Below are 48,765 nucleotides of genomic sequence, written 5' to 3'. Positions count from 1 at the left end.
GGGGGGGGGTATCTTAAAAGCAAACGTTAGCTAACCCTAGTTTATGGCTGACGATACTGCGATTGACGTGATGTTGATCGTGGCGCAAATTTTTCTTCGCATACCCTAGTGCGGAGGAGAAGAAGAAAGGAAATATTATGTTAAATAAGAAGGCTATTGCCGCTTTTGCTGCTGGCGCTACTTTGCTCGCCGGCTTCGCTATGTCTGCCCCAGCTTTTGCTGAGCCAAGCACTACTGGTTCTTATGCTGATGCTGCTTCTATTCATTCTGCTGAAAAAGAAGTAGATGAAGCTCATGCTACAGTTATTAAAGATCGTGAAGCAGTTCACACTGCGCAGAATGACTTAGCTAAGGAGCAGCGTGCTCTTGCTCCTTTGAAGCGTGCTGCTGAGAAAGCTAAGAAAGATAATGAGAAAGCTAAGAAAGCTTTTGAAGCTGCTAAGAAAGCTTTAGAAGATGCTGAAGCAAAGTTCTGCACTGACTATCAAACAAAGAATCCTGATAAAACTTTGAATGATGCTAAAACAGAATTCAAGAAGCAGCCTGAATATACAAAGCTTAACAAAGCTGTAACTGATGCTGAAACTGTTTATGGCAAGGACGAAACCTCTGGTACTCAGAAGGCTTTGAAGGAAGCTAACGAAAAGGTTGATGCACAGCAGAAGGTTATTGACAAGAAACAAGACGCTGTTGATGACGCTAATGATACTTTGAAGGGTGCTGAAGCTGATTTAGCTGCTGCTGAAGCTTATCTTCGTCGTTTAAAGGGCGAGCCAGATCCAGTCAAGCCAGGCAAGCCAGGTCAGCCAAACAAGCCAGGCAAGCCAGGCAAGCCAGGTCAGCCAAACAAGGGTGGCGTTCACATTAACACCAAGGGTCATAAGGGCAAGAAGCAGCTCAGCAAGACTGGTGTTGGTGTAGCTGTTGCTGCTTTGGCTGCTGCTATGCTCGCTGGCATGGGTGCTGCTGTTCGCAAGATCCGTCACTAAATATTAGATAGTTTTAACATTCAACGTGTTTCGTGATATTTTCGTTGCGCAACGGCTTTAATTATTCATGTTTTAAATGTTTGCTGGTTTGCCATTTACCTTTTCTTACTGGTAAGCGTTTGGAATGTGTTGATTTTAGTGTTGAATGTTTATATTAGTGTTGTCTTCCGCTAGGGACGGGTGATGATACTAATTATTTTGAAAGGTCTACTTCGGTAGACCTTTCTTGTTATAAGAGCATGTAAAAGAATTGCGAATAATAGTGTTAAAAATTTAGACTTGTGAGTTTGGTTTGTGGACTAGACTTGTTGGGGTTGTTGTGAGTTAGGCTCTTTTACTTCAGTGCTTACTTCAGTGCTTACTTCAGTGTTTACTCCAGTGCTTAATACATAGTTTTTGACTTTTGTTGCTATCTGCTAATCCCTACATATTTTCGCTCTTGGTTGCAGTATGTGGTTCCTTGTGGTTTTACTTTATTGTTTACCTTGTGGTTGCGCTAGGTAGTTTGGTAACTTGTTTACTTCTGTGGTTTTACTCTCTAGTTTTGCTCATGGTTTGCTTTACGGTTGCTGTCAGTTTTTTACTTCCGTTGTTTTGCTCCGTGGTCACATTCGTTGATCGTGGTCTTAATCTATTGTCTGAATCGTTGTTGACATGGCTAGAATCTTTAAGTTTTGGTTCTTTAAATAATTTATTTTAAAATGCTGATTTTGCTAATTATATCTTTATTATTCGTGTAATTTAGTAAAAATTTTATGTAATCATGTTATGTATATGGTTTATGTGTAAAATTTACATAAGTTTTTTCATATTCCAATAGTGTTTTGTTAATTTTTGTAAAGGTAAAATTATGCAAATTTGGAGAAAGAAGTCAGTTGAGCAGACGCTTGCTGAAACAATGGAGGGTGGAAGACGCCTTCGCCGTACTCTAAACGCATGGGATTTAGCAGTTATGGGTGTTGCTGTGGCTGTTGGAGCAGGCATTTTCTCTGTAGGTGCGCAAGCTGCAGCATTCCACGCAGGTCCTTCAGTTATTATCAGTTTTATTATTGCTGCAGCTGTATGTGGAACTGCTGTAATGTGTTATGCGGAATTTGCTTCAATGATTCCTGTAGCTGGTTCTGCTTACACATTCACTTACACTACCGTTGGTGAGCTGATTGCTTGGATTATTGGTTGGGATATGATTTTAGAGATGCTTATGGCATCATCTGTTATTGCAAAATATTGGGGTGTTTATCTAAACGAATTCATGAATCTTTTTGGGATTCCTTTTGGCACAACAGTGAACTTTGGTTCTATTAAATTTGATTTTGCGCCAACTGTTATAGTAATTTTCTTTACAGTCATGCTTGTTATTGGTACTAAACTTTCAGCTCGTTTTGATGGTGCTCTTACAATATTGAAAATCGGTATTGTGTTGTTTGTGGTTGTTGTAGGTTTCTTTTATATTAAAGCGTCTAATTTTACTCCTTTCATTCCTCCTGCAACTGATTTGTCTAAAGTAAAGGGAATACATGAGCAGGGTGAGTTTATGCAACCTCTGTGGCAGTGGGTTACTGGAATGAAGCCACAAACTTATGGTATTGTTGGTATTCTTTCCGGAGCCGCGTTAGTCTTCTTTGCGTTTATTGGTTTTGACATTGTTGCTACTACTGCTGAAGAAACTAAAGAACCTCATAAGAACATACCTCTTGGAATATGCCTTGGTCTTCTTTTAGTTACAGTTCTTTATATTTTGGTTGCTATAGTTACCACTGGTATGGTCCCTTATAGTGAGCTTGCTTCAATTGATTCTCCTTCGTTATCTTCGAGTTTTAAATTTGTTGGAGCTGTTTGGGCTGCAAAAATCATATCTTTTGGAATTGTAATAGGTTTAACTACCGTTGTTATGGTGCTATTGCTTGGTCTTACGCGTATTATATTTGCAGTAAGTCGCGATGGTTTGCTCCCTAGAGGACTTTCTAAAGTTGGTAAGAATGGAACTCCTGCAACCATACAAATTATTTCTGGTGTAGTAGTTGCATTAGTTTCTTCTGTATTAGATATTTCAATACTTTCAGACATGGTTAATATTGGTACGCTATCCGCATTCTTGCTAGTTTCTATAGGAGTGCCAATTATGCGTATGCGCAGACCGGATTTGCATCGTACTTTCAAAGTTCCGGGCAATCCTTGGCTTCCAATTATTGCTGCTATTTCTACTTTGTGGCTTATGTTGAACCTTTCTGTGTTAACTTGGGTGAGATTTATTGTTTGGCTTGTTATAGGTTTTGTTGTTTACTTCGCATACTCATATAAGCATTCCATCTTAGGTAAGCAAATTAGACTAGCTAAAAAGATGGGTGTTCCTGTTGAAAGCCTTATTGAAAAGAATGCTATTTCTGCACAAAATGAGTTGCAGGATGAGCATACTTCGCAAAGTGAGTAGACTTTGCAAACTTCGCAAACTTCGCAGACTTCGCAAAGTGAGCAGACTTTGCAGTCTGAGCCAACTTCGCAGATTGAAGAAGACTAAGCAGTGTCAGCAAAGCGATTTGCATACTGAGCTGACTTTTTACGGAGAGTCTTTGTAGTCCTTCATTTGTTTTCTGGGGTATAATAGCAAGGTTGGCATTTTAACTTTATTAAGATGCCAACCGCTTATATTAGTTGTTTTGCGTGCTAGTTGTTGTGCGTGCTGTTGTCAGTTTGCAATTAAAGGAGTACTCATGGCTTATGTTATAGCAGAACCTTGTGTTGATGTTAAAGATAAGGCTTGTGTTGATGAGTGCCCTGTTGATTGCATCTATGAGGGAGATCGAACACTTTACATAAACCCTAATGAGTGTGTTGATTGCGGTGCGTGCGAGCCTGTTTGCCCTGTAGAAGCAATTTTTTACGAAGATGACGTTCCTGAAGAATGGCAATGGTATCGTGATGCTGCTGTTGATTATTTCAATAAGCTTGGTGATTTAGGCGGAGCTACTGATGCTGGTGCTTCAGGTTGGGATGAACAACGTGTGTCTGAACTCCCTTCTAGAAAATAAGAGCATTCGTATTTTCATATTCCTAAGTTTGCTATATTTTCTCCATACTTTTCTTTAACTTCGTCAAGTACTTGTTCTGCACGTCTTATTCGCGTTAATTTATTTGAGTTGTTTATTTTACGTGCGCAACTTGTACCAGTTTTGCCGTATGTTTTGGTGGCATTATTTGTATTGTAATTGCTTTTCGTATCAGAATTACATCTTGTATCTGTAGCATTATTTGTGCTTGCTGTATTGCTTGTATTTGTGGCGTTTGTTGAGCTGTGTAATGTGATTGATACCTTTCTAGTGGATTTATTTTTATTTAAATTGGAACTGTGGGCATAGTTATCCCTTGTTTGAGCGTTGTTATTAAAAGTCGGCTCGCGGTTTTCTTTTTCATATATGTCGTCTATTGACGGCTGAATGGGGGTGTGTTTGCCCTTCCTCAAATTGCTAACACTTACTCCCGCGAGCCGAATTGGACTTAATAATCGCGTTTTTGATTTATTTCTTTTGCTTTTCAGCTCATCTTCACTTTTATAGTCATTTAGTTGTTCTCCTTCTTTTTCTTTTGACGTAATTTCTTTATATTGAGTTTCTCTACTATTCTTTTCGCGTGACAAGTAAGAAGGTACATGTTGAGAAACGTCAGTAGCGTCAAATGCTGTGTTTTTTATTTGTGGGTTTATTGCATTAAGTAGCTCTGTTACTTGCTTATATAACTCATATGCAACATCTGTTGCGTTTCGCATAGTTCGCGAACGAGTCACGTAATGCAAATTACCGAATCGTAGTTTAAGTGTTACTGTATATGCCACTAATTCGTGTTTTCTAAGTGATCTTGCTACTTCATTGCAACAGTATCTAAGAAGTTTATTTACTTCTTCAATGTCAGTAGTGTCATAATCAAAAGTTCTTTCTGTACCAATTGATTTTTCTTTAGCATTATTGACTATCTGCCGTTCGTCAATTCCGTGTGCTGATTGATATAGCATGTGCGCTGAACTATAAGAACCAGTTATACGCTGAAGAGTTTCTTCGCTAACCGTGCGCAGAGAATAGATGTCGTTAATACCCCATGCTTTTAATGAACGAGATATTGATGAACCAATTCCTGGTATGGCTCTCAAAGGCATAATTGATACAAAATTTGCATTTTGATTTTCAGGAATCAATAGCATTCCGTCAGGTTTTGCATTCGTTGAAGCCATTTTTGCAATAAGCTTATTTGACGCAATACCTATTGAACAAGTTAAATGAAATCTGCTCTCAGTTTCATTTCGTATCCACCTTCCTATTTCTATAGGCGTACTCCAGCGAAGCATTGCTGAATGTACGTCCATATAACATTCGTCGATTGAAACTTTCTCTATCTGATCAGTAATCTTGCAGAAAATTTCGTCAAAAATTCTGCTTGAAATAAACTGATAATATTCCATGTCAACTGGAAGAAAAATGCCATCTGGACATAGCCTACGTGCTTTAGCTGTTGGCATTGCTGAATTAACGCCGTACGCTCGTGCTTCATAGCTTGCCGCTGAAACTACAGAACGTGGACCATCCCCAACTATTACAGGTTTTCCTTTCAGTTCTGGGTGCCGCGCAATCTCAATAGATGCATAAAAAGCATCCATATCAATATGAAGTATGTTGCAGTTAGAGGTGTCGTGCCCCCAATCACGCTTTGCTGCAGATACTCTTGGTGCGGTACTCATAATGCAATGATAGAACAAGTGTTCGATTATTGCATCTTTTTATTTTATCAGCGTGTTGAAGTCATTTCGTTGGGAATTTAACGATTTTCAATTTTTTAATATTATAAAAAGAATTTTTTGTTACGAAGTTCTTACAATTTGTTCGAAAGTTTCAATCTATATTCATTGCTATATTCATTGCTATATGAATGTAATAAAATCATTTAACAAAGTTTTGTGTAATAAATAAGTATTAACTTCGTGTACTGTTATCAGTATGAAACAATTCTTGGTGAACCTTCTTAACCGCATGCCAGTTATATTGATTATAATTTTTGAAGCAACAATGGTTTATGTTGCAACATCGGTTGCAAAAGTGGCTTTTAGTCAATTGGATCCGTTGTATGCAGTGTGGTATCGCGTTGGTTTTATGACGCTGTTTCTTCTTGCTTGGAGACGTCCTTTTTCTCGCAAAAAGCGGCAATTTCTGCCAAAAACTTTAAAACAGTGGGGAATTGTTGTTGCGTTAGGTGTCTCACTAGTTTTAATGAACACTATGTTTTATGTTGCAATAAGCTGTATGGCTGTTGGAGTTGCTGTCACCATTGAATTCGTTGGTCCTCTGCTTGTTGCTGTTATAACAGGAAGAACTTGGCGTGAAAGAATTGGAATTGTTATTGCTGCTTGTGGTATAACTTTGCTCGCTGTAACGTCTATGAAAGATGGTTCTAGCCCTCATTTTCTTACTGGTTTGATTGCAATTCTCATAGGTGGTTCAATGTGGGGATTATATATTGTTTCAGGTCGCGCTATGGCTAAAGGCAAGAATGCAATTGATAGAGTTAGTGTTGCTACTTTAATAGGTTGGTTATTGCAATCAACAGTTTTAGCTATTCCTGCAGTTTGTCATGTTATATGGCCTAAACCTGGTGCAACTTGGGCAGTTGGATCGTTTGGAGCATTGAAACTTATAGCATTGATGATTGTAATCGCTACTTGCGCATCGTTTTTCCCTACTTTATTGGATCAAGTTTTATTAAAGCGCGTAACATCAGCAAAATATTCAGTTATGCAAGCATTGTATCCTGCGATTGCAGCTATTGTTGGTATTGGTTTTGGTGAAATACCAACGTGGATTGACGTAATTGGTATGGGATTGGTTATGTTTGCAGTCTTCATAACTTTTTCTGGAGATCACCAACCTGCATAACTGTAAAAATTATGTTGGTGTGTCGTTGTTGACTTTTCACAGTCCGCAAGGGGTGATATAGTAGCAACTCGTTGCGTTATCAAATGGTAAAGCAACTGGAGTCATGCCTGAGTGGCCGATAGGGGCACCCTGCTAAGGTGTTAGTTGCGCAAGCGGCTCGAGAGTTCGAATCTCTCTGACTCCGCGTTTAGGGTTTCTAGCCAATCGCTAGAAACCCTTTTTTCATGCCGAAAACCCTTGCATGTCAGGTTATAGGTTAAAAGACCTATAGTCCAATTTTTCACAAATTTTATTTAATTATTTTGGGAAATAGCCCTTATTTTCTAATTATTTTCTAATTTCATGCGAATGTGTATAACTTATGTGAATGATTTTATAGTTTTCATATGTTTTGAACTTCTGACCACATTGATGATTTTTTATTTACATATTTAAATCTTGCGTTCATAGTTATTTCATGAGCAATTTTGCTCAAGGTGATAGTAGAGTGCTATCGCTTAAGGGTTGGGTTAAGGAGTTTCTTATGGGGAAGCACAGTATAAGAAAGAATGCAATAAATGTGTATACTAGGTGGGTTCATTTATGTTCTCTCTTAGTAGCATTTGCATTTATTTTAGTTAGTGTTATGGGATTTAGAACTGCTTTTGCTAATGATAAATATCCGAGTTATACAATTAAAGCAGGATCTTATAATGGCTTAACTGTCTCAGAAGAAAATGCAAGTATTATTGGCGTTATAGATGAAGTCGATTATAAACCTATTTATTGCATTGAAATTGGTAGTCCTTATAAATTGTATGACGGGAAGTGGGTAACTGTTCCAAGCTACACAAGATATGCAACTACTATTGCAAAGTTAATTCAATACTATAGAAATGACATGAGTGTTGAAACTCAAGGAAGTATAGCTTATGAAATACATAATCGTTTTGATGTGAACCCTGATTTATGGGACAAATATAAAGGTTTAGGTTTTGTTGAAATCAGTAATTCAGATTTAATGAAGCAAGCAAACAATTTGTGGGAATATGCTGAGCAAAAAGTAGCAGAAGACATTAGAATAGAAAATCATTACACAAACGGTAAAAGAGCTGGTGTTTTGAAAGTTGCTGTTCTTAATAATCGTTATGGAACACGTTATGTTGATGGTGCTCATTTTAAGATTGAATCTACGAATAAACTTGTTCATTTTGATTACGGTAATACACAAACATTTGAAGGTACTTCTAAAGATGATGAGATATCGCTTCCTTGGACAGCAGATGGCGATGGAAAAGCTAATTTCAAAGTATATATTGAAGAGCCTTATTTAGAGAGATGGGAATCTTCAGGACAAGATGTAATTCGTTATGGTGGATACAACTGGGTCGAAAAAAAATCTGTTGAATTCGATGTTCAAAAGCATCTTATTGTAAAACTTTCTTCTGAAATGTTGACAAAAGAATTGCATGTTGGCGATTTAGTTGTAAATAATGTTTCTTTGTCTACTTTAGGCTTTGATGATTGGATTGAAGGTATGAATGTGCTTGCAAAAGGCTACTACTTTGTAGGTGATAGCAAGAACATTCTGAAACAGTTTAAGCCTGAAAAAGATGAAACTGCATCTAACTATGTCAATAGATTAAGAGGGACGGGATCTTTACGTCAGGTTGCTGCAGCAGAAGCTAACTTTACTAATGCTCGTCAAAAAATAGCGGTTGTTGCAAAGAAAGCTAATGGTGATCTTACATCTAAAGAGTTGGATGAAGCACCACGCTATAAAGTAGATGAGAACGATGCTGGAATGTTTGGATCTTGGGTTTGGGTGATATCTTTAAGCGATCAAAAAGATCCAGCGAAAAGCGATGAAGAAAATAAAAATAAATTAGATTGGTTTACAGGTGATTATATTGATGGACTTGGCGGATCTGTATATTCTGCTGTGCATCAAGGTAAAGCAAAAATATTCCATGATTCTGTTGTAAAACAGAATGTTGTTGGATTAGGTGAAGATATTGTTGGAACTGTTAGCGTTGGCGGTTTACCTAAGGATTATGGTGATTTTTCTGGCAACGAAGAATATGGTTTCAATAGTGACGCTAAATCTCACATACGAGTGTGGTGGGCTGGTGACGGCGGTGATAATCTTGTGCGTGGCGCAAATGATAAGTATCGCCCTGGAACTGAAGGAGAATCTAAAAAAGCTGAACCTAAAGAAGATAGCCATCATCATTTGATTGCTGATTGGGAAGTTCCTGCTAAAAATGGTGTTTACACAATTGGTGGTGGAAAGATTAGATTTAGGTCTGCTGAAGAGTTGGATAAAAATAAACCAGGTGAAGTTATTAAAGATATTATAAACATTCAAGCAAATAAAATAAGTAATTCTGGATGGTATGTATTTGTATATAGTTTCCCTGGATCTTCTAGAGCTAGAGCGTTTACATCTGATTACGATGATGTTTGGAATAGAACGCTTGTGGAGCCTGTTAGTCAAGAAGAACTCAATCCTGCCTCTATTACTACTGATGTGAGTTCTAGTATGATTGTTGCAGGAGAGAAATTCCATGATACTGCTCACATCGTTGGCAATGTTCCAAGAGGAAGTTATGTGCTATTTAATGCGTATTCTCATGCCAATGTTGTAGATCCTACTGTGCAAAAAGGTAGTGAGAATACGAATTCATCTGGATCTAATCCTAATGGTTCTAGTAAAGATAATAAAGTTGTAAATACTGTTTCACTTGATTCTAATTCAGAAAGCAAATCAGATACAGTTAAGCAATTGATGATAGATAAAGGTGAGCGAATTGTTAAGCAAAATCGTGTGAATATAACTGATGAGCAAGCTGATAATAGTTCAAAAACTCAAATTGATGTTGATTCTGTAAGCGTATCGGTTTCGCACGGTGCTACTGTTTATTGGAAAGCAGAATTATATGATTCAAGAGGTAAGCCTTTGGCTTCTCATGCTCTCGGCGTAGAAAATGAAACTGTACATGTTGTTTCTGATCAAATTGGTAGTAAGTTAGACAATAAAACTCACTCTGTTGGAGAACCAATTCGCGATACAGTGTTCATTTCAGAACCTTTGCCTGAAGGATCTTATGTTGAATTTACAGCTTGGGATGCAGTTGATGGTGCTCATAGTGATTCTGATACAGTGATTCTCGATCATCGTAGAGTAAATATACCTAAAGAAGCTGTTGAACATATTAAAAAAGGTGGAAGTATTACTGTTGTAAGTCCTCAAGCTCGCGCATCTCGTGAAGGATTAGTTTATTGGAAAGCAGAGCTTTTTGATTCAAGTGGGAAACCAATAGTTCGAGGTAAGAATAATGGAGAGCCTCATGTTAAAAAGCCTGAAAATAATGATCCTAGTAAAGAAAAAGAGCATGAATCTGGAAATGTGACAATTGTGAATAATCCTTCTGGTAAAGAGAGTAATCCTTCGAAGCCTGGTTCTACAAGTGGAAGTGGTTCTACAAGTGGAAGTGGAAGCGTTTCTGGTTCTACGAATACTGGAGGTTCTTCTAGTGGTGTGACTACTGGTGGAACTGGTGTTGTTTCTGGTTCTACAAGCGGAAGTGGTAATTCAACTGGTGGAACAACTGGAGGTGCAATTGGTGGAGCAACTGGAAGTACTGGAAATGCATCTAGTGGTAGCACTGTAAATGGTGGAAATGCTGGTGTTAAGCCTGGTTCTTCTGGAGTAACTACAAATAATCCTTCTTCTGGAAGCACTAATCCATCTGGTGGATCTGTGAGCACAGGTGACAATAAGAATAATGGATCTGAGAATGGTGAATCTAAGGATCAAGATAAGAAGAATCCTCAAGCTAACACAACTGATCCTAATAAAACTACAGGTTCAACTGATGTGCATGATTCTAAAGGTGATAAAAAATCTGGTGAAGGAAATAAGGGTGAAGGGTCATCTGAAAATACGGATACTGGATCTACATCAGAAAATAACGGTGGTTCTACAACAACAGTTAATGTGATTGGTTCAGATAAAGATAAAGGTAAGACTGTAACAGTAAAAGATATTGCAAATATTGTTGATCATAATAACAATGTAGACAAGAAAGAAAATAAGATTAGTGATACTGATTCTTCATTAGATGTGTTTGGTCGTAACATTCATCTTTTGAATTCTATATTGCAAAATAGTTCTTTTGGTGAAGCGAGTGAAAAATCAAAATTAGTGAAGAATTTAGATAAAACTAAGCAGATTTCGTTTAAATCTAATGATAAAGATGCTTATTCTGACGATTCATCATATGAGAATGAACTAGATAAGGGTAATTCTTCTTTAGCTCATACAGGTTCGTCTTTAAGTATTGTTGTGATTATGATGTCAACTGTATTGATGTTATCTTTAGTTTTATTGTTAAGCAAATTTAATGCAGATGAGAAGCACAGAAATATGAGAAGAATCTTAAGATTGCGTCATTATAAAATGTGCTGATATTTATCTGTAGATAAAAATTATATAGAGTGTGAGTTTGCTCCTTCATATATGAATCATATTGTGTCGGATTAAATCCGTTAGCAGCAATTGTTTTGCTATTTCAATATGAAGGAGCAAACTCCATAAATTTTACTAATTTACTAGAGAGTATTGTTTTTCAAATACTTTTTGAAAATAAGAGAGTAATTGATATGAATAAATAATTTTATAATTTTTTACATTAAAATAATAGAAAAATTTGTTGTGTTATATAAGTATTCTGTTGTATTTTAATGTAAAATTGTTTGTATTTGTTGGAAATTTGTTGTTATTTTGTGGTGTTGTGTAAGAATATTTATAAATTCGTTTATAAGTATCTTATATAAAAAGTCTTGGTTTAGCTAGTAAAAAGTGGTACGGTGAAAATGTTGTGTTGATTTCTTATGAAGATGTCATTTATTTGTTTCACATTTACTAAATGTTGGAGTCTTATATGAGCGAGTACAATATTGACAAAAGTAAAATGATGATTCGCTTGCATCGCATTTGTGGTCAGGTTCAAGCTATAGAAAATATGATTGAAAATGACGCATATTGTACTGATGTTTTGATGCAACTTTCAGCTACAACAGCAGCGTTGAGATCTGTAGCTGTATTAGTTGCTCGCGCTCAAATAAGCGAATGTTTAGAAGATGTGTCTTATAGCGATAATGCAGAGCTATTAGATAAGAAAACTAGTGAAGTTATTAAAGTTGTGGATCGTCTAATGAAATACGATAAATCTTGAAAACTTTATTTATAATGTGTAAACAAATATTTTTTAAGAATTTAACACGACTTTTAATCTGATTTTTAAATTTTATGAATATTATGCGCACAGTGATTGATACGCCACAATCTCCATCTCATGATTCTTTGATAGACAAGAAATCTGAATTTATAGCAAATGCTTGTCATGTATCTGATTTAGATGAAGCAATGTTATTTGTGCAATCCGTGAGGATGCAACATCCTAAAGCTCGTCATGTAGCTTATGCTGCTATATGTGGAGATAAAAATGGATGCTTATCTGAAAGAATGAGTGACGATGGTGAGCCTTCTGGAACTGCAGGAAAACCTATTCTTGATGTTATTCGTTCCTCTAATTTGACTGACACTGTTGTAACAGTAACAAGATATTTTGGCGGAATTTTACTTGGATCTGGAGGACTTATAAGAGCTTATTCTAGGTCTGCTGCAAGTGCGATTTCTTGTGCGAATATTAGAGATATCGTTGAATGTAAAAGAGTTATGTGCAATATTTCTTATCAACAATTGCGCATGTTTAAGAATATTCTAAGCAAGTATGATGGGGTAGTTGAGAGGAAAGAATATGGTGAATTCATACGTATAAATATGCTGATTCCAACGAAAAATATTGAAGAATTTGCGATAAGTGTGAGAAATGCTTTTTCTGATGCTATTTTACTTGAACAACTAGGAGATGCTAATAGTATTTCATAGTGTCAGTTTTCTAGAATTAGTTTTCTAGTTTATGTTTCGTGTTTGAAATGCACTTCGTTACATCATTCTTTTGCGTTTCATTTATACATATCTATTGCTACGCGTGTTGAAGTATCGGCTGATTTGCTAATGAAGTTACAATGAATTCTTGAGTTAATGAATTTATAATCTGTGCTCTAGTTTTATAAAAGGCGGTGAATAACAATGGATTCTAAGCTAGATAATGAGGATTCTCATGGTGAAGATGAGAGTGATGATGCTGTTGCTAAAGATGCAATGTCTAATACTAATAGCAGTGATTACGAGCCATTGACGGCAGTTTATGAGCATCTTCGACATTCTAAAAATTCGCAAGAGCTTCATGAGTTTGCTACTAGGCAATTGCCTGATCGAAGCAATCAAGCAGATTTTTCTCGTGCAACAGCACTTCTTGAAGCTGTTGCAGGGAATGCTAATACGCCTGAAGAAGATCGTATAAAATTAGCTAGTACAATGCCATTTCCAAACATTTTGGTAAAACTTTCTGAAGATAAGTCAGATGAAGTGCGTTTCGCTGTTGCACAAAATCATAATGTGAAGAATTGGTTAGTTGGTCGTCTTACTAAAGATACTTGTGCAAAAGTCCGTGATGCTGCTCTATGCAATCCTAAAGCATCGTGGAAAATGAGGCTTGAAGGTGCGCAAACTGAAGGAGTTAGTGCTTCGACTTTAGATTATCTTGCATCTCTTGGAGTTTCGTCTATTGAGGATGCGCCAGTGGTTCTAGCTGCAATGGTTAGGAGGGCAGTTGCTCTTAATCCTGGTGTTTCGCAAAAAACGCTTTTAGATTTGTGTAATGACAAAGCTATTGACGTTGCTTTAGCTGCAAAAAGTCGTTGCAAGTCTAAAATTTAATAAATCTAAAAATGCAACAATGTAATAAATCTAAAAATATAGTCAGATTGTAAAAAATGTAAGCAAATTACAAAAGTAGTTTTGTAGAAGTTACTTATTTTGCGATTTGTAAAAGTTACTTATTTGAAAATTTAAAATCAAACTATTTTAAAATGTAACCTATTTGTAAAAGTTGCTTTGTAAAATAGTGTGATGTAAATACTCTCCTCACAGATAACGATGGAAAATATGAACAATAAAGTAGAAGAAGAAGTGTCAGTGAAGCCTCTTACTCAACTTGCTGAGTTGATGGGTATTGGTATTCATTTTGTGGGCGCTGATGGTGTAGAGCATAATACAGACGATGACGTATTGAAATCAGTTCTCGATGCTTTAGGTGTTGACGCACATGATGATGAAGCTATTGATACTTCTATTAAGAATATTTTATCTGAACGTCATACTCGTCTTGTTGCGCCAACTGTGTTGCATATTGTTGGCAAAGAAGACACTGTAAAAATAAATACGGGTATTTTAGAGTATCCAACTGCTAAAATTATCTTAGAAAATGGCGAACAGTATAAAAGTGAATTATCAATCGAACCTAATAACAATGACGTTGCTTTCCCTGTGAATGGTACGTTTGTTGCTACATCGTTATTAAAGATTCCAGCTGATTTGCCTATGGGATATCACACTCTTAGAATCTCTGTAGCTGATCGCACGGAAGAGTCTACGTTAATTAGCGCTCCAGAACGCATTGAAACGTTAGATTCTATTGAATCTGATGGAAAGCAAATCTGGGGATGGATGGCTCAGCTTTATTCGATTCGCTCCTCTAAGTCTTGGGGTGTTGGCGATTATGCAGATTTAGCTAAATTACTAGTTGAAGCTAAGGAAAAGACTGGCGCTGATTTCGTATTGGTAAATCCTTTGCATGCGAGCGAGCCGGTTGCTCCATTAACTCCATCGCCTTATTTGCCTATTGCAAGATCGATGTTGAATGTGACTTATATACATCCAGAAAGTATTCCTGAGTATGATTCTTTAGATGAGTCAGATAAGAATACTATTAGCCAATTGCATTCTCAAGTAGAGCCGTTAAATAACGATTCGCAAATTATTGACAGAGATTCAATGTGGCGTGTAAAAATGCATGCACTGTGGATTATTTTCAAATCTGGGCTTAGTGAAACGCGCGCGAAAGATTTTGAAGATTTTAAGCGTGCTTATGGCGAACGACTTGAGAGCTATGCGACTTGGTGCTTGTGCTACGACAAGTGGGGAGCTCCTAAAGGTAAAGATGATTGGGAATCTTGCTTAAATAAAGATTCTAAAGAAATTCGTGATTTAGCAGAGCGTTTCCCAGATACTTTAGAATTCTATCGTTGGCTTGAGTGGGTTGCCTTCACACAATTGCATGATGCTCAAGTTCAAGCCAGAAAAGCTGGTATGCGTATTGGAATTATGTCTGATATGGCAGTTGGAGTGCATCCAGCAGGTTCTGAAGTTTGGTGGAATCCAGAGCGTTTTGCGCATGGCGCTTGCGTAGGTGCACCACCAGATTACTTTAATCAGAATGGTCAGAATTGGTCTCAGCCGCCTTTGCATCCGTTAGAGCTTGAGCGTACTGGATTCAAGGTTTACAGGGATATGGTTCACGGCATGTTTGCTTCTGCAGGTGCTGTGCGAATAGATCACATTTTAGGATTGTTCCGTTTGTGGTGGATTCCTGAAAATTCTACGCCTAAGAATGGTGCTTATGTGTACTATGACGCGGATATTATGCTTGGTATTTTAGCTATAGAAGCGACTCGTGCTGGCGGAGTAGTAGTCGGTGAAGATCTTGGCGTACTTCCTTCTAACGCAATTGAAGTTTTAGCTAAAAAGGCTGTGCTTGGTTGCACAGTTGAATGGTTTGAAGCTCGAGATGGCGTGTTCCGCAATCCAAGTAAGTGGCGTGAGATGACACTAGCGTCTGTAAATACTCATGATTTGCCGCCAGCAGCTGGATATTTGCGCTATGAGCATGTTGATATTCGTGAGCGTTTGCATTTGCTTACAGGATCTGTAGAAGATTTCCGTGCAGGTGCTGTTGCAGAGCATAATGCTATGTTGAAGATGCTTATTGAAGGTGGATTCTTAGATAAGAAGATTGCTGAGAATGAGTCTGAACATGAGCAAGATATTGTTGAAGCGCTGTATCGTGCTTTGAAAGCTGCTCCATCTAGATTGTTGGCTGCTTCAATTGTGGATGCTACTGGTGAGCGTCGTTCTCAAAATCAGCCTGGAACAAGTGATGAGTATCCGAACTGGCGCATTCCGTTAGCAGATGGTGACGGAAATCCAGTGTCACTAGACAATCTTTTTGATTTGCCTAGAGTGCAATCGCTTGCAAAAATCATGAATGCTTAAAAATTTGTATACGAATCATAAAATTAAGTTAAGTGTTTAAGTGCTGGGCGCTTGGGTGCTTTGGAGCTTAAGTGTTTGGGTGCTTAAATACTTGGATGTGAATATATGAATTTTTAGTATGACATTTGTAGTTTGTGCAAAATGTGCGCTGGATATAGTCTATAAATATTTTCTAAACAAGAAGATTTGTTATAGTCTTTAGCTGGCGATATACTTGCAGATTGTTGTGTTTCCCTAAGGGGTCCTTCAAAGCGCTTTTCCCACTCGCCATCGAGGACTTTCAGGGAGCCCACGGATTATGAGCAATAAACTTTCACAAGGTGATTGTTATAAATTACGTTCATCTAATGAAAGTGAAGCTCGAAACACAATAGAGAAAAGGTACGATTGTGAAGACTTTCACACCGAAACCAGCAGATTTGACTCATGACTGGTATATTGTCGACGCCACTGATGTGGTGCTCGGTCGTTTGGCCACTCAGGTAGCCATTTTATTGCGTGGTAAAAATAAGCCTACGTTTGCCCCTCATGCTGATTCAGGCAATCACGTTATTATTATTAACGCTGAGAAGATTGCTTTGACTGGAAACAAGTTGAGCAAGGAACTTTATTCCCACTCTGGTCGTCCAGGTGGTCTTCGCCGCGACAGCTATGCTGAGCTTTTGGAGAAAAATCCAAAGCGCATCATTATGTCTGCAGTCAAGGGCATGCTTCCAAAGAATCGTCTTGCTAAAGTGCAACTCGATCGCCTTCGTGTATTCGTTGGTGCTGAACATCCGCACATATCACAGAAACCACAGGTCTTTGAGATCTCTAAGGTTTCTCAGCAGGCTAAGTGAATCGTAAGGAGAATATGATTATGGTAGATAACAACAACTCCGCGGTTCTCGAGAACGAAGAAGAACTGACCAACTACACCACTGAAACTAATTCTGGTGCAGGTACTGGTACTTCTGCGATTGAGCCAGGATATGGTACTGGTCGTCGTAAAGAGGCTGTTGCTCGTGTTCGTTTGGTTCCTGGCACTGGCAAGTGGACTATCAATGGACGCACGTTGGAAGAGTATTTCCCATCTCGCTTATTGCAGCGTGAAGTGAATTCTCCTATCGTGTTGCTTAAGCTTGAAGGAAAGTTTGACGTTGTCGTTCTCGTTGACGGCGGCGGTACTACTGGTCAGGCTGGTGCTATTCGTTTGGGTGTAGCTCGTGCATTGAATGCTATTGATCGCGATGCAAATCGTGTTGCTTTGAAGAAAGCTGGCTTCTTGACTCGTGACGCTCGTGTTGTTGAGCGCAAGAAGGCTGGTTTGCACAAGGCACGCCGTGCACCTCAGTTCTCGAAGCGTTAAGTTTCGCGGAAATATATTTTTATTCGGCTCTCAGATTCGTCTGGGGGCCGTTTTTTTTTGCTGCGCTAGTGTGCTTTTGAGCAAAAAGGTAATTGATTTATAATAAATCGAAATTAAGAATGATTATAGGCTAGTTATGGGCTAATTATAGGCAATTTACGATTATCGCAATGTTATAAATAGTTCGCAAAAATAGAATAAATCTAACATTTTAGAAAATCCATCATAAAATCGCACAAAATAAATAACAAATATTAACAAATAATGAACAATAGATGATAATCCTCAATCATAAATAGCGCAACTCGCTACAAAATTCGAATAGTACAGTAACTCAAGTAAATTGTTAGCTATGTCACTTTTGTAGATAACAAAAGTCGTATGAACGTTTGTGAATATGATGATCAAGGAGGACCTAATGGCTGAGGCAACGAATAAAGCTGTCACAGATAAAAATGTTAGTAATAATGGCGTTAATTCAAAAGAAGAGTCTAAACGCGAGGAACAGGAAACTGTGGATAATAAAACTCTTAGCGCCGAAAAAGAAGTAAATGATCTCGTTGTTAAAGCAAAGAAAGCTTTAGATGAATATGAGAAATTAAATCAAGCTCAAGTAGATAGAATCGTTGCAAAGGCCTCTGTAGCTGCATTAAATAAGCATTTGTTCTTGGCAAAAATGGCAGTTGATGAAACTGGTCGTGGTTTAGTAGAAGATAAAGCAACTAAAAATATTTTTGCTTGTGAGCATATAACGCATTATTTAGCAGGTCAAAAAACTGTTGGAATTATAAACGAAGATGACGTTATGGGTATTGACGAGATTGCTGAGCCTGTAGGAATTGTTGCAGGTGTTACGCCAGTGACCAACCCAACGTCAACTGCAATTTTTAAGTCCCTTATTGCACTTAAAACTCGTTGCCCAATAATATTTGGATTCCATCCTTTTGCGCAGAAGTGTTCTTCTGAAGCTGCACGTATTGTTCGTGATGCTGCTGTTGCTGCTGGAGCGCCTGAAAATTGCATTCAATGGATTGAAAACCCTTCTATTGAAGCAACTGGAGCTTTAATGAAGCATCCAGATATTGCAACTATTCTAGCTACAGGCGGTCCGGGAATGGTTAAAGCTGCTTATTCGTCTGGTAAGCCTGCGCTTGGAGTTGGAGCTGGTAATGCTCCAGCGTATGTTGATAGCGATGTTGATATTGCGCGCGCTGCAAATGATTTGGTACTTTCAAAGCATTTCGATTATGGAATGATTTGTGCTACTGAGCAGGCGATTATAGCAGATAAAGATATTTATGATTCGCTCGTTAAAGAGCTTAAGCGCCGTAAAGCTTATTTCGTAAATGATGAAGAAAAAGCCAAATTAGAGAAATATATGTTTGGATGCACTTCTTATTCTGGAAATACTCCGAAACTTAACTCTGTTGTTCCAGGAAAGTCACCTCAATATATTGCTCATGAGGCTGGTTTTGAAATTCCTGAAGATGCTGTAATTATTGTTGCAGAGTGTAAAGAAGTTGGCGAGATGGAGCCTTTAACTATGGAAAAGTTAGCTCCTGTTCACGCAATATTAAAATCTGAAAATAAAGAGCATGGCTTTAAGATGTGTGAGCAAATGCTTGTACATGGAGCAGGTCATACAGCTGTGATTCATACGAATAATCAACAACTTGCTCGAGAATATGGCGTTCGCATGCATGCGTGCAGAATTATTTGGAATTCTCCAGGATCTCTGGGTGGAGTTGGAGATATTTATAATTCAATTGCTCCATCTCTTACTTTGGGATGCGGATCTTATGGTGGAAATTCTGTTTCTGGAAATGTTCAGGCTGTAAATCTTATAAATATAAAGCGTATTGCACGAAGGAATAACAACATGCAGTGGTTTAAAGTTCCAGCTAAAACATATTTTGAGCCTAATGCTGTCCGCTACTTGCGCGATATGTATGGCATTGAGCGTGCTGTTATTGTGTGCGACAAAGTAATGGAACAGCTTGGTGTTGTGGATAAAATTATAGATCAGCTTCGCGCTAGATCTAATCGAGTTACTTTCCGTATTATTGATTATGTTGAGCCGGAGCCAAGTGTTGAAACAGTTGAGCGCGGTGCAGAAATGATGCGTGAAGAGTTCCAGCCGGATACGATTATTGCTGTTGGCGGTGGTTCTCCAATGGACGCTGCAAAAATTATGTGGCTTCTTTACGAGCATCCTGAGATTTCTTTCGCAGATTTGCGTGAAAAATTCTTTGATATTCGTAAGCGTGCTTTCAAGATCCCACCGTTGGGAGAGAAGGCTTGCTTGATTTGTATCCCTACATCTTCTGGAACTGGTTCAGAGGTTACGCCATTCGCTGTTATTACAGACCATAAAACTGGGTATAAGTATCCTGTTACTGATTATGCATTGACTCCGTCTGTTGCAATTGTAGATCCTGTTTTGGCTCGCACTCAGCCTCGTAAGTTAGCTTGTGATTCTGGATTTGATGCTTTGACTCATTCTATGGAAGCTTTTGCTTCAGTATATGCAAATGATTTTACAGATGCTATGGCTTTGCATGCAGCAAAGTTGATTTGGGAAAATCTAAATGATTCCGTTAATTGTGAAGATTCTGAGCGTAAGATTGAAGCTCAAGAGAAGATGCACAATGCTGCTACTATGGCAGGAATGGCATTTGGTTCAGCTTTCCTTGGAATGTGCCATGCAATGGCTCACACGATCGGTGCTTTATGTCACGTGGCTCACGGTAGAACTAACGCAATTTTGTTGCCTTATGTGATTCGTTATAATGGTCAGATACCTATGGAGCCTACTAGCTGGCCAAAGTATAATCGTTATGTTGCTGTTGAGCGTTATCAACAACTTGCTAAGAATATTGGGGTTGATCCTGGTAAGACTCCTGAAGAGGGTGTTGAAAACTTAGCGAAAGCTGTTGAAAATTATCGCGATAATCTTCTTGGAATGGATTCTTCTTTCAAAGATTGTGGTGTTGATGAAGAATATTATTGGTCTTTGCTTGACCATATTGGTATGCGAGCTTATGAAGATCAATGTGCTCCTGCAAATCCTCGTATTCCGCAAATTGAAGATATGAAGGATATTGCTGTTGCTGCTTATTATGGTGTTTCTCAAGAAGAAGGGCATCGTATGCGTTTGGAGCGTGAGAAGCGTTAAGATGCTAGGGAGTTTATAGCGTTTTAAGCGTTAAAACGTGAGAAGCGTTAAGACTTGAGTATCTTTTCAAGCGTTAGGACGTTTATAGCGTTTCAAGCGTTAGGACGTTAGGGCATTAGTACTTTATAGTGTTTGGAGATTTTAGAGATTTATAAGGATTTCGATCTTTAGTAGTATTTCTAAAAATTAAAGTAGTATTTTTCAAAAATTAAAAATTTTATAGCATAGTAATTTGTTAGTGTTACTAACACAATTACATATTTAGTTAAAAATGGCAGGAGCTGCACTAGGTGTAGTTTTTGCCATTTTTTATAGGAAAATCACCGACACGCCCGGTTTTTCTTAATCCATAGTGAATGGTTTAATTAGACAGTTGCCTGTTTTTTAGGCTCGCATATTGAATCAAAAAAAGCGAGCGCAGAAACGAGAATGTTCATTTTTTGGGCTTTTTGGTGCTGCGCACTGATGTGGAATGGCTATAAGTGTCTATTCTCGCCGGTGTCCTTTAATACAGGTTGGTAAACAGTAAACGAATCGCTAGAAAGGGCGGACGGCAATGGCGGGACAGAAAATCCGCATCAGGCTTAAGTCCTATGACCATGAGGTCATCGACCAATCGGCGAAGAAAATCGTCGAGACGGTGACGAACGCGGGCGCCACAGTGGTGGGTCCGGTTCCTCTGCCGACCGAGAAGAACGTATTTGTTGTTATCCGTTCTCCTCACAAATATAAGGATTCTCGCGAGCATTTCGAGATGCGTACTCATAAGCGTCTTATTGACATCGTTGATCCAACGCCAAAGGCTGTGGATTCTTTGATGCACATTGACCTGCCTGCGGATGTAAATATTGAGATTAAGCTGTAGGAAGGGGGAGAAAATAATGTCGCAGAATAAGAATCGCACTGCACTGCTCGGTCGCAAGCTGGGTATGTCGCAGGTTTGGGATGAAAACGGCCTTTTTGTCCCCGTAACTCTGGTTGAAGTTGCTACTAACGTAGTAACTGCTGTTAAGACCGAAGAAACTGATGGCTATAATGCTGTTCAGCTCGGTTATGGCCAGATTGATCCTACAAAGGTAACTAAGCCATTGGCTGGTCACTTTGCTAAAGCTGGTGTTACTCCACGTCGTCATCTCGCTGAGGTGCGTACAGATAATGCAGCAGAATACAAGCCAGGTCAAGAATTGACCGCTGAGCTTTTTGCTGAAGGTTCTGAAGTGGATGTTACCGGCACAACCAAGGGTAAGGGCTTCGCTGGTACTATTAAGCGTTGGGGCTTCAAGTCTTATCGCCGTACTCACGGCTCGCACAAGAATGAACGTCGCCCAGGTTCTGTGGGTGCATGTGCAACTCCAAGCCGTATTTTGAAGGGCAAGCGTATGGCAGGTCGCATGGGTCATGTGACTTCTACAGCGCTCAACCTCACCATCGTTTCTTCGGATGTCGAGAACGGCATTCTCGCTATTAAGGGTGCTATTCCAGGACCTAAGGGCGCTATCGTTCTCGTCCGTTCGGCAGTGAAGGGAGCCTGATAATTATGGCAAACGTAACTCTGAACGTCACTGATAACCAGGGTAAAGCTAACGGAACTGTTGAAGCTCCTGCCGAGATTTTCGGTATCTCCAATGAAGACGTTTTAGCTCATGGCCCATTGGTTCACCAGGTCGTTATTGCACAGCTCGCTGCAGCTCGTCAGGGCACACATGCAGTAAAGAATCGCGCTAACGTTTCCGGTGGTGGTAAGAAGCCATGGAAACAAAAGGGTACTGGTCGCGCTCGTCAAGGTTCTATCCGTGCTCCACAGTGGGTACATGGTGGCGTTGTGCATGGTCCAGTTCCTCGTAGCTATGATCAGCGTACTCCAAAGAAGATGAAGGCTGCTGCTCTTCGTTATGCTCTTTCGGATCGCGCTAATGCTGCACGCGTTGCAATCGTAGATTTAGGCATCAAAGATGTTCCATCTACTAAGTGCGCTGTTGCTGCACTTACACCAGTTACGCAGAATCAATTCACCACTGTTGTGCTTTCTCGTGAAAACATCAATGAGTGGATGTCTGTACGTAATATTCCAACGGTGCATCCGATCTTCGCTGATCAGCTCAACACCTATGATGTCATCACAGCTCAGTATGTAGTCTTTACCAAGGAAGGTTTCGATGCCTTCGTTGCTGCTAAGACTGAGCCTGTCGTTAAGGAGGCCTGATTTAAATGGTCGCAGTCCATAACCCAGCACATGACGTCATTTTGAAGCCAGTTGTTTCTGAAAAAAGTTACGCTGCATCTGATCGTGGACAGTACACTTTTGTAGTTGCTCCAGATGCAAACAAAGTTCAGATCAAGCAGGCTGTTGAAGAAATCTTCAAAGTCAAAGTTACAAACGTCAACACTTTGAACCGCGCAGGCAAGCGCAAGCGTTCTCGCACAGGCTTCGGTCGTCGTGTGAATCAAAAGCGCGCTATTGTCACAGTGGCTGCAGGTCAGACGATTGATATCTTTGGTAACTGAAGGCTAGCCGAGAAAAGTTAAAGGAAGACTATATTATGGCTATCCGCGTTTATAAGCCGACGACTGCAGGCCGTCGTAACGCATCGGTTTCGGACTTTTCCGAAATCACGCGCTCTACGCCTGAAAAATCGTTGGTACGCAAACTTAGTAAAACTGGTGGTCGTAACTCTTACGGCCGCATGACTTCTCGCCATCGCGGTGGTGGTCACAAGCGTCAGTATCGTCTCATTGATTTTAAGCGTTGGGATAAAGATGGCGTTCCAGCAAAGGTCGCTCATATTGAGTATGATCCTAACCGCTCCGCTCGTATCGCTCTGCTTCACTATGCAGACGGTGAGAAGCGTTACATTATTGCTCCTGAAGGTATCGCACAAGGCGATGTTATTGAGACTGGTGCTCAGGCTGATATTAAGCCAGGAAACAACCTGCCTTTGAAGAACATCCCAACAGGTACTGTGGTTCACGCAATCGAACTTCGTCCACTTGGTGGTGCAAAGATTGCCCGTTCTGCTGGTGCAGCCGTTCAGCTCGTAGCTAAAGATGGTGCTTACGCTCAGTTACGTATGCCATCTGGCGAAATTCGTAACGTGGACGCTCGTTGCCGCGCTACGGTTGGCGAAGTCGGTAACTCCGATCACGCTAACGTTGAGCTTGGTAAAGCTGGCCGTGCACGTTGGCTTGGTCGTAGACCAATTACACGAGGCGAATCTATGAACCCTGTTGACCATCCACATGGTGGTCGTACTCGTGGTGGTAAGCCACCAGTATCTCCATGGGGTAAGGGTGAGGTTCGTACACGTCGTCCAAAGAAGGCTTCGAACAAGATGATTGTTCGTCGTCGCCCTAATGGTAAGAACCGTAAGTAAGGGAGTGTCGAATAGATGACTCGTAGCATCAAGAAGGGCCCCTTCGTCGACGCCCACTTACAGAAAAAAGTCGACGAGCAAAACGACAAGGGTACTCACAACGTTATTAAGACGTGGTCTCGCCGTTCGATGATCACTCCTGATTTCATTGGACACACCTTTGCTGTACATGATGGCCGTAAGCATGTGCCGGTATTCGTTACCGAAGCAATGGTTGGTCATAAGCTCGGTGAGTTCGCCCCGACCAAGACTTTCAAAGGTCATGTGAAGGACGACAAGAAAGCACGCCGCTAAAGGAGAGTAGGACACATGGAAGCTAAAGCAATCGCTCGTCACGTACGCGTGACGCCGCGCAAGGCTCGCCGCATGGTCGACCTCATCCGAGGCAAGCGTGCAAGCGAAGCTATTACCATTTTGAAGTTTGCTCCTCAGGACGCATCTTTGCCGGTGCGTAAGGTTCTTGAAAGCGCGATTGCTAATGCTCGCGTTAAGGCTGAGAAAGCTGGAGAACCATTCCGTGAGCAGGACTTGGTCATCAAGGAAACTTATGTGGATGAGGGCGTAACGCTTAAGCGTTTCCGTGCTCGTGCACAAGGTCGCGCTGCGCGCATTAACAAGCGCACAAGCCATATCACTGTTATCGTCTCGCTTAAGGAAGGGGATCGCTAAAGATGGGTCAGAAGATCAATCCTTTCGGCTATCGCCTGGGCATTACCGAGAATCATCGTTCTAAGTGGTTCTCCGATTCTACTAAATCCGGCGAGCGTTACCGTGACTTCGTTCTTGAGGATGACAAGATTCGCAAGGAAATGAGCCATGACCTCGAACGTGCAGGCGTTTCTCGTATCGTTATCGAGCGTACTCGTGACAGAGTGCGTGTGGATATTCACACTGCTCGTCCAGGTATCGTTATCGGTCGTCGTGGTGCAGAAGCTGAGCGCGTTCGTGCAAAGCTAGAGAAGCTCACGGGCAAGCAAGTACAGCTTAATATCTTCGAAGTGAAGAATGCTGCACTCGACGCTCAATTGGTTGCTCAGGGTATTGCGGAACAGTTGACAAACCGCGTTACATTCCGTCGTGCTATGCGTAAGGCACAGCAGGATGCTATGCGCGCTGGTGCAAAAGGTATCCGTATTAAGCTTTCCGGTCGCCTTGGTGGCGCGGAAATGAGCCGTTCTGAGTTTTACCGTGAGGGTCGTGTTCCACTGCAGACACTTCGCGCCCTTATTGATTACGGCTTCTTTGAAGCTAAGACTACTTACGGCCGTATTGGCGTAAAAGTCTGGATTTACAAGGGTGATATGACTGAGCGTGAGTTCGAAGAGCAGCAGGCTCAGCAGGGTAAGCGTGAAGGACGTCGTGGTGGAGAACGCCGCACACGTCGTGGTTCTCGCTCTGCTAACCAGCAGAAAGCGACTGAAGCACAGGCTGAAAAGCCAGCTGAAGCTGTAGCTGCTGAAGCACCTGCCGCAACGGAAACGAAGGAGTGAGCAGATGCTTATCCCAAAGAGGACAAAATATCGCAAGCAGCACCGTCCTACCCGAAGCGGCATGTCTAAGGGTGGTACCGCAATTGCTTTTGGTGATTTCGGTATTCAGGCGCTTGCTCCGGCGTACATCACTAACCGTCAGATCGAGGCAGCCCGTATTGCCATGACTCGTTACATTAAGCGTGGCGGTCGTGTGTGGATTACGGTCTTCCCAGATCGTCCATTGACCAAGCATCCGCTTGGTGCACGAATGGGTTCAGGTAAGGGCGCTCCAGAATTCTGGATTGCAAATATCCACCCAGGACGTGTAATGTTTGAAATCGGTGGTGTTTCTGAGGACATCGCTCGCGAGGCTTTGCGCCGCGCCATCGATAAGCTCCCTATGAAATGCCGTGTTATTGCGCGTGAAGGCGGTGACATCTGATGCCAGTCGGAACTGCAGACTACACCATCAAGAATTTGAACGAGAAGACCAATGCTGAAATTGAAGGCTTCTTGAAGAAGTCAAAGGAAGAGCTTTTTAACTTGCGCTTCCAAGCAGCAACAGGTCAACTTGAAAACACCGCTCGCCTCAAGGCTGTCAAGCACGACATTGCTAGGATGTATACTGTCCTACGTGAGCGTGAACTCGGCATTAGCCAAGAGCCAAGCGTGACTGAGGTCAAGGAGAAGTAAGCATGGCTGAGAACCAAGAGCGCAACTTCCGCAAGGTTCGTCGCGGCTACGTCGTGTCCGAAGCCATGGACAAGACGATTACTGTCGAGTTGGAACAGCGTTCAACCCACCCACTTTACGGTAAGGTTGTTCGTTCCACCAGCAAGGTCAAAGCCCATGATGAACACAACGAGGCACATGTTGGCGACCTCGTGAGTATTATGGAAACTCGGCACGTGAGCAAGACCAAGTGCTGGCGTCTCGAATCTATTATCGAGCGCGCCAAGTAAACAAGTTCGGCAAGGCTCCGCACTTCACCCGTGTTTATTCTTATGAATATTCACGGGTGAGTGGGGAGAACCAGCTCGGCTAAGGAGAATCAATGATTCAGCAGGAAACGCGGCTTCATGTCGCCGACAACACGGGTGCTAAGGAATTACTTGCCATCCGCGTGCTCGGTGGATCGAAGCGACGCTATGCCGGCATCGGCGACATCATCGTCGCCTCCGTCAAGGACGCGATCCCTGGCGGGTCGGTTAAGAAAGGCGACGTAGTTAAAGCTGTCGTCGTCCGTACTGTCAAGGAACATCGTCGTATAGATGGTTCCTATATTAAGTTCGACGAGAACGCCGCCGTCATTCTCGGCTCTGGCCGTGAACCAAAAGGCACTCGTATCTTTGGACCAGTCGGTCGTGAATTGCGTGATAAGCGCTTCATGAAGATTGTGTCCCTCGCCCCGGAGGTGATCTGAGATGGTAGCCAAAATTAAGTCCGGCGACCAAGTAAAGGTCATTCGCGGTAAGGATCGCGGTAAAGAAGGTAAAGTACTTCGTGTACTTCCTGAGGACCGTCTTATTGTAGAGGGTGTACAGGTTGTTAAGAAGCATGTCCGTGCTACCCAGCAGGGTCAGCAGGCAGGCATTGTTTCTGTTGAAGCTCCAATACATCGCTCTAATGTGATGGTTATTGACCCAGAAACTAAGCAGCCTACCCGCGTGGGCGTGATCGTCAAGCAAGAGGCTCGTGACGGCAAGGTGAAAACCGTGCGCGTGCGTGTCGCCAAGAAGTCCGGAAAGGAGCTGGCATGACCGATACTACAGTTGAGGCACCGGCAACTCCGCGCTTAAAACAGCAATATAATGATCAAATCGTTCCAGCTTTGGAAAAGGAATTTGGCCACACAAATCCTATGCAAGTTGCTCGCGTGCAAAAGATCGTCGTTTCTATGGGCGTCGGCGCAGCTGCTCGTGACTCAAAGCTTATTGAAGGAGCGATTAAAGATCTCACTTTGATTACCGGTCAGAAGCCAAAAGTCACCAAGGCTAAGAAGTCTGTTGCGCAGTTCCATTTGCGTGAAGGACAGGCTATTGGTGCTTATGTAACTCTTCGCGGCGATCGTATGTGGGAGTTCTTGGATCGTCTTCTCACTCTGGCTCTGCCTCGTATTCGCGATTTCCGCGGTATCAATGGTAACCAGTTTGACGGTCAGGGTAATTACAACTTTGGTCTTACAGAACAGTCAATGTTCCATGAGATTGATCCTGACTCGATTGATCATCAGCGTGGTATGGACATCACCGTGGTGACCACCACCAAGGACGATGTGGAAGCTAAATCTTTGCTTAAGCATCTTGGCTTCCCATTCAAGGAGAACTGAAATGGCAAAAACCGCTCTGAAAAACAAGGCGGCCGCTAAGCCGAAGTTCAAGGTACGCGCTTATACGCGTTGCCAGGTTTGTGGTCGTCCCCACTCAGTGTATCGCAAGTTCGGTTTGTGCCGCGTATGCCTTCGTGAAAAGGCTCATCGCGGTGAACTGCCGGGTGTTACGAAGTCCAGTTGGTAAATATCGACGCTGAAGGTCCACTGCTTTAGACAAAAAGTCTTAAATTTGGCGGTGGAAACCACGGCGAGAAAGGGCGTTAGCCCACATGACAATGACAGATCCTATCGCAGATATGTTGACACGTCTGCGTAATGCGAGTGCGGCAAAGCACGATACAGTTGATATGCCGTACTCCAAATTCAAGGCGAATATCGCCGAGATTCTGAAGCGCGAAGGTTATATTAAAGACTTTGCTGCTAAGGAAGCCAAGGTTGGACAGACTTTGGAAATTACGTTGAAGTACGGTTCCAATGGTCAGCGTTCCATCCAGGGCATTAAGCGCATTTCTAAGCCAGGCTTGCGTCGTTACGCAAAGTCAGACTCTTTGCCAATGCCTCTTGGTGGTCTCGGTATTGCAATTATCTCGACCAGCTCGGGATTGTTGACCCAGAAGGAATGCCTCGACAGAGGCATTGGCGGCGAAATCGTCGCTTACGTATGGTGAGAAAGGAGAGCTGAAAATGGCATCGCATATTGGTAAGCTCCCCGTCGACATTCCTCAAGGCGTGGAAGTGAAAATTGATGGTCAGGCTTTTAGTGCTAAGGGTGCTAAAGGTTCTGATACTTATGTAATCCCAGAAGGCATTACTGCTGAAGTTGCTGATGGACAGGTTGTATTAACTCCAGCTGACGATTTGCGTCCAACTCGTGCAAAGCATGGTTTGGCTCGTGCAATCGTTGCATCCATTGTTAAGGGCGTTCATGATGGTTACGCTAAGACTTTGGATATTGTTGGTACTGGTTATCGTGCAGCGAAGAAGGGTAAGGGCGTTGAGTTCTCACTCGGTTATTCGCATACGATTACTATTGAACCTCCTGAAGGCATCGAATTAGAGTTGCCGAATCCCAACCAAGTAATCGTCAAAGGCACTGATAAGCAGGTCGTTGGTCAGGTTGCTGCAAATATTCGCAAGCTACGCGCTCCTGAGCCTTACAAGGGTAAGGGCATCAAGTACTCAGATGAGCGTATCCTGCGCAAGGCTGGAAAGGCTGGTAAGTGATATGAGCGTCAAGATTTTCGGTAAAGGTACGAAAGTTGCGCGTTTGCGTCGTCACGCCCGTCTTCGTAAGCGTATCTCCGGCACATCGGAGCGTCCTCGTTTGGTCGTTTCTCGTTCCAATCGTCATATGGTTGCTCAAATTGTGGATGACACTAAAGGTATTACTTTAGTAAGTGCTTCCACTTTGACTTCTGATTTTGCCGGTTTCACCGGAACTAAGACTGAAGCTGCAACTAAGGTTGGCGAGTTAATCGCGGCTAAGGCGAAGGAAGCGGGCATAACCGCTGTAGTCTTCGACCGTGGCGGTAATAAATATCATGGTCGCGTCGCAGCTGTTGCTGAAGGCGCTCGTCAGGGAGGTCTGGCACTGTGAGCGACAACGAAAAGGAAACCCAAGTGGCTGAAGAAACTCAGAACACTCAGGCATCCGCTGAGGAACGCAATGATGACCGCCGTTCTCGCCGTTCTAAGGGCGAGGGCAAGCGTGGTGAGCGTCGTAGCCGTCGTGAAGAAAACCGCGGTGAAGAGCTTTTAGATCGCGTTGTAACTATTAACCGTGTTTCAAAGACCCACAAAGGTGGTCGTACTTTCAGCTTTGCAGCACTTGTTGTTGTAGGCGATGGTAAGGGCACTGTTGGTGTTGGTTACGGTAAGTCTCGCGAAGTTCCAGCTGCAATTGCTAAAGGTCAGCTAGACGCTAAGAAGCATATGTTTACTGTTCCACGTATTCGTGGCACCGTCACTCATCCAGTGATCGGTCACGATGCTGCTGGTACTGTTCTGCTTCGTCCAGCTGCTCCTGGTACTGGTGTAATCGCTGGAGGTGCTGTGCGTGCCGTTATGGAATGCGCTGGCATCACCGATATTCTCACCAAGTCCATGGGCTCTGCAACCGCTGTAAATGTGGTTCGTGCAACTGTGGATGCTTTGAAGAAGCTTGAAGAGCCAGAAGAGATTTCTGCTCGTCGTGGTCTTTCACTTGAGGAGATTGCTCCTGATGCTTTGCTTCGCGAACGTGCTACTGGCATCGCTGAAGCACGCAAGGCTCGCGAAGATGCTCAAGCTGCAAAGGCTCAAGCTGCAAAGGATGGTGAGTGATGTCTAATTTGAAGATCACTCTGGTGCACGGTTTAGTTCATTCAACCGAGCGTCAGCGCGCGAATGTGCGTACTCTTGGCCTTCATAAGATTGGTCATAGCGTAGTTCGTGAAGATACTCCAGTCAATCGTGGCTTGGTAATGGCTGTGCGCCATCTTGTAAGCGTTGAGGAGGTTGACTGATTATGGCTAATGAAGAACCAATGTTGCACATGCACACGTTGCGTCCAGCTCCAGGAGCTAATAAAGATCGCATTCGTGTTGGTCGTGGCGAAGGCTCAAAAGGTAAAACCTCTGGCCGTGGCGATAAAGGTACGAAGAAGCGTTACCAAGTTCGTCCAGGCTTTGAAGGTGGCCAGCTTCCACTTTACATGCGTTTACCTAAGCTTCGTGGCTTCAGAAGTCCTTTCAAGAAGGAATTCCAAGTTGTAAACGTTGCAGCTCTTGCTGAGCTTTTCCCAAAGGGTGGCGAAGTTAATGTTGCAGACTTGGTAGTCAAGGGCGCTGTGCGTGATGGCTATCCTGTTAAGGTTTTGGGCGATGGTGAATTAACTGTTGCTTTGAATCTTAAAGGTGTAAAGGCTTCTGCATCCGCCAAAGCTAAGATTGAAGCTGCTGGTGGCTCTGTTAGTGAAGAGTAATTAGTTCTAAACTAATTTTTAGTCACTTAAATTTTTTGATAATCCCTCCGGCTTATGCTGGGGGGATTATCTGCTATTTAGATTCTATTTGTTTGCAATCGTTTCGAGCTATTTTTCTTAACGGCGCGCCGGTAGATACCGTAGGTTACACTATTGCAACAGAGTTTGTTTTTTAACTGGTTTGCGTCTAGAAGTCGCGCGAAAGGGGAGGAAGACCCAGGTGAAAACGTTAATCCAGGCCTTCAAGACGAAGGAGTTGAGGAATAAAATCCTTTTCGTCTTCGCAATGATAATTATTTATCGTATCGGTTCGTTCATCCCGATTCCGGGTGTGGACTATAAGATAGTACGTGAATGTACCACAAATCTAGCTTCTTCTAGCGAGAACTTCATTGGCTTAGTCAATTTGTTCTCTGGTGGCTCTCTTTTGCAGCTTTCTATCTTTGCTTTAGGCGTGATGCCATATATTACTGCATCAATTGTGATTCAGTTATTGCGAGTTGCAATTCCACGCTTTGAAGCTTTGCATAAAGAAGGACAGTCTGGAGAAACTAAGCTTACTCAGTATACTCGTTATCTAACTGTTGGTTTAGCTGTTTTGCAGTCTACTACTATCTTGATTACAGCGCGTTCTGGAGCTTTGTTCGGTGGTCGTTGCCAGGGTAGTGTTATTCCAGATGCAAGTAATTTGCCAATCATGATTATTATTATGACCGGCGGCACAGGTCTTATCATGTGGATGGCAGAACTTATAACCGATAAAGGCATCGGTCAAGGCATGTCTGTCTTAATCTTCATGTCTATTTGCTCCGGATTCTTGCCTCAATTATGGAATATTGGATGGGGTACTAACGGTCGCGATGGCGATTGGGTAAAGTTTGGTATTGTTACCGGAGTCTTGCTTGTTATTCTTGTTTTCGTTGATTTTGTGGAACTTGCACAACGTCGTATTCCTGTTCAATACACTCGCCGTATGATTGGTAGAAAGATGTATGGCGGATCTTCAACGTATCTTCCTTTGAAGATTAACATGAGCGGCGTTATACCACCAATCTTCGCGTCTTCCATTCTCGCAGTTCCTACGCTTATAGCGCAATTCGCAGATCCTTCTAAAGAATGGGTTAGATGGATTAACGCTAATTTTGCAAACACAACATCTGTTTGGTATATCGCTTTGTATGCTTTGATGATTGTATTCTTCTGCTTCTTCTACACTGAGATTACTTTTAATCCAGATGAAACTGCAGATAATATGAAAGAATATGGCGGATTTATTCCAAGTGTTCGCGCAGGTAGTGCTACTAGTAAGTATTTGAGCTACGTTATGAATAGATTGAATACTGTTGGAGCTGTTTACTTGTTGTTTGTTGCTTTGATTCCGACTGTATTGATTATGGCTTTGCATCTGAATACTAAGTTGCCATTCGGTGGAACTACAATTCTGATTATTGCAGGCGTTGGATTGGATACATTACGTCAAGCATTAGCTCAGACTGAGCAGTTCCAGTATGCTGGTTTCTTGTTTAATCACGATGAGCAAAAGCCACAGAACAATAAACAAGTTTCTCAAGAGCAACTATCTGAGTAAATAATATTTAGTGATGCCTGATATAGGCGTTACATTTAAGGAGAATTTATATGCGATTGCTGATTATGGGACCGCAAGGCGTTGGCAAAGGTACTCAGGCTGCGTTGTTGAGTGAACATTACGGTATTCCTGCTATATCTACTGGAGATATTTTCCGGTACAATCTTAAAAATCAAACTGAGCTCGGAAAGAAAGTTCAAGGATATCTTGATAAAGGCGAGTTAGTTCCTGATGAGCTTACAAATAGCATTGTTAAGGATCGTTTGGCTCAAGATGATGCAAAGAATGGCTGGATTCTTGATGGGTATCCTCGTAACGCTTCTCAAGTTAAGGCTTTGGATTCTATGCTTGAAGAGCTTGGTACTCCTTTAGATCATGTGATTGCTTTAGAAGCAGAGCGTGACGTGCTTTTTGAGCGTATGAAAAAGCGTGCAGTTGAGCAAGGTCGTTCTGACGATACTCCTGAAGTGATTACTAAGCGTCTTGAAACTTATGAGCGTGAAACAGCACCATTGCTTGATATTTACGATAGTCGTGGCCAATTAGTTGAGGTTGATGGCGTTGGTGATGTGAGTGATATTAGTCATCGCATTATTCAATCTTTGAGCTGAACTAATTTGATTATTTGCGCCTAGTGCGACACGCCGTGTGTCGTATTGGGCGCTTTTGCTGTATTATTAAAGATTGGTGTGTCTTCGGACGCGCAAAGTATTATGTCCAAGGAACGGAACGAGGCTCATGGCAAAAGACGGTGTGATTGAAGTCGAAGGCAGAGTAGTTGAAGCATTACCAAATGCAATGTTTCGCGTGCAGCTTGAGAATGAACACATCGTGCTCGCTACAATCTCAGGCAAAATGCGTAAGAATTATATTCGTATTCTGCCGCAAGATCGTGTTGTGTTAGAAATGAGTCCATACGATTTGAACCGTGGGCGTATTACGTACCGATACAAGTAAGGTACAAGAAAAAAGGAAAACCATGAAGGTCAGCCCGAGTGTTAAAAAGATCTGCGACAATTGCCGTGTGATCAAACGCAAACGCCGCGTCATGGTGATCTGCACCAACCCACGTCATAAGCAGCGTCAGGGCTGAGTAGATTCCCATCGCGGAAATAAAGAAATAAGAAAGGCACTAAATCACAGTACTAACAAATGTTTCAGCTGTTAAAGTTGCGATATAGTACTGAACCCTGGGTGCGCAGGCCCAGGCCGTAATTGCGGAAGATTTGGTGCACGACCTGCGTAACAGTAAAGGAATTACAATGGCACGTCTTGCCGGAGTAGATATTCCCAATGAGAAGCGCATTGAGATCGCCCTCACTTATATTTTTGGTGTAGGACGTACTCGCGCTAAGGAAACGCTTGCCGCGACCGGTGTTAATCCGGATACCCGCGTCAAGGATCTTACTGATGATCAATTGATCACCTTGCGTGATTATCTCGAAGCTAATTACAAGATCGAGGGCGATTTGCGTCGTGAAATCGACGCCGATATTCGTCGTAAGATTCAGATCAACTGCTATCAAGGCCAGCGTCATCGCAAGGGTCTTCCTGTGCGTGGTCAGCGTACTAAGACTAATGCTCGCACCCGTAAGGGTCCAAAGCGTACTGTCGCCGGGAAGAAGAAGGCCACCCGATAGTAGTCGGTGGTCGGCTCTAGGCCACGGGTTGATTTCCATCGCCTAGACATTACCAACTCATTCGTAATTAGGAAACGAGGGTCAATGGCAGCTGCAAAGCAAGCCTCGCGCAAGCCGCGTCGCCGGGACCGCAAGTCGGTACCGGTTGGGCAGGCGCATATTAAGTCAACATTTAATAACACGATTATCTCCATCACCGATCCATCCGGTGCAGTCCTTTCATGGGCTTCCGGTGGTGATGTCGGCTTTAAGGGTTCCCGTAAGTCGACTCCTTACGCTGCAGGTATGGCCGCTGAGGCTGCTGCTCGCAAGGCTATGGAGCACGGCCTTAAGAAGGTCGATGTGTTTGTTAAGGGTCCAGGTTCCGGTCGTGAAACCGCTATCCGTTCCCTTCAATCCGCGGGTCTCGAAGTTGGTTCTATTACCGACGTCACCCCGCAAGCGCATAACGGCGTACGCCCACCAAAGCGTCGCCGCGTCTGAGCACTCTTACGAATCCATCCATCCAACCCGCTTATGGGCGGCGAGTGCACCACCGACCAGAAGCTGAAAGGATACCAAAGTGCTTATCGCACAGCGTCCGACACTTACCGAGGAATCACTGAATCCCCAGCGTTCTCGCTTTACTATTGAGCCGTTGGAGCCAGGTTTTGGCTACACGCTCGGCAATTCGCTGCGTCGTACATTGTTGAGCTCTATTCCAGGAGCTGCCGTTACATCGGTACGTATTTCTGGTGCTCTTCATGAGTTTACGACTCTGCCAGGTGTTGAAGAGGATGTCACTGAAATCCTACTGAACATCAAAGGTATTGTGCTCACTAGTGAGTACGACGAGCCAGTAGTTATGTATCTTCGAAAGAATGGCAAAGGTGAAGCAACTGCTGGAGATATTACTCCTCCGGCTGGTGTCACTATTGCTAATCCTGAGATGCATATTGCTACTCTCGCAGAAGATGGTGAACTTGAGATTGAGTTTACTGTTGAGCGCGGCCGTGGCTATGTTCCAGCTCAGATGAATAAGCAGGAGAATAGCGAAATCGGTCGCATTCCTGTGGATTCGATCTACTCACCAGTATTAAAGGTGAGCTATAAGGTCGAAGCTACCCGCGTGGAACAGCGCACGGACTTCGATAAGCTCATCCTGGATGTGGAAACCAAGCCGGCTATTTCTCCACGTGATGCAGTTGCATCCGCTGGTTCAACCTTAGTTGAGCTTTTCGGTCTTTGCCGTGAGCTTAATGTTGAGGCTGAAGGTGTAGAAGTAGGTCCAGCTCCTGCCACTGAGGAAGCTGATTCCCAAATGGCTATCCCGATTGAAGATTTGAATCTTACGCAACGTAGCTACAATTGCTTAAAGCGTGAAGGTATTCATACAGTCGGTGAATTGGTTATTCACACTGAGCAGGATTTGCTCGATATTCGTAATTTCGGCATGAAATCCATCGATGAAGTGAAAGAAAAGTTGCAATCCATGGGATTGTCATTGAAGGCTTCACCGATTGGCTTTGACGCCAATAATCTCGAAGGTGGTACTTTCTTCTCTCCTGAAGACGAGTAAGAAGTATCCCTGCAATCGCCGTAGTATTCGGATGTTCGGGTTGATGCCCACCTGAATATTACGGCAATAAGGAGTAACAATGCCTACACCGAAACAAGGCCCTCGTCTGGCTTCTAGCCCAGCTCATGAGCGCCTGATGCTGGCCAACATGGCGACCAGCCTTTTCCAGCACGGTCGTATTGTGACGACTCTGCCAAAGGCAAAGCGTCTTCGTCCACTTGCTGAGCGTTTGGTTACATTCGCTAAGCGTGGCGATTTGCATTCACGTCGTCGCGTGTTGCGCGTGATCCGCGATAAATCCGTGGTTCACACTCTCTTCACTTCGATTGCTGAGCAGATGAAGCAACGCGAAGGCGGATATACCCGCATCGTGAAGATTGCTCCTCGCCGTGGCGATACTGCTCCACAGGCTATTATTGAGCTTGTTGTTGAGCCAGTAAGCCCAAAGAAGGCAGTCGTTAAAGAAGCTGAAGCTGCAACGAAGGTGGCTGCAGAGGCTTAATAGGCCGCAGGGGTATAGTGAGTTAGATATATTGTGATTCTAGTTGCTTTTGCAATTATGTTTTATGATTATCTTTTATAATTACCTCGAAATTTAACTTAAACGAGTCAGGATTATTCCTGGCTCGTTTTTTATAAATATTTAAATGTTCAAGTTTAAAATATTCAAATGTTAAAGTTTATAAATGTTTTATAAATGTTTTATAAATGTTTAAATGTTTATCAAGTAGAGGGAAACCTTTAGAATAGTACGCATGCCTAAAAAGAATTCACTTACTGTTCATCGTGTATTAGCACTGTTCCTCACGTACGTTTTATTGTGCGTGTGCGGCGGTGGTGCATTAAGTATATTATTCGTTCCTGGAGTTATGAGCGTGAACAGCGTAGTGAAGTCTGTTGTGCCTTCACTTAGAGTTGATGGAATAGATTTTGACGTTACAGCTTTACCTCAGAAATCGCGTATTTTTGCTGCAGACGGTAAAACTGTGATTGCAACATTTTATGCTCAAAATCGTACTGTTGTTCCTTTGCGTAAAATTTCAAAATACATGCAACGAGCAATGGTTGCTCGTGAAGATCGCCGATTTTTTGAACATTCAGGTGTAGATGTGCAAGGTGTTATGCGCGCATTTGTTCAAACTTTTATTAGGCATTCAAGTATGCAAGGTGGATCTTCTCTCACACAGCAATACGTAAAAAATGTTCTTATGATTAAAGCGCATGACGATAACGATCCTATTTCTGAATATCATGCGTCTGAAGGAACTATAGCTCGCAAGTTGCGAGAAATGCTTATAGCTATCCAAATTGAGAAAAAGTACTCAAAGCTGGAAATTTTGCAAGGATACTTAAATATAGCGCAATTTGGTAGCAATAATTTGTATGGCGTTGAGATGGCAGCAAAACGATATTTCAATACTACTGCTGCTGATCTTAATCTTGTACAATCTGCTACTATTGCTGCTATTACTAAGAATCCTTCACGTTTTGATCCTTCAATTGAAAGCAATCAAAAAGCTTCTCAAGCTCAGCGTAATACTGTTTTGGATTTGATGTTACGTCAAGGTTTTATTTCCAAGAGTGAGCACGATAAAGCTTGTGCAACTCCTATTAAAGATACTTTGAATATTCAAAGAAATATATCTCACATTGGTTGTCAAGCTGCTGGTGACTCAGCGTTCTTCTGCGATTATGTAACTAAGAAAATTCTTAATTCTCGCGAGTTTGGTAGCAGCGTTTTAGCACGTAAAAAGTTGCTTAACGAAGGTGGACTTGATATTTATTCCACAATGGATATTAAAGCAAATGAAGCTGCTATGAAAACAGCTCGTGATACTGTTCCTGTCAATGATAAAAGCGGATTTGAGGTTTCGATTGCAGCTATTAAGCCTGGTACTGGTGAAGTTCTTGGATTTGGTAGCAATCGTATTTATGATGCGACTGATGCTGCAAGGCTAGATCCAACTCATACTGCTATTAACTATGCTGTTGATGAACGTGACGGTGGCGGTCTTGGCTGGCAGATTGGTTCTACTTGGAAACCGTTTAATATGGTTGCTTGGCTTTTAGCAGGCAAATCAATAAACACGCCTTTGCATACAAGCACTTTGTATAATAATTCAGATTTTTCTTGTGCAAGGTATCGTGGACAAGGACGTTGGTCTGTTCATAACGCTGGTGGTGGAAATGTTAGTGTTGAAACTCCTTTAATGGGTCTTGTTCATTCTCATAACACTATTCAGGCTGCTATTGGTTCTCAAATTAAATTGTGTGCTGTTGCTGAAGCAGCTAGAACTATTGGATACCATAATTCTCCGTACGGTCAGGAAGATGTGTTCTCTAAGAACTCTATGAATCCGGCTATGTTAATTGGTTCTGTTCAAGCTTCTCCACTTACTATGGCTAATGCTTATGCAACTATTGGAGCTAATGGAGTTCAGTGTGATCCTATTGCAATTAAGCGAGTTGTAGATAAAAGCGGAAAACGTTTGCGTGTTCCAAGCGCTCATTGCCATCAAGCAATTCCTAAGAAGGTTGCGCAAACTGTAGCTTTTGCTATGAATCAAGGTGTTGTTCAGCCTAGTGGTGTAGCTCGTCCTGCACAGCTTGCTAATGGTCGTAAGACTTTCGCTAAGACTGGTACTAACCAGGATACTTATATGCTTACAGGCGGTTTTGTTCCTAATCAAGTTGCTGCTTTCGTTGCTATTGGTAATGCTGAGCATCCTAAGAGCTTTAATGGAGCGACTATTAAAGGTGTTCGCCGTGGTACTTGGTATGGTGTAACTATTGCAGCGCCTGCTTTCAAAGCGTTTATGAATGATTATCTTTCTGCAGCTAATATTCCGCAAGATAATGATTACGGACAGCCAGATCCTGATTTTATGGCTGGTGGCTCTATGCCTTCAGGTTATAGAAGGTTGCAAGATGATGAGGGGCAAGCTGAGCGTGATGCAGATGCTCAGCGTGAAGCTGCTCGTGAGCAACGCAATTCGCGTAGTGGATCTCAATCTGGTGAGCAAACTACCACCGGCGGTACAGGCGGTGCCGGCGGTACAGGTGGTGCCGGAGATGGTGGTGCAGGAGATGCTGGCGAAGAAGGCAATGATTAAAAATTTGCTGTTATTTGAGTTGAGCTTTAATATTAGAGTATGACAACTGTAAATTCAGCTTCAGGCTCAAAAAAGTCGCTTAAGAAATACGTTTCTAATAATGCGCTCGCGAACGCGGTTAATATGGCTGCAACGGATTTGTTTACGTTTGCTTATAAACATGTGATTAAGCCTCATATGGTTTTTAACATTCCTCCAGATGAAGCTCACGATCGCATGATTGCGTTGTGCAAATCTTGCGAAAATAACCAGTTGCTAATGTGGCTTTTAAGATCGACTCTTAATTACACTGATCCTGTGCTTGAAACTGATGTTATGGGATTGCATTTTGATAATCCTTTTGGTTTAAGCGCTGGATTAGATAAAAATTGTGATTTAACGTATGTTCTAGATAATGCTGGATTTGGTTTTGAAACAGTCGGGTCTACTACATCGCGTCCTTGTGCAGGTAATGAAAAGCCTTGGTATCACCGTTTTCCTGAGTATGATTCGATTCTTGTGCATGCTGGTTTAAGTAATGACGGTTGTGATGCTGTTGTTTCTCGCGCTGAAAAGGCGTTTACTTCCATGCGCTCTATGGCGATTTCTGTGTCTATTGCGCGTACGAATGACGATTTAGTTGGCGATTTAGACGAAGGAATTGAAGATTATCGTATATCTCTTGAGCGTGCAGCTGATCGCACTTCGATGATTGAAGTGAATATTTCGTGCCCGAATACTCGCGCTGGAGAGCCTTTTAGTGATCCTAATGCATTGGATAAGCTTTTTACAGTGTTAGATAAAGTTGAGCGTAATCAGCCAACGCTTGTTAAAATGCCTTTGGAATTGCCGGGGGGCTGGGAGCAGTTTAAGTCGCTTTTAGATGTTCTTAACGAGCATAAAGTTGATGGAGTAACTATTGCGAATTTACGTAAGAATCGAATAGGTTTGAATATTCCTTCTGATTTGCAAGGTGGTATTTCTGGTTCTCCTGCTTATAAAGCAAGTAATGAGCTTATTCGCAAAACTCGCGCTGCTTTTGGAGATCGTTTTACGATTGCTGGCGTTGGTGGAGTTTCTACTCCTCGTCAAGCATATGAGAAGATTCGTGCTGGATCTGATTTAGTGATGTTTATTTCTTCTCTTATGTATAGAGGACCTCAGCAGATTAGCGTTCTTAAGCGTGGTTTAGCTAGATTGCTTAAAGCGGATGGTTATGAGCATGTTTCTGATGCTGTTGGTGTTGACGCTTAAGACGAGTTGATTATCGTATTTTAATTACGTTCGATTTTGTGCGTTTTTTGCGTGTAGATTCTCTTATTTGCTTTTATTTGTGCGTTGCATTGCACTTCGCACATAGAAACGCTCAATTGAGTTTGTTTTTTGCGTATATGTGTGCGATAATGTTAATATGATTTCTTCACAGCGTCAACATTTGATTTTGAATCGTCTGCGTACTCGCGGTGCAGTTCGTATTACTGCTTTATCTAAAGAACTTGCAGTAAGTGCCATGACTATACGTAGAGATATAAGCGAGTTGTCTGATAAGGGTTTACTTAAACGCGTACACGGTGGTGCTGTAACTACTAATACGTTGTTAAGTGAGCCTTTATTTTCTGTAAAATCTCAAATGGATATTGGCTTGAAGGATGCTATTGCGCGTAAAGCAGTGGATTATGTGCAACCTGGAGATGTTATTGCTATTGGTGGTGGCACTACAGCGTATGTGTTTGCTCAGCATTTGTTAGAGTCGCGTCAAGCTGCAGGAATTACTATTTTAACTAATTCAATTCCTGTAGCGGAATTAGTTCAAGCGCTCGAGTCAAAGGATGTTGAGGTTATTGTAACTGGCGGTGTTATTACGCGTTCGAATTCGCTTGTTGGTCCTATTGCAGATAAAGTTGTGGCATCATTGCGCGTTAATACTGTGTTCTTGGGAACTCATTCAGTTTCTTTGCCGCGTGGATTCCTTATGCCAAATTCGCTTGAAGCTGCTACTGATATGGCTTTGATGGATATTGCGGATCGCACTATTATTTTGACTGATCATACTAAGTGGAAGTGTACTTCTCTTTCGCTTTTTGCGCGATTTGATCAAGTTGATGTTGTTATTACAGATGACGGTTTAGAGCCTAGTAGCCAGTTGCGTACTCGTGAATTAGTTAAAGATTTAGTTCTTGCTCCTACAAGAGAAGAGATAGAGTCGCGTTCTGTTGGAATCTAGTTGGTGTATCTAGATAGTGAGTCTAGTTGGTGAATCTAGATAGTGGATTTAGCGTAATTTAATATTGCGTTGTAAGTATAATTTAATTTGTTAATGCGTAACAGGTGTATCAAGGAAGATGCACCTGTTGCTATTTCCATTCTCGCTATTTCCCATCTATTTATTTTTTATATACATTTCTTCTCGCTATTTCCCATCTATTTATTTCCCATATCTCTATCCCATCTTTCCATTCTTGCTATTTCATTAAGTGTTACTGTGATAAAAATTACGTTTTGCGTTATGCATTCTATACCGCTGCGAGCTTTCTCGATGTAACCTTTATATTAGGGATAATTTATAGATGTTAGGGTAAGTATTTTTGCTACATTTACCCTTAGTGAATTGCGCTATTGGAGGCGTTATGTGCGTTAATGCGAATGATTTTCACAATACAGCAAATAATACAGCTGCAGACGTGGAAATGAGCCAGTATGTGGCTGATCGCGCTCGCGTTAATGAAGAAAAGATTCGTAAAGATGAGCAGATTGTAGCTGAATTTGGTGAATATAATTACGGTTGGCATGATTCTGATGCTGCCGGCGAGGCTGCAAAAAAGGGTATTGATGAATCTGTTGTTCGTGCGATTTCTGCAGATAAAAATGAGCCTTTCTGGATGCTTAATCTTCGTTTACAAGGATATCGCGCGTTTTTACAAAAGCCTATGCCGGATTGGGGTGTTGATTTAAGCGGTTTTGATGCAGATGATTTCAAGTACTACGTGCGTCCTGTTCACGATCAAGTGAAAACTTGGGATGATTTGCCTGAGGATATTCGTAACACTTACGATCGCTTGGGTATTCCAGAAGCTGAGAAAAAGCGCTTAGTTTCAGGTGTTGCTGCACAATATGAATCTGAAGTTATTTATAATTCGATTCGCGAAGATTTGGCATCTCAAGGTGTGATTTTCGTAGATACAGATACAGCAGTTCAAAAGTATCCGGAGCTTGTAAAAAAGTATTTTGCAACTGTGATTCCAGTTGACGACAACAAGTTTGCTGCTCTTAACACAGCTGCTTGGAGTGGCGGATCATTTGTTTACGTACCAAAAGGCGTTCATGTTGATATTCCGCTTCAAGCTTATTTCCGCATTAACACGCCGAATATGGGGCAATTTGAACGCACGCTTATTATTGCAGACGAAGGTTCTTACGTTCATTACGTAGAGGGTTGCACTGCTCCAATTTATTCTACGGATTCACTTCATGCTGCAAATGTTGAGATTATTGTTGAAAAGCATGCTCGAGTTCGTTACACAACTGTTCAAAATTGGTCGAATAATGTTTATAATTTAGTCACTCAGCGCGCTTATGTGCGTGAAGGTGGCACAATGGAGTGGGTTGACGGAAATATTGGATCTAAAGCTACTATGAAGTATCCTGCTTGTATTCTTGCAGAACCATATGCTAAAGCTGAAACAATGTCTTTGAGTTTTGCTGGTCGTGGGCAATATCAAGATACAGGCGCAAAAATGATTCATTTAGCTCCGCACACGAGTTCTACGATTGTTGCTAAGTCTATTTCGCGTGGTGGTGGGCGTTCTGCTTACCGTGGTCTTGTGAAGATTGTTAAAGGTGCTAAAGGATCTAGTTCCTCTGTTGTGTGTGACGCATTGCTTGTCGATGATTTTTCAAGGTCAGATACGTATCCTCATGTTGATGTTCGTGAAGATGACGTTTCTATGGCTCATGAAGCCACTGTTTCCAAGGTTTCTGAAGATCAGCTATTTTATTTGATGAGCCGTGGGCTTGAAGAAAAAGAAGCTATGGGAATGATTGTTCGTGGCTTTGTAGAGCCGATTAGTCGCGAGTTGCCAATGGAGTATGCACTTGAGCTTAATAGATTAGTTGAATTGCAAATGGAAGGTTCTGTTGGATAATGTGTGATAATTTGGGCGAGAATTTTGGTAATAAAGTTGGTAATGAAGTTGGTAGTGAAGTTGGTAATAATTTGAGCGAAAATTTAACTAAAAATTTGGGCAATAACATGAATCAAAAAGAAATAGCAATTCCTGTTGCGGATCCTCTAGATCCGTACGCTGTCCCTGCAGCAATGCCTTCTAGTGCAGATAAATCTGTGAGATCTTTTAACGTGGATGATTTTGCGATTCCAACGCGTAAGCAGGAAGATTGGAGATATACTCCAGTAGAGCGAATTGCCGAGTTTTTCGAGTGTTTTGAACCGTCTAATAGTCTTCAAGTAAAGCTTGAAGGCGTTGGTGGAGCTGATTTAGATGACGATTATATTGGCGAATTTGGTAAAGTAAGTTTAAGCGTAAAACAGAAGGAAGATGCTCCACATACAAATCTAAAGCCTTCAGATCGAGTAGCTGCAGTTGCTTGGAATGTAGCGAAACAAGCGCATGTTCTTCATGTATCTGGCGAAATCAAAAAGCCAATCGTACTTAAAATTCAGGGTAATAATGTTAATACGCTTGACGCACTGCATTTAGTAGTCGAAGCAGATTCTCGTGCAAACGCAGATATTATTATCGAACATACCGGCTGTGCAAAACTTGCTGAAGGCGTAGAAATCATACTTGGTGAGCATTCTCATATTTCTACAACGTTTATTCAAGAGTGGGATTTGGGCAGTAAGCACGTTGGAAATCAGCGTATTCACGTAGGTTTAGGTGCGTCTTTGCGTCACACAATGGTCACTCTTGGTGGAGATGTTGTTCGTATTCGTATGGATCAAGATTTTGGTGGCGAGCAAGGTGATTTGAATATGCTTGGCATGTATTTTGTTGATCCTGGAGAACATGTTGAGCATCGCACTATGGTTGTGCATAATTATCCGGAATGTAAGTCTAGAGTAGTGTATAAAGGTGCTTTAGAAGGTAAAGGAGCACATTCTACTTGGGTTGGAAACGCGCTTATTAAGCCTGAAGCTCCTGGTACTGATTCGTATGAATTGAATCGTAATTTAGTTTTGACTCCTGGAGCAATCGCCGATTCTGAGCCGAATTTGGAGATTGAAAATGGAAATATTATTGGAGCTGGTCATGCAAGTTCTGTTGGTCGTTTTGACGATGAAGAGCTTTTCTATTTGCAATCGCGCGGAATCAGTGAAGTTGAAGCGAGAAAGCTAGTAGTGCGTGGATTCTTTAACGAGTTGATTGAAGAAATTGGTGTTCCAGAAATTGTAAATCATTTAATGAATGCGATTGAGCGTCGTCTTGCGAGAACCGAGGATACTGCTAAATCAGTAGATTCTAAGCAAAATGATCCTGAACAAAACTAACTTGCGAGAACTGAAGAATAGGAGAAAATAATGTCAACTTTGGAAATTAAAGATTTGTATGCGTCTGTAGAAACAAAAGAAGGCAGAAAGCAAATCTTAAAAGGTGTAAATCTTACTGTTAATTCTGGAGAAACTCACGCAATTATGGGTCCTAATGGATCTGGAAAGTCTACTCTTGCTTATACTTTGGCGGGGCATCCGAAATATGAAGTTGATTCAGGTCAGGTTTTGCTTGACGGTGAAGATATTTTGAAAATGACTCCAGATGAGCGCGCAAAAGCTGGGTTGTTCCTTGCAATGCAATACCCTGTGGAAGTACCTGGTGTTTCTATGACTAATTTTCTTCGCACTGCAAAAACAGAAGTTGACGGTGTTGCTCCATCTTTAAGAAGCTGGGTGAAAGAACTTAGCGATGCTATGAAAAAACTTCGTATGGATCCGAAATTTGCATCGCGTTCAGTTAATGAAGGATTTTCAGGCGGTGAAAAGAAGCGTGCAGAAGTTTTGCAACTAGAGCTTTTGAAGCCAAAATTTGCTATTTTAGACGAAACTGATTCTGGTCTAGACGTTGACGCGCTTCGTATTGTTTCTGAGGGCGTGAATAGAGCGAAAGAGAATACTGGCTTGGGTATTATGATGGTTACGCATTATACGAGAATTCTTAAGTATATTAAGCCAGATATTGTGCATGTTTTTGCTCAAGGTCATTTTGTGAAGACTGCAGGACCTGAGCTTGCAGACGAGCTGGAAGAAGAAGGCTATGATAAGTATTTGCCTGAGGGTGCGACTGAGTCTGCACTTGCTTAAGCGCTCTTAAGCAAGCTTTAAGTTTTAGTCTATCTATATTCATGACGAAATCGTTCAGAATAGCATTAATGGTTTGGTATAAAAAGCGTAAGAAAAGCGTAAAGTTGGCGGTTTAATATGACTGAAGAAAATATTATGCGAGAATTTAGCGATTTGCGCGCACAGTTTCCGATTTTACGCCGCACAGTTCACGGCAATTCGCTTTACGATACTGTGCACGGAAAGCCGCTTATTTACTTAGATTCTGCAGCAACTGCACAAAAACCTCAAGTTGTAATAGATGCTGAAAGTGAGTTTTACGAAACTATTAACGCATCTGTTCATAGGGGAGCGCACGAGTTAGCAGCTTTAAGCACGATTGCGTTTGAAGATGCTCGCGCGAAAATTGCGCGACTTGTTGGAGCGTGCGCCGAATCTGGGCGCGAAGAAATTGTTGTTACTACGGGCGCTACGGGCGCGCTGAATTTGCTTGCAACTTCTATTGGTAACGCTAGTGCGAAAGCTAGAATTTACAAAAAAGACAGTGATAATTCTGCTGATTTCGATAATTCTGTTGATTTCGCTAATTCTGCTGATTTCCGCAAAAATTTCGCTCTTCACGAAGGAGATGTAATAGTAGTATCGCGTGCAGATCATCATTCTGTACTTTTGCCTTTTCAAGAGCTTGCTTTTCGTACTGGAGCTGAACTTCGTTGGATTGATGTTAGGGAAGATGGACGAGTTCGAACTGATTCAAATTATTTAAAAAATATAATTGACTCGCGCACGAAAATAGTTGCAGTCACGCATATTAGTAACGTTACTGGAGCAATTACAGACGTTTCGCCGATTTGCAAGCGCGCTCACGAAGTTGGAGCGATTTTTGTGCTTGATGCATGCCAATCTGTGCCTCACATTCACGTTGATTTCCATGCGTTAAATGTTGACTTTGCAGCTTTTAGCGCTCATAAAATGTATGGTCCTACTGGAGTTGGGTTCTTGTATGGAAAGCATGATTTACTTCAAGCTCTTCCACCTGCGTCTTTTGGTGGTTCAATGGTTGAGCTTGCTTGGTTGAATAAACCAGCGCAATACATGGATGCTCCTTACAGATTTGAAGCTGGAACTCAGCCTGTTGCGCAAATGGTTGCTTCTGGAGTTGCTGCAGATTGGCTTCGTTCGCTAGATATGAATCGTGTTGCAAAACATGAGAATGAGATTGCTGCAGAATTGATGAAGTTAAAAGATATCCCGGGAGTTCGCGTTCTTGGACCGGTTGATTTGAATAATCGCATTGGAACTGTTTCTTTTGAAGTTGATGGAGTGCATCCACATGATGTTGGGCAGTTTTTGGATGCGCAAGGAATTGCAATTCGCGTTGGACATCATTGTGCTCAGCCTATTCATAGGCATTTTGGCGTTTATGCGTCTAATCGCGCTTCCGTTGGCGTTTACAACACTATTGATGAAGCTCGCGCGCTAGTTAAAGCAGTATCTTTAGTTCGTAACTATTTTGGAGTGTGATTTTTAAATAATCGAATCTGTTTTGCTAAGTAATTTAAAACACAATGTAATTTCATGCTCATTATGTATTAGTGAGGTGTGGGAAATACTTAACGAACAATAAAAAGCGAAACGGTGCTTGAAGAAGTTACACCTAATCCAAACTATTTGTAAAACTAAAGTAAGTTAAAATCTAACTTTCAATTACTACAAGCAATAACATTTAAACATGCGTAAAAAGTTGAAGCTCCTGTGAGGTAAGTAATTCCCACGCCTCACAACAACAGTCAAAGCACAGCCAAAATAATAAGTTGTGTCAATAATCTTAAATCTTGCAGTTTATGCAATTTAGTAAATTTTATGCGGTTGGCGGAATGCCAGCATAAGGTTCTTGTGAATCAGAGTAAAGCAAATTAGGATTTGAACTGTATTTCGCGCCTAACGCAAAGTTGGCTTGCAAATTGCTGAGATTGTAGCCTAGAGCTTCAAGTTGAGCTCGTCCATCTTCGCTTATGTCCTCAACGCTCCAACGTGGTTTCCAAGTCCAGTCGATTCTAAATTCGTCAACTAGTCCAACTAGTGCGCTCGCGCACTCATCTTCAATCAAATCAGTAAGAGGACAAGCAGGAGTTGTAAGCGTCATTGTTATAATCGCGCGCCCAAGTTCATCAAGTTCAATTCCGTAAACCAGTCCTAAGTCAACTACGTCAATGCCTAGTTCGGGGTCTACAACGTCATGTAAAGCGTCTAGTATGTCTTCTTCTTTAACGCGACCAATATTTTTAGCGTTAAGTGATGATTGCGCGTGATTTTCTTCCATAATATTCCTTGTTTTTCTTGTCTATAAGATTCTATAAGTCTTGCATAGCCTTTGCAATACTGTCTTTTAAGCCTTCCCAAGCTAAAAGTGCGCATTTTATTCTCATCGGATACCGTGAAACACCTTGTAAAACAATTGCGTCTTCTAGGGCGCTTTCTTCATCTTCGTTGCTTAAGCCTGCTCCTTTAGATTGCATAAGGCAGTGGAATAGCTTTGCGAGTTTTAGTGCTTCGTCAACGGATTTTCCTTCAACTAGATCTACCATCATTGAAAGGCTTGCTTGTGAGATTGAGCAACCGTGGCCGTCCCATTTTATGCTTGAAATTATTGGATTTTGTTCATTAGCATTTTCGTAAGATAGTTTTACTCGCATAGTCACTTCATCTCCACAAGTTGGATTGAATTGATGCGATTGACCTAAAGATTGTTTTGATTGCGTGTGCTCTTTTATGTTGCAACTTTCGTGAGTATTGTTTAGTTTTATTTCTGACTTTAAAGTTTGTTGTTCTTTAGATTCAGTGGAGTTCTTAGCGTGTGTTTCTTGTGTTTCTGCTTGCTCAAGCGCGTTTGTGATATCAAAATGAGTTTTTCCATGAGGGTTTCTTGCAGCGTCTAGAATTACTTCTTGATACATGCTTTCTAAACTATCGCTGTTTGCTTTGACGCTTATATCAAACATGTGCGCTCCTTGATTTAGCTTAAACACTTTGATGAACTCGCATTGATTTTACCAATAAATTATGTGTTTGTTGACAGTGTGTGGTGGAAGTGGTGGAGGGAATGGTGGAAGTGGGAGATGTGGATAGAGAGGTGAGGAAAGGGAGTAGGTAGGGAGTAGGGATGGAGTTGTGAGGTGGAGGTATGGAATGAGTGTAGGTGAATGGGAATGTGAAGGTGGAAGAGGTGTAGGGAATGGTGGTGGAAGGAATGATTGTTGGAAGTGGGAGTAGTAGGGAGGTATGGAATGGTGGTGTGAGGTGGAAGATATGGAAGTGGAAGTGGGAGATGCGGATAGAGAGGTGAGGAAAGGGAGTGGGGACTGAGTAGGTAGGGAGTAGGGATGGAGTTGGGAGGGGGTTGTGTGGTGGAAGTGGTGTGGTGGAAGTGGTGGAGGGAATGGTGTAGGAAGTGGTGTGGAGTGGTGCTGTGGAGAGCTGGTGGTGCTTTAGTAAATGCTGTGGCTGCTCTTGGAGAAGGAACATGCTCGGGCGTGTTGAGTGTTGGTGTGTGTAAATCCTTGATTTTGCAAGGTTTTAGCATGCTTTAATGCGTTTCCTTAAAGTTTCCTGAGAAAATTCTTGAAAATTCTTGAAAATTCCTGAAAACATATTTTTTACTATAAAAACATTGGTGTTTTTGTATTTTTTACGATGTTTTGCTTGTTTTAGTTTTATTTTTTAGTTTATTTTATTGAAATTGTGGATAAGTGTCAGTTGGTCGGCTCTTGACTTTTTCAAACGGGGGGGGGGTATCTTAAAAGCAAAC

The 48,765-nt window shown here is 41.8% G+C and carries 51 protein-coding genes, 1 tRNA gene and 1 pseudogene; 50 read left to right on the top strand and 3 right to left on the bottom strand.

Annotation, left to right across the window (positions count from 1 at the left end):
• The first annotated feature begins 137 nt into the window (after nt 1-137).
• The 3 genes from HMPREF3230_RS04390 (at nt 138) to fdxA (ending at nt 4,018) form a co-directional block, all read left to right on the top strand.
• Complete coding sequence (locus HMPREF3230_RS04390; RefSeq protein WP_075523732.1) at nt 138-989, top strand: hypothetical protein; 852 nt, start codon at nt 138-140, stop codon at nt 987-989.
• Between the two features lie 850 nt (nt 990-1,839).
• Nucleotides 1,840-3,420, top strand: coding sequence for an APC family permease (locus HMPREF3230_RS04385; RefSeq protein WP_075523731.1), 1,581 nt, complete (start codon nt 1,840-1,842; stop codon nt 3,418-3,420).
• Between the two features lie 280 nt (nt 3,421-3,700).
• A complete protein-coding gene (gene fdxA, locus HMPREF3230_RS04380; RefSeq protein WP_075523730.1) occupies nt 3,701-4,018 on the top strand; it encodes a ferredoxin in 318 nt (105 codons plus the stop codon).
• A gap of 623 nt (nt 4,019-4,641) precedes the next feature.
• On the opposite strand, the pseudogene dinB reads toward fdxA, so the two are convergent.
• A pseudogene (gene dinB, locus HMPREF3230_RS04375) lies at nt 4,642-5,715 on the bottom strand (DNA polymerase IV); the annotation flags it as partial.
• A gap of 256 nt (nt 5,716-5,971) precedes the next feature.
• Here dinB and HMPREF3230_RS04370 point away from each other — a divergent pair.
• From HMPREF3230_RS04370 to HMPREF3230_RS04150, 46 genes are all read left to right on the top strand, one after another.
• The gene (locus tag HMPREF3230_RS04370; RefSeq protein WP_075523728.1) at nt 5,972-6,904 is read left to right on the top strand and encodes an EamA family transporter; all 933 of its coding nucleotides are present in this window, start codon (nt 5,972-5,974) and stop codon (nt 6,902-6,904) included.
• Nucleotides 6,905-7,001: 97 nt separating this feature from the next.
• A tRNA-Ser gene (locus HMPREF3230_RS04365) sits at nt 7,002-7,088 on the top strand.
• A 339-nt stretch (nt 7,089-7,427) separates the two neighbouring features.
• Entirely contained in the window at nt 7,428-11,354 is a 3,927-nt protein-coding gene (locus HMPREF3230_RS04360) for a hypothetical protein (protein WP_075523727.1), read from the top strand.
• 475 nt (nt 11,355-11,829) lie between these two features.
• The gene (locus HMPREF3230_RS04355) at nt 11,830-12,123 is read left to right on the top strand and encodes a metal-sensitive transcriptional regulator (RefSeq protein ID WP_075523726.1); all 294 of its coding nucleotides are present in this window, start codon (nt 11,830-11,832) and stop codon (nt 12,121-12,123) included.
• A gap of 74 nt (nt 12,124-12,197) precedes the next feature.
• Entirely contained in the window at nt 12,198-12,839 is a 642-nt protein-coding gene (locus HMPREF3230_RS04350) for a YigZ family protein (RefSeq protein ID WP_075523725.1), read from the top strand.
• Between the two features lie 276 nt (nt 12,840-13,115).
• Nucleotides 13,116-13,733 carry an AbrB family transcriptional regulator gene (locus tag HMPREF3230_RS04345; RefSeq protein ID WP_082266285.1) on the top strand — a complete coding sequence of 206 codons (618 nt, stop codon included), beginning with the start codon at nt 13,116-13,118 and terminating at the stop codon, nt 13,731-13,733.
• Nucleotides 13,734-13,961: 228 nt separating this feature from the next.
• Nucleotides 13,962-16,127 carry a 4-alpha-glucanotransferase gene (gene malQ, locus HMPREF3230_RS04340; RefSeq protein ID WP_075523723.1) on the top strand — a complete coding sequence of 722 codons (2,166 nt, stop codon included), beginning with the start codon at nt 13,962-13,964 and terminating at the stop codon, nt 16,125-16,127.
• Nucleotides 16,128-16,516: 389 nt separating this feature from the next.
• Nucleotides 16,517-16,966, top strand: a complete 450-nt coding sequence (rplM, locus tag HMPREF3230_RS04335) for a 50S ribosomal protein L13 (protein ID WP_075523722.1) — start codon at nt 16,517-16,519, stop codon at nt 16,964-16,966.
• 20 nt (nt 16,967-16,986) lie between these two features.
• Nucleotides 16,987-17,475 carry a 30S ribosomal protein S9 gene (rpsI, locus tag HMPREF3230_RS04330; RefSeq protein ID WP_075523721.1) on the top strand — a complete coding sequence of 163 codons (489 nt, stop codon included), beginning with the start codon at nt 16,987-16,989 and terminating at the stop codon, nt 17,473-17,475.
• Between the two features lie 400 nt (nt 17,476-17,875).
• Complete coding sequence (adhE, locus tag HMPREF3230_RS04325; RefSeq protein WP_155642911.1) at nt 17,876-20,650, top strand: bifunctional acetaldehyde-CoA/alcohol dehydrogenase; 2,775 nt, start codon at nt 17,876-17,878, stop codon at nt 20,648-20,650.
• A gap of 556 nt (nt 20,651-21,206) precedes the next feature.
• A complete protein-coding gene (rpsJ, locus tag HMPREF3230_RS04320) occupies nt 21,207-21,515 on the top strand; it encodes a 30S ribosomal protein S10 (protein WP_003808013.1) in 309 nt (102 codons plus the stop codon).
• 16 nt (nt 21,516-21,531) lie between these two features.
• Nucleotides 21,532-22,182, top strand: a complete 651-nt coding sequence (rplC, locus tag HMPREF3230_RS04315; protein ID WP_075523720.1) for a 50S ribosomal protein L3 — start codon at nt 21,532-21,534, stop codon at nt 22,180-22,182.
• A gap of 5 nt (nt 22,183-22,187) precedes the next feature.
• Nucleotides 22,188-22,853: a 50S ribosomal protein L4 gene (gene rplD, locus HMPREF3230_RS04310; RefSeq protein WP_075523719.1), complete on the top strand. Its 666-nt coding sequence runs from the start codon at nt 22,188-22,190 to the stop codon at nt 22,851-22,853.
• A 5-nt stretch (nt 22,854-22,858) separates the two neighbouring features.
• The gene (gene rplW / locus HMPREF3230_RS04305; protein ID WP_075523718.1) at nt 22,859-23,155 is read left to right on the top strand and encodes a 50S ribosomal protein L23; all 297 of its coding nucleotides are present in this window, start codon (nt 22,859-22,861) and stop codon (nt 23,153-23,155) included.
• A gap of 35 nt (nt 23,156-23,190) precedes the next feature.
• Nucleotides 23,191-24,021: a 50S ribosomal protein L2 gene (gene rplB, locus HMPREF3230_RS04300; protein ID WP_075523717.1), complete on the top strand. Its 831-nt coding sequence runs from the start codon at nt 23,191-23,193 to the stop codon at nt 24,019-24,021.
• Nucleotides 24,022-24,036: 15 nt separating this feature from the next.
• The gene (gene rpsS, locus HMPREF3230_RS04295) at nt 24,037-24,315 is read left to right on the top strand and encodes a 30S ribosomal protein S19 (protein WP_004114357.1); all 279 of its coding nucleotides are present in this window, start codon (nt 24,037-24,039) and stop codon (nt 24,313-24,315) included.
• Nucleotides 24,316-24,330: 15 nt separating this feature from the next.
• Entirely contained in the window at nt 24,331-24,690 is a 360-nt protein-coding gene (gene rplV, locus HMPREF3230_RS04290; protein ID WP_004114358.1) for a 50S ribosomal protein L22, read from the top strand.
• 2 nt (nt 24,691-24,692) lie between these two features.
• The gene (rpsC, locus tag HMPREF3230_RS04285) at nt 24,693-25,511 is read left to right on the top strand and encodes a 30S ribosomal protein S3 (protein ID WP_075523716.1); all 819 of its coding nucleotides are present in this window, start codon (nt 24,693-24,695) and stop codon (nt 25,509-25,511) included.
• Between the two features lie 4 nt (nt 25,512-25,515).
• Nucleotides 25,516-25,935: a 50S ribosomal protein L16 gene (gene rplP / locus HMPREF3230_RS04280; protein ID WP_075523715.1), complete on the top strand. Its 420-nt coding sequence runs from the start codon at nt 25,516-25,518 to the stop codon at nt 25,933-25,935.
• Complete coding sequence (gene rpmC, locus HMPREF3230_RS04275; RefSeq protein ID WP_075523714.1) at nt 25,935-26,186, top strand: 50S ribosomal protein L29; 252 nt, start codon at nt 25,935-25,937, stop codon at nt 26,184-26,186. Before rplP ends, rpmC begins: the two co-directional genes overlap by 1 nt.
• A 2-nt stretch (nt 26,187-26,188) precedes the next feature.
• Nucleotides 26,189-26,455 carry a 30S ribosomal protein S17 gene (rpsQ, locus tag HMPREF3230_RS04270; protein WP_075523713.1) on the top strand — a complete coding sequence of 89 codons (267 nt, stop codon included), beginning with the start codon at nt 26,189-26,191 and terminating at the stop codon, nt 26,453-26,455.
• Nucleotides 26,456-26,547: 92 nt separating this feature from the next.
• Nucleotides 26,548-26,916 (top strand): 50S ribosomal protein L14, encoded by a 369-nt coding sequence (gene rplN / locus HMPREF3230_RS04265; protein WP_075523712.1) that lies wholly within the window; start codon nt 26,548-26,550, stop codon nt 26,914-26,916.
• Between the two features lies 1 nt (nt 26,917).
• Nucleotides 26,918-27,253: a 50S ribosomal protein L24 gene (gene rplX, locus HMPREF3230_RS04260; protein WP_075523711.1), complete on the top strand. Its 336-nt coding sequence runs from the start codon at nt 26,918-26,920 to the stop codon at nt 27,251-27,253.
• Nucleotides 27,250-27,822 (top strand): 50S ribosomal protein L5, encoded by a 573-nt coding sequence (gene rplE, locus HMPREF3230_RS04255; protein WP_075523710.1) that lies wholly within the window; start codon nt 27,250-27,252, stop codon nt 27,820-27,822. The genes rplX and rplE overlap by 4 nt, the downstream gene beginning before the upstream one ends.
• Before the next feature lies 1 nt (nt 27,823).
• Nucleotides 27,824-28,009 carry a type Z 30S ribosomal protein S14 gene (locus HMPREF3230_RS04250; protein ID WP_004114370.1) on the top strand — a complete coding sequence of 62 codons (186 nt, stop codon included), beginning with the start codon at nt 27,824-27,826 and terminating at the stop codon, nt 28,007-28,009.
• Between the two features lie 85 nt (nt 28,010-28,094).
• On the top strand, nt 28,095-28,493 hold the full coding sequence (rpsH, locus tag HMPREF3230_RS04245; RefSeq protein WP_075523709.1) for a 30S ribosomal protein S8: 399 nt from the start codon (nt 28,095-28,097) through the stop codon (nt 28,491-28,493).
• Nucleotides 28,494-28,509: 16 nt separating this feature from the next.
• Nucleotides 28,510-29,049, top strand: coding sequence for a 50S ribosomal protein L6 (rplF, locus tag HMPREF3230_RS04240; RefSeq protein WP_075523708.1), 540 nt, complete (start codon nt 28,510-28,512; stop codon nt 29,047-29,049).
• Nucleotide 29,050: 1 nt separating this feature from the next.
• Nucleotides 29,051-29,422 carry a 50S ribosomal protein L18 gene (gene rplR / locus HMPREF3230_RS04235; RefSeq protein ID WP_075523707.1) on the top strand — a complete coding sequence of 124 codons (372 nt, stop codon included), beginning with the start codon at nt 29,051-29,053 and terminating at the stop codon, nt 29,420-29,422.
• Nucleotides 29,419-30,147 carry a 30S ribosomal protein S5 gene (rpsE, locus tag HMPREF3230_RS04230; RefSeq protein WP_075523706.1) on the top strand — a complete coding sequence of 243 codons (729 nt, stop codon included), beginning with the start codon at nt 29,419-29,421 and terminating at the stop codon, nt 30,145-30,147. Before rplR ends, rpsE begins: the two co-directional genes overlap by 4 nt.
• Entirely contained in the window at nt 30,147-30,329 is a 183-nt protein-coding gene (gene rpmD, locus HMPREF3230_RS04225) for a 50S ribosomal protein L30 (RefSeq protein WP_075523705.1), read from the top strand. Before rpsE ends, rpmD begins: the two co-directional genes overlap by 1 nt.
• Before the next feature lie 2 nt (nt 30,330-30,331).
• Complete coding sequence (gene rplO, locus HMPREF3230_RS04220) at nt 30,332-30,787, top strand: 50S ribosomal protein L15 (protein ID WP_075523704.1); 456 nt, start codon at nt 30,332-30,334, stop codon at nt 30,785-30,787.
• Nucleotides 30,788-31,007: 220 nt separating this feature from the next.
• On the top strand, nt 31,008-32,375 hold the full coding sequence (secY, locus tag HMPREF3230_RS04215; protein ID WP_075523703.1) for a preprotein translocase subunit SecY: 1,368 nt from the start codon (nt 31,008-31,010) through the stop codon (nt 32,373-32,375).
• A gap of 50 nt (nt 32,376-32,425) precedes the next feature.
• Nucleotides 32,426-32,986 (top strand): adenylate kinase, encoded by a 561-nt coding sequence (locus HMPREF3230_RS04210; RefSeq protein ID WP_075523702.1) that lies wholly within the window; start codon nt 32,426-32,428, stop codon nt 32,984-32,986.
• A 127-nt stretch (nt 32,987-33,113) separates the two neighbouring features.
• Nucleotides 33,114-33,332 (top strand): translation initiation factor IF-1, encoded by a 219-nt coding sequence (infA, locus tag HMPREF3230_RS04205; RefSeq protein ID WP_075523701.1) that lies wholly within the window; start codon nt 33,114-33,116, stop codon nt 33,330-33,332.
• A gap of 22 nt (nt 33,333-33,354) precedes the next feature.
• Nucleotides 33,355-33,468, top strand: a complete 114-nt coding sequence (gene rpmJ / locus HMPREF3230_RS06235; RefSeq protein ID WP_082266282.1) for a 50S ribosomal protein L36 — start codon at nt 33,355-33,357, stop codon at nt 33,466-33,468.
• Between the two features lie 169 nt (nt 33,469-33,637).
• Complete coding sequence (rpsM, locus tag HMPREF3230_RS04200) at nt 33,638-34,015, top strand: 30S ribosomal protein S13 (protein WP_075523700.1); 378 nt, start codon at nt 33,638-33,640, stop codon at nt 34,013-34,015.
• Between the two features lie 84 nt (nt 34,016-34,099).
• Nucleotides 34,100-34,498 (top strand): 30S ribosomal protein S11, encoded by a 399-nt coding sequence (rpsK, locus tag HMPREF3230_RS04195; RefSeq protein ID WP_075523699.1) that lies wholly within the window; start codon nt 34,100-34,102, stop codon nt 34,496-34,498.
• Between the two features lie 79 nt (nt 34,499-34,577).
• Nucleotides 34,578-35,573 (top strand): DNA-directed RNA polymerase subunit alpha, encoded by a 996-nt coding sequence (locus tag HMPREF3230_RS04190; RefSeq protein ID WP_075523698.1) that lies wholly within the window; start codon nt 34,578-34,580, stop codon nt 35,571-35,573.
• A gap of 79 nt (nt 35,574-35,652) precedes the next feature.
• Nucleotides 35,653-36,075 (top strand): 50S ribosomal protein L17, encoded by a 423-nt coding sequence (gene rplQ / locus HMPREF3230_RS04185; RefSeq protein WP_075523697.1) that lies wholly within the window; start codon nt 35,653-35,655, stop codon nt 36,073-36,075.
• A 253-nt stretch (nt 36,076-36,328) separates the two neighbouring features.
• A complete protein-coding gene (locus HMPREF3230_RS04180) occupies nt 36,329-38,686 on the top strand; it encodes a transglycosylase domain-containing protein (RefSeq protein ID WP_075523696.1) in 2,358 nt (785 codons plus the stop codon).
• Between the two features lie 39 nt (nt 38,687-38,725).
• On the top strand, nt 38,726-39,919 hold the full coding sequence (locus tag HMPREF3230_RS04175) for a quinone-dependent dihydroorotate dehydrogenase (RefSeq protein WP_075523695.1): 1,194 nt from the start codon (nt 38,726-38,728) through the stop codon (nt 39,917-39,919).
• A 157-nt stretch (nt 39,920-40,076) separates the two neighbouring features.
• The gene (locus HMPREF3230_RS04170) at nt 40,077-40,889 is read left to right on the top strand and encodes a DeoR/GlpR family DNA-binding transcription regulator (RefSeq protein WP_075523750.1); all 813 of its coding nucleotides are present in this window, start codon (nt 40,077-40,079) and stop codon (nt 40,887-40,889) included.
• Between the two features lie 403 nt (nt 40,890-41,292).
• Nucleotides 41,293-42,807 carry a Fe-S cluster assembly protein SufB gene (sufB, locus tag HMPREF3230_RS04165; protein ID WP_075523694.1) on the top strand — a complete coding sequence of 505 codons (1,515 nt, stop codon included), beginning with the start codon at nt 41,293-41,295 and terminating at the stop codon, nt 42,805-42,807.
• Between the two features lie 71 nt (nt 42,808-42,878).
• Entirely contained in the window at nt 42,879-44,171 is a 1,293-nt protein-coding gene (gene sufD / locus HMPREF3230_RS04160) for a Fe-S cluster assembly protein SufD (protein ID WP_075523749.1), read from the top strand.
• A 30-nt stretch (nt 44,172-44,201) separates the two neighbouring features.
• Nucleotides 44,202-44,978, top strand: a complete 777-nt coding sequence (gene sufC / locus HMPREF3230_RS04155) for a Fe-S cluster assembly ATPase SufC (RefSeq protein ID WP_075523693.1) — start codon at nt 44,202-44,204, stop codon at nt 44,976-44,978.
• A 135-nt stretch (nt 44,979-45,113) separates the two neighbouring features.
• Nucleotides 45,114-46,481, top strand: a complete 1,368-nt coding sequence (locus HMPREF3230_RS04150; RefSeq protein ID WP_075523748.1) for a SufS family cysteine desulfurase — start codon at nt 45,114-45,116, stop codon at nt 46,479-46,481.
• A 337-nt stretch (nt 46,482-46,818) separates the two neighbouring features.
• Here HMPREF3230_RS04150 and HMPREF3230_RS04145 read toward each other — a convergent pair whose 3' ends face one another.
• Entirely contained in the window at nt 46,819-47,280 is a 462-nt protein-coding gene (locus HMPREF3230_RS04145) for a metal-sulfur cluster assembly factor (protein ID WP_075523692.1), read from the bottom strand.
• Nucleotides 47,281-47,311: 31 nt separating this feature from the next.
• Complete coding sequence (sufU, locus tag HMPREF3230_RS04140) at nt 47,312-47,959, bottom strand: Fe-S cluster assembly sulfur transfer protein SufU (protein ID WP_075523691.1); 648 nt, start codon at nt 47,957-47,959, stop codon at nt 47,312-47,314.
• A gap of 381 nt (nt 47,960-48,340) precedes the next feature.
• Here sufU and HMPREF3230_RS04135 point away from each other — a divergent pair, with 381 nt between their 5' ends.
• Nucleotides 48,341-48,547 (top strand): hypothetical protein, encoded by a 207-nt coding sequence (locus HMPREF3230_RS04135; protein ID WP_075523690.1) that lies wholly within the window; start codon nt 48,341-48,343, stop codon nt 48,545-48,547.
• Nucleotides 48,548-48,765: the final 218 nt, after the last annotated feature.

The organism is Gardnerella vaginalis (genome assembly GCF_001563665.1).
GTDB lineage: Bacteria > Actinomycetota > Actinomycetes > Actinomycetales > Bifidobacteriaceae > Bifidobacterium > Bifidobacterium vaginale_A.
Note: the sequence above shows the minus strand (reverse complement) of the source record. Positions and strands in the feature narration are given on the sequence as shown.

Excerpts from the sequence above, each read along its gene's own strand:
- HMPREF3230_RS04135 (WP_075523690.1), top strand. The coding sequence starts at position 48,341 with ATGGAGTTGGGAGGGGGTTGTGTGGTGGAAGTGGTGTGGTGGAAGTGG.
- infA (WP_075523701.1), top strand. The coding sequence starts at position 33,114 with ATGGCAAAAGACGGTGTGATTGAAGTCGAAGGCAGAGTAGTTGAAGCA.
- rpsI (WP_075523721.1), top strand. The coding sequence starts at position 16,987 with ATGGTAGATAACAACAACTCCGCGGTTCTCGAGAACGAAGAAGAACTG.
- HMPREF3230_RS04390 (WP_075523732.1), top strand. The coding sequence starts at position 138 with ATGTTAAATAAGAAGGCTATTGCCGCTTTTGCTGCTGGCGCTACTTTG.
- rpsJ (WP_003808013.1), top strand. The coding sequence starts at position 21,207 with ATGGCGGGACAGAAAATCCGCATCAGGCTTAAGTCCTATGACCATGAG.
- HMPREF3230_RS04170 (WP_075523750.1), top strand. The coding sequence starts at position 40,077 with ATGATTTCTTCACAGCGTCAACATTTGATTTTGAATCGTCTGCGTACT.
- rpmD (WP_075523705.1), top strand. The coding sequence starts at position 30,147 with ATGTCTAATTTGAAGATCACTCTGGTGCACGGTTTAGTTCATTCAACC.
- HMPREF3230_RS04370 (WP_075523728.1), top strand. The coding sequence starts at position 5,972 with ATGAAACAATTCTTGGTGAACCTTCTTAACCGCATGCCAGTTATATTG.
- rplE (WP_075523710.1), top strand. The coding sequence starts at position 27,250 with ATGACCGATACTACAGTTGAGGCACCGGCAACTCCGCGCTTAAAACAG.
- HMPREF3230_RS04175 (WP_075523695.1), top strand. The coding sequence starts at position 38,726 with ATGACAACTGTAAATTCAGCTTCAGGCTCAAAAAAGTCGCTTAAGAAA.
- HMPREF3230_RS04385 (WP_075523731.1), top strand. The coding sequence starts at position 1,840 with ATGCAAATTTGGAGAAAGAAGTCAGTTGAGCAGACGCTTGCTGAAACA.
- rpsM (WP_075523700.1), top strand. The coding sequence starts at position 33,638 with ATGGCACGTCTTGCCGGAGTAGATATTCCCAATGAGAAGCGCATTGAG.
- fdxA (WP_075523730.1), top strand. The coding sequence starts at position 3,701 with ATGGCTTATGTTATAGCAGAACCTTGTGTTGATGTTAAAGATAAGGCT.
- HMPREF3230_RS04145 (WP_075523692.1), bottom strand. The coding sequence starts at position 47,280 with ATGGAAGAAAATCACGCGCAATCATCACTTAACGCTAAAAATATTGGT.
- rplF (WP_075523708.1), top strand. The coding sequence starts at position 28,510 with ATGGCATCGCATATTGGTAAGCTCCCCGTCGACATTCCTCAAGGCGTG.
- rpsQ (WP_075523713.1), top strand. The coding sequence starts at position 26,189 with ATGGCTGAGAACCAAGAGCGCAACTTCCGCAAGGTTCGTCGCGGCTAC.
- rplB (WP_075523717.1), top strand. The coding sequence starts at position 23,191 with ATGGCTATCCGCGTTTATAAGCCGACGACTGCAGGCCGTCGTAACGCA.
- rplR (WP_075523707.1), top strand. The coding sequence starts at position 29,051 with ATGAGCGTCAAGATTTTCGGTAAAGGTACGAAAGTTGCGCGTTTGCGT.
- malQ (WP_075523723.1), top strand. The coding sequence starts at position 13,962 with ATGAACAATAAAGTAGAAGAAGAAGTGTCAGTGAAGCCTCTTACTCAA.
- rplW (WP_075523718.1), top strand. The coding sequence starts at position 22,859 with ATGGTCGCAGTCCATAACCCAGCACATGACGTCATTTTGAAGCCAGTT.
- rpsC (WP_075523716.1), top strand. The coding sequence starts at position 24,693 with ATGGGTCAGAAGATCAATCCTTTCGGCTATCGCCTGGGCATTACCGAG.
- HMPREF3230_RS04210 (WP_075523702.1), top strand. The coding sequence starts at position 32,426 with ATGCGATTGCTGATTATGGGACCGCAAGGCGTTGGCAAAGGTACTCAG.
- rplQ (WP_075523697.1), top strand. The coding sequence starts at position 35,653 with ATGCCTACACCGAAACAAGGCCCTCGTCTGGCTTCTAGCCCAGCTCAT.
- HMPREF3230_RS04345 (WP_082266285.1), top strand. The coding sequence starts at position 13,116 with ATGTCTAATACTAATAGCAGTGATTACGAGCCATTGACGGCAGTTTAT.
- rpsS (WP_004114357.1), top strand. The coding sequence starts at position 24,037 with ATGACTCGTAGCATCAAGAAGGGCCCCTTCGTCGACGCCCACTTACAG.
- HMPREF3230_RS04360 (WP_075523727.1), top strand. The coding sequence starts at position 7,428 with ATGGGGAAGCACAGTATAAGAAAGAATGCAATAAATGTGTATACTAGG.
- rplV (WP_004114358.1), top strand. The coding sequence starts at position 24,331 with ATGGAAGCTAAAGCAATCGCTCGTCACGTACGCGTGACGCCGCGCAAG.
- rpsH (WP_075523709.1), top strand. The coding sequence starts at position 28,095 with ATGACAATGACAGATCCTATCGCAGATATGTTGACACGTCTGCGTAAT.
- HMPREF3230_RS04150 (WP_075523748.1), top strand. The coding sequence starts at position 45,114 with ATGCGAGAATTTAGCGATTTGCGCGCACAGTTTCCGATTTTACGCCGC.
- rplD (WP_075523719.1), top strand. The coding sequence starts at position 22,188 with ATGGCAAACGTAACTCTGAACGTCACTGATAACCAGGGTAAAGCTAAC.
- rpsK (WP_075523699.1), top strand. The coding sequence starts at position 34,100 with ATGGCAGCTGCAAAGCAAGCCTCGCGCAAGCCGCGTCGCCGGGACCGC.
- sufU (WP_075523691.1), bottom strand. The coding sequence starts at position 47,959 with ATGTTTGATATAAGCGTCAAAGCAAACAGCGATAGTTTAGAAAGCATG.
- rpmC (WP_075523714.1), top strand. The coding sequence starts at position 25,935 with ATGCCAGTCGGAACTGCAGACTACACCATCAAGAATTTGAACGAGAAG.
- rplN (WP_075523712.1), top strand. The coding sequence starts at position 26,548 with ATGATTCAGCAGGAAACGCGGCTTCATGTCGCCGACAACACGGGTGCT.
- rplP (WP_075523715.1), top strand. The coding sequence starts at position 25,516 with ATGCTTATCCCAAAGAGGACAAAATATCGCAAGCAGCACCGTCCTACC.
- rplC (WP_075523720.1), top strand. The coding sequence starts at position 21,532 with ATGTCGCAGAATAAGAATCGCACTGCACTGCTCGGTCGCAAGCTGGGT.
- sufB (WP_075523694.1), top strand. The coding sequence starts at position 41,293 with ATGTGCGTTAATGCGAATGATTTTCACAATACAGCAAATAATACAGCT.
- rplO (WP_075523704.1), top strand. The coding sequence starts at position 30,332 with ATGGCTAATGAAGAACCAATGTTGCACATGCACACGTTGCGTCCAGCT.
- HMPREF3230_RS04180 (WP_075523696.1), top strand. The coding sequence starts at position 36,329 with ATGCCTAAAAAGAATTCACTTACTGTTCATCGTGTATTAGCACTGTTC.
- rpmJ (WP_082266282.1), top strand. The coding sequence starts at position 33,355 with ATGAAGGTCAGCCCGAGTGTTAAAAAGATCTGCGACAATTGCCGTGTG.
- HMPREF3230_RS04250 (WP_004114370.1), top strand. The coding sequence starts at position 27,824 with ATGGCAAAAACCGCTCTGAAAAACAAGGCGGCCGCTAAGCCGAAGTTC.
- sufC (WP_075523693.1), top strand. The coding sequence starts at position 44,202 with ATGTCAACTTTGGAAATTAAAGATTTGTATGCGTCTGTAGAAACAAAA.
- HMPREF3230_RS04350 (WP_075523725.1), top strand. The coding sequence starts at position 12,198 with ATGAATATTATGCGCACAGTGATTGATACGCCACAATCTCCATCTCAT.
- rplX (WP_075523711.1), top strand. The coding sequence starts at position 26,918 with ATGGTAGCCAAAATTAAGTCCGGCGACCAAGTAAAGGTCATTCGCGGT.
- adhE (WP_155642911.1), top strand. The coding sequence starts at position 17,876 with ATGATCAAGGAGGACCTAATGGCTGAGGCAACGAATAAAGCTGTCACA.
- HMPREF3230_RS04355 (WP_075523726.1), top strand. The coding sequence starts at position 11,830 with ATGAGCGAGTACAATATTGACAAAAGTAAAATGATGATTCGCTTGCAT.